At 53.4% G+C, this 54059-nt stretch carries 67 protein-coding genes, 1 tRNA gene and 1 pseudogene; 6 read left to right on the top strand and 63 right to left on the bottom strand.

Annotated elements, in window-relative coordinates:
- Positions 1-362: 362 nt before the first annotated feature.
- The 4 genes from I2G69_RS12750 to I2G69_RS12735 all read right to left on the bottom strand — a co-directional run bounded on the left by I2G69_RS12750 (position 363) and on the right by I2G69_RS12735 (position 4360).
- Positions 363-1583, bottom strand: a complete 1221-nt coding sequence (locus tag I2G69_RS12750; protein WP_191441171.1) for a DUF4097 family beta strand repeat-containing protein — start codon at positions 1581-1583, stop codon at positions 363-365.
- Positions 1580-1945, bottom strand: coding sequence for a PadR family transcriptional regulator (locus I2G69_RS12745; protein ID WP_087234885.1), 366 nt, complete (start codon positions 1943-1945; stop codon positions 1580-1582). Before I2G69_RS12745 ends, I2G69_RS12750 begins: the two co-directional genes overlap by 4 nt.
- A gap of 87 nt (positions 1946-2032) precedes the next feature.
- Positions 2033-2995, bottom strand: a complete 963-nt coding sequence (locus tag I2G69_RS12740; protein WP_195560873.1) for a glycosyltransferase family 2 protein — start codon at positions 2993-2995, stop codon at positions 2033-2035.
- Positions 2996-3100: 105 nt separating this feature from the next.
- Positions 3101-4360 carry an HlyC/CorC family transporter gene (locus tag I2G69_RS12735; RefSeq protein ID WP_191362717.1) on the bottom strand — a complete coding sequence of 420 codons (1260 nt, stop codon included), beginning with the start codon at positions 4358-4360 and terminating at the stop codon, positions 3101-3103.
- 541 nt (positions 4361-4901) lie between these two features.
- Between I2G69_RS12735 and I2G69_RS12730 the strand changes: the two genes are divergently transcribed.
- Positions 4902-4977: transfer RNA gene (locus I2G69_RS12730), tRNA-Ala, on the top strand.
- A 54-nt stretch (positions 4978-5031) separates the two neighbouring features.
- Here I2G69_RS12730 and I2G69_RS12725 read toward each other — a convergent pair.
- From I2G69_RS12725 to I2G69_RS12675, 11 genes are all read right to left on the bottom strand, one after another.
- On the bottom strand, positions 5032-6654 hold the full coding sequence (locus I2G69_RS12725; RefSeq protein ID WP_015574134.1) for a recombinase family protein: 1623 nt from the start codon (positions 6652-6654) through the stop codon (positions 5032-5034).
- Between the two features lie 72 nt (positions 6655-6726).
- On the bottom strand, positions 6727-6945 hold the full coding sequence (locus tag I2G69_RS12720; protein ID WP_015574135.1) for a hypothetical protein: 219 nt from the start codon (positions 6943-6945) through the stop codon (positions 6727-6729).
- Between the two features lie 452 nt (positions 6946-7397).
- Entirely contained in the window at positions 7398-7817 is a 420-nt protein-coding gene (locus I2G69_RS12715) for a sigma-70 family RNA polymerase sigma factor (RefSeq protein ID WP_015574136.1), read from the bottom strand.
- Positions 7818-8218: 401 nt separating this feature from the next.
- Positions 8219-8407, bottom strand: a complete 189-nt coding sequence (locus I2G69_RS12710) for a cysteine-rich KTR domain-containing protein (RefSeq protein ID WP_117508171.1) — start codon at positions 8405-8407, stop codon at positions 8219-8221.
- Between the two features lie 10 nt (positions 8408-8417).
- Positions 8418-9203: an ABC transporter permease subunit gene (locus tag I2G69_RS12705; RefSeq protein ID WP_015574138.1), complete on the bottom strand. Its 786-nt coding sequence runs from the start codon at positions 9201-9203 to the stop codon at positions 8418-8420.
- 12 nt (positions 9204-9215) lie between these two features.
- Positions 9216-10007: an ABC transporter permease subunit gene (locus I2G69_RS12700; protein ID WP_015544018.1), complete on the bottom strand. Its 792-nt coding sequence runs from the start codon at positions 10005-10007 to the stop codon at positions 9216-9218.
- Between the two features lie 9 nt (positions 10008-10016).
- Complete coding sequence (locus I2G69_RS12695) at positions 10017-10904, bottom strand: ABC transporter ATP-binding protein (protein ID WP_195560872.1); 888 nt, start codon at positions 10902-10904, stop codon at positions 10017-10019.
- Complete coding sequence (locus I2G69_RS12690) at positions 10901-11506, bottom strand: TetR/AcrR family transcriptional regulator (RefSeq protein WP_195560871.1); 606 nt, start codon at positions 11504-11506, stop codon at positions 10901-10903. The genes I2G69_RS12695 and I2G69_RS12690 overlap by 4 nt, the downstream gene beginning before the upstream one ends.
- A 243-nt stretch (positions 11507-11749) precedes the next feature.
- A complete protein-coding gene (locus tag I2G69_RS12685) occupies positions 11750-13114 on the bottom strand; it encodes a relaxase/mobilization nuclease domain-containing protein (RefSeq protein ID WP_195560878.1) in 1365 nt (454 codons plus the stop codon).
- Positions 13115-13256: 142 nt separating this feature from the next.
- Entirely contained in the window at positions 13257-13544 is a 288-nt protein-coding gene (locus tag I2G69_RS12680; RefSeq protein WP_015544968.1) for a CD1845 family protein, read from the bottom strand.
- 118 nt (positions 13545-13662) lie between these two features.
- The gene (locus tag I2G69_RS12675; RefSeq protein ID WP_015574141.1) at positions 13663-14124 is read right to left on the bottom strand and encodes an SLOG family protein; all 462 of its coding nucleotides are present in this window, start codon (positions 14122-14124) and stop codon (positions 13663-13665) included.
- 119 nt (positions 14125-14243) lie between these two features.
- Here I2G69_RS12675 and I2G69_RS12670 point away from each other — a divergent pair, with 119 nt between their 5' ends.
- Entirely contained in the window at positions 14244-14453 is a 210-nt protein-coding gene (locus I2G69_RS12670) for a helix-turn-helix domain-containing protein (RefSeq protein WP_015544970.1), read from the top strand.
- A gap of 40 nt (positions 14454-14493) precedes the next feature.
- On the opposite strand, the gene I2G69_RS12665 is transcribed toward I2G69_RS12670, so the two are convergent.
- The 26 genes from I2G69_RS12665 to I2G69_RS12540 all read right to left on the bottom strand — a co-directional run bounded on the left by I2G69_RS12665 (position 14494) and on the right by I2G69_RS12540 (position 35598).
- Positions 14494-14838, bottom strand: coding sequence for a plasmid mobilization protein (locus I2G69_RS12665; RefSeq protein WP_022131683.1), 345 nt, complete (start codon positions 14836-14838; stop codon positions 14494-14496).
- On the bottom strand, positions 14835-15014 hold the full coding sequence (locus tag I2G69_RS12660; RefSeq protein WP_015544971.1) for a DUF4316 domain-containing protein: 180 nt from the start codon (positions 15012-15014) through the stop codon (positions 14835-14837). Before I2G69_RS12660 ends, I2G69_RS12665 begins: the two co-directional genes overlap by 4 nt.
- 10 nt (positions 15015-15024) lie before the next feature.
- A complete protein-coding gene (locus I2G69_RS12655; protein WP_022131682.1) occupies positions 15025-15375 on the bottom strand; it encodes a hypothetical protein in 351 nt (116 codons plus the stop codon).
- A 133-nt stretch (positions 15376-15508) separates the two neighbouring features.
- Complete coding sequence (locus I2G69_RS12650) at positions 15509-15862, bottom strand: cysteine-rich VLP domain-containing protein (protein WP_015544972.1); 354 nt, start codon at positions 15860-15862, stop codon at positions 15509-15511.
- Complete coding sequence (locus I2G69_RS12645) at positions 15859-16596, bottom strand: DUF4366 domain-containing protein (RefSeq protein WP_015574142.1); 738 nt, start codon at positions 16594-16596, stop codon at positions 15859-15861. Before I2G69_RS12645 ends, I2G69_RS12650 begins: the two co-directional genes overlap by 4 nt.
- Complete coding sequence (locus I2G69_RS12640; RefSeq protein ID WP_015574143.1) at positions 16593-16841, bottom strand: DUF4315 family protein; 249 nt, start codon at positions 16839-16841, stop codon at positions 16593-16595. The genes I2G69_RS12645 and I2G69_RS12640 overlap by 4 nt, the downstream gene beginning before the upstream one ends.
- 12 nt (positions 16842-16853) lie before the next feature.
- Positions 16854-18518 (bottom strand): C40 family peptidase, encoded by a 1665-nt coding sequence (locus tag I2G69_RS12635; RefSeq protein WP_015574144.1) that lies wholly within the window; start codon positions 18516-18518, stop codon positions 16854-16856.
- Positions 18499-20883: a VirB4-like conjugal transfer ATPase, CD1110 family gene (locus I2G69_RS12630; protein ID WP_407937709.1), complete on the bottom strand. Its 2385-nt coding sequence runs from the start codon at positions 20881-20883 to the stop codon at positions 18499-18501. Before I2G69_RS12630 ends, I2G69_RS12635 begins: the two co-directional genes overlap by 20 nt.
- Entirely contained in the window at positions 20834-21187 is a 354-nt protein-coding gene (locus tag I2G69_RS12625) for a PrgI family protein (RefSeq protein WP_015544973.1), read from the bottom strand. The genes I2G69_RS12630 and I2G69_RS12625 overlap by 50 nt, the downstream gene beginning before the upstream one ends.
- A gap of 3 nt (positions 21188-21190) precedes the next feature.
- A complete protein-coding gene (locus I2G69_RS12620) occupies positions 21191-21739 on the bottom strand; it encodes an MT-A70 family methyltransferase (protein WP_430408022.1) in 549 nt (182 codons plus the stop codon).
- A gap of 19 nt (positions 21740-21758) precedes the next feature.
- The gene (locus tag I2G69_RS12615) at positions 21759-22484 is read right to left on the bottom strand and encodes a DNA-methyltransferase (RefSeq protein WP_076918095.1); all 726 of its coding nucleotides are present in this window, start codon (positions 22482-22484) and stop codon (positions 21759-21761) included.
- 200 nt (positions 22485-22684) lie between these two features.
- Positions 22685-23551, bottom strand: coding sequence for a VirB6/TrbL-like conjugal transfer protein, CD1112 family (locus tag I2G69_RS12610; RefSeq protein WP_015574146.1), 867 nt, complete (start codon positions 23549-23551; stop codon positions 22685-22687).
- Positions 23552-23562: 11 nt separating this feature from the next.
- A complete protein-coding gene (locus I2G69_RS12605) occupies positions 23563-23775 on the bottom strand; it encodes a Maff2 family mobile element protein (RefSeq protein WP_058722652.1) in 213 nt (70 codons plus the stop codon).
- A 202-nt stretch (positions 23776-23977) separates the two neighbouring features.
- The gene (locus I2G69_RS12600; protein ID WP_015574149.1) at positions 23978-25810 is read right to left on the bottom strand and encodes a VirD4-like conjugal transfer protein, CD1115 family; all 1833 of its coding nucleotides are present in this window, start codon (positions 25808-25810) and stop codon (positions 23978-23980) included.
- The gene (locus I2G69_RS12595; protein ID WP_181966738.1) at positions 25797-26195 is read right to left on the bottom strand and encodes a PcfB family protein; all 399 of its coding nucleotides are present in this window, start codon (positions 26193-26195) and stop codon (positions 25797-25799) included. The genes I2G69_RS12600 and I2G69_RS12595 overlap by 14 nt, the downstream gene beginning before the upstream one ends.
- Before the next feature lie 129 nt (positions 26196-26324).
- Positions 26325-27038 carry an antirestriction protein ArdA gene (locus I2G69_RS12590; protein ID WP_015574150.1) on the bottom strand — a complete coding sequence of 238 codons (714 nt, stop codon included), beginning with the start codon at positions 27036-27038 and terminating at the stop codon, positions 26325-26327.
- Between the two features lies 1 nt (position 27039).
- On the bottom strand, positions 27040-27381 hold the full coding sequence (locus tag I2G69_RS12585; protein WP_015574151.1) for a DUF7768 domain-containing protein: 342 nt from the start codon (positions 27379-27381) through the stop codon (positions 27040-27042).
- A gap of 50 nt (positions 27382-27431) precedes the next feature.
- Positions 27432-28853, bottom strand: a complete 1422-nt coding sequence (locus I2G69_RS12580) for a ParB/RepB/Spo0J family partition protein (protein WP_195560870.1) — start codon at positions 28851-28853, stop codon at positions 27432-27434.
- A 186-nt stretch (positions 28854-29039) separates the two neighbouring features.
- A complete protein-coding gene (locus tag I2G69_RS12575) occupies positions 29040-29216 on the bottom strand; it encodes a hypothetical protein (protein WP_015574152.1) in 177 nt (58 codons plus the stop codon).
- Positions 29217-29585: 369 nt separating this feature from the next.
- On the bottom strand, positions 29586-31190 hold the full coding sequence (locus tag I2G69_RS12570; RefSeq protein WP_195560869.1) for a recombinase family protein: 1605 nt from the start codon (positions 31188-31190) through the stop codon (positions 29586-29588).
- A gap of 72 nt (positions 31191-31262) precedes the next feature.
- A complete protein-coding gene (locus tag I2G69_RS12565; RefSeq protein ID WP_195560868.1) occupies positions 31263-31475 on the bottom strand; it encodes a hypothetical protein in 213 nt (70 codons plus the stop codon).
- 136 nt (positions 31476-31611) lie between these two features.
- Complete coding sequence (locus tag I2G69_RS12560) at positions 31612-31812, bottom strand: hypothetical protein (protein WP_195560867.1); 201 nt, start codon at positions 31810-31812, stop codon at positions 31612-31614.
- Positions 31813-32142: 330 nt separating this feature from the next.
- Positions 32143-32565, bottom strand: coding sequence for an RNA polymerase sigma factor (locus tag I2G69_RS12555; protein ID WP_195560866.1), 423 nt, complete (start codon positions 32563-32565; stop codon positions 32143-32145).
- Positions 32566-33001: 436 nt separating this feature from the next.
- Positions 33002-33670, bottom strand: a complete 669-nt coding sequence (locus I2G69_RS12550; RefSeq protein WP_195560865.1) for a hypothetical protein — start codon at positions 33668-33670, stop codon at positions 33002-33004.
- Between the two features lie 135 nt (positions 33671-33805).
- Positions 33806-34936, bottom strand: coding sequence for a HAMP domain-containing sensor histidine kinase (locus tag I2G69_RS12545; protein WP_195560864.1), 1131 nt, complete (start codon positions 34934-34936; stop codon positions 33806-33808).
- Positions 34933-35598 carry a response regulator transcription factor gene (locus I2G69_RS12540; protein WP_195560863.1) on the bottom strand — a complete coding sequence of 222 codons (666 nt, stop codon included), beginning with the start codon at positions 35596-35598 and terminating at the stop codon, positions 34933-34935. The genes I2G69_RS12545 and I2G69_RS12540 overlap by 4 nt, the downstream gene beginning before the upstream one ends.
- A 179-nt stretch (positions 35599-35777) precedes the next feature.
- On the opposite strand from I2G69_RS12540, the gene I2G69_RS12535 reads away from it, so the two are divergent.
- On the top strand, positions 35778-36140 hold the full coding sequence (locus I2G69_RS12535) for a helix-turn-helix domain-containing protein (RefSeq protein ID WP_442858899.1): 363 nt from the start codon (positions 35778-35780) through the stop codon (positions 36138-36140).
- Between the two features lie 186 nt (positions 36141-36326).
- On the opposite strand, the gene I2G69_RS12530 is transcribed toward I2G69_RS12535, so the two are convergent.
- From I2G69_RS12530 to I2G69_RS12515, 4 genes are all read right to left on the bottom strand, one after another.
- The gene (locus tag I2G69_RS12530; protein ID WP_195560877.1) at positions 36327-37691 is read right to left on the bottom strand and encodes a relaxase/mobilization nuclease domain-containing protein; all 1365 of its coding nucleotides are present in this window, start codon (positions 37689-37691) and stop codon (positions 36327-36329) included.
- Between the two features lie 140 nt (positions 37692-37831).
- A complete protein-coding gene (locus I2G69_RS12525) occupies positions 37832-38119 on the bottom strand; it encodes a CD1845 family protein (protein ID WP_195560861.1) in 288 nt (95 codons plus the stop codon).
- A gap of 294 nt (positions 38120-38413) precedes the next feature.
- Complete coding sequence (locus tag I2G69_RS12520; protein WP_195560860.1) at positions 38414-38935, bottom strand: helix-turn-helix domain-containing protein; 522 nt, start codon at positions 38933-38935, stop codon at positions 38414-38416.
- Between the two features lie 200 nt (positions 38936-39135).
- Positions 39136-39597 carry an SLOG family protein gene (locus I2G69_RS12515; RefSeq protein ID WP_195560859.1) on the bottom strand — a complete coding sequence of 154 codons (462 nt, stop codon included), beginning with the start codon at positions 39595-39597 and terminating at the stop codon, positions 39136-39138.
- A gap of 150 nt (positions 39598-39747) precedes the next feature.
- On the opposite strand from I2G69_RS12515, the gene I2G69_RS12510 reads away from it, so the two are divergent.
- Positions 39748-40062 carry a helix-turn-helix domain-containing protein gene (locus tag I2G69_RS12510; RefSeq protein ID WP_195560858.1) on the top strand — a complete coding sequence of 105 codons (315 nt, stop codon included), beginning with the start codon at positions 39748-39750 and terminating at the stop codon, positions 40060-40062.
- Positions 40063-40201: 139 nt separating this feature from the next.
- Here the strand turns inward: I2G69_RS12510 and I2G69_RS12505 are convergent, their stop codons facing one another.
- The 13 genes from I2G69_RS12505 to I2G69_RS12445 form a co-directional block, all read right to left on the bottom strand.
- Positions 40202-40549 carry a plasmid mobilization protein gene (locus I2G69_RS12505; RefSeq protein WP_195560857.1) on the bottom strand — a complete coding sequence of 116 codons (348 nt, stop codon included), beginning with the start codon at positions 40547-40549 and terminating at the stop codon, positions 40202-40204.
- The gene (locus I2G69_RS12500; protein ID WP_195560856.1) at positions 40546-40725 is read right to left on the bottom strand and encodes a DUF4316 domain-containing protein; all 180 of its coding nucleotides are present in this window, start codon (positions 40723-40725) and stop codon (positions 40546-40548) included. The genes I2G69_RS12505 and I2G69_RS12500 overlap by 4 nt, the downstream gene beginning before the upstream one ends.
- Before the next feature lie 8 nt (positions 40726-40733).
- Positions 40734-41510 (bottom strand): hypothetical protein, encoded by a 777-nt coding sequence (locus tag I2G69_RS12495; RefSeq protein WP_442858898.1) that lies wholly within the window; start codon positions 41508-41510, stop codon positions 40734-40736.
- Between the two features lie 134 nt (positions 41511-41644).
- Positions 41645-41998: a cysteine-rich VLP domain-containing protein gene (locus I2G69_RS12490; protein ID WP_195560855.1), complete on the bottom strand. Its 354-nt coding sequence runs from the start codon at positions 41996-41998 to the stop codon at positions 41645-41647.
- Positions 41999-42002: 4 nt separating this feature from the next.
- Positions 42003-42179, bottom strand: coding sequence for a hypothetical protein (locus I2G69_RS12485; RefSeq protein WP_195560854.1), 177 nt, complete (start codon positions 42177-42179; stop codon positions 42003-42005).
- Positions 42176-42913 carry a DUF4366 domain-containing protein gene (locus I2G69_RS12480; RefSeq protein ID WP_195560853.1) on the bottom strand — a complete coding sequence of 246 codons (738 nt, stop codon included), beginning with the start codon at positions 42911-42913 and terminating at the stop codon, positions 42176-42178. Before I2G69_RS12480 ends, I2G69_RS12485 begins: the two co-directional genes overlap by 4 nt.
- Positions 42910-43155, bottom strand: coding sequence for a DUF4315 family protein (locus tag I2G69_RS12475; RefSeq protein WP_195560852.1), 246 nt, complete (start codon positions 43153-43155; stop codon positions 42910-42912). The genes I2G69_RS12480 and I2G69_RS12475 overlap by 4 nt, the downstream gene beginning before the upstream one ends.
- Before the next feature lie 185 nt (positions 43156-43340).
- Positions 43341-44954, bottom strand: coding sequence for a C40 family peptidase (locus tag I2G69_RS12470; protein ID WP_195560851.1), 1614 nt, complete (start codon positions 44952-44954; stop codon positions 43341-43343).
- A complete protein-coding gene (locus I2G69_RS12465) occupies positions 44935-47319 on the bottom strand; it encodes a VirB4-like conjugal transfer ATPase, CD1110 family (protein WP_442858897.1) in 2385 nt (794 codons plus the stop codon). The genes I2G69_RS12470 and I2G69_RS12465 overlap by 20 nt, the downstream gene beginning before the upstream one ends.
- On the bottom strand, positions 47249-47623 hold the full coding sequence (locus I2G69_RS12460; RefSeq protein WP_195560850.1) for a PrgI family protein: 375 nt from the start codon (positions 47621-47623) through the stop codon (positions 47249-47251). Before I2G69_RS12460 ends, I2G69_RS12465 begins: the two co-directional genes overlap by 71 nt.
- 3 nt (positions 47624-47626) lie before the next feature.
- Complete coding sequence (locus tag I2G69_RS12455; protein WP_195560875.1) at positions 47627-48184, bottom strand: MT-A70 family methyltransferase; 558 nt, start codon at positions 48182-48184, stop codon at positions 47627-47629.
- A 17-nt stretch (positions 48185-48201) separates the two neighbouring features.
- Positions 48202-48987: a DNA-methyltransferase gene (locus tag I2G69_RS12450; protein WP_195560849.1), complete on the bottom strand. Its 786-nt coding sequence runs from the start codon at positions 48985-48987 to the stop codon at positions 48202-48204.
- Entirely contained in the window at positions 48977-49228 is a 252-nt protein-coding gene (locus I2G69_RS12445; RefSeq protein ID WP_195560848.1) for a hypothetical protein, read from the bottom strand. The genes I2G69_RS12450 and I2G69_RS12445 overlap by 11 nt, the downstream gene beginning before the upstream one ends.
- Before the next feature lie 365 nt (positions 49229-49593).
- On the opposite strand from I2G69_RS12445, the gene I2G69_RS14410 reads away from it, so the two are divergent.
- The gene (locus I2G69_RS14410) at positions 49594-49716 is read left to right on the top strand and encodes a hypothetical protein (RefSeq protein ID WP_279323440.1); all 123 of its coding nucleotides are present in this window, start codon (positions 49594-49596) and stop codon (positions 49714-49716) included.
- Positions 49717-49913: 197 nt separating this feature from the next.
- Here I2G69_RS14410 and I2G69_RS12440 read toward each other — a convergent pair whose 3' ends face one another.
- The 3 genes and pseudogenes from I2G69_RS12440 to I2G69_RS12430 all read right to left on the bottom strand — a co-directional run bounded on the left by I2G69_RS12440 (position 49914) and on the right by I2G69_RS12430 (position 52589).
- Positions 49914-50780 carry a VirB6/TrbL-like conjugal transfer protein, CD1112 family gene (locus I2G69_RS12440; protein ID WP_195560847.1) on the bottom strand — a complete coding sequence of 289 codons (867 nt, stop codon included), beginning with the start codon at positions 50778-50780 and terminating at the stop codon, positions 49914-49916.
- 12 nt (positions 50781-50792) lie between these two features.
- A pseudogene (locus I2G69_RS14335) lies at positions 50793-50885 on the bottom strand (Maff2 family mobile element protein); the annotation flags it as partial.
- Between the two features lie 87 nt (positions 50886-50972).
- Positions 50973-52589 (bottom strand): recombinase family protein, encoded by a 1617-nt coding sequence (locus tag I2G69_RS12430; protein WP_002596236.1) that lies wholly within the window; start codon positions 52587-52589, stop codon positions 50973-50975.
- Between the two features lie 225 nt (positions 52590-52814).
- Here I2G69_RS12430 and I2G69_RS12425 point away from each other — a divergent pair, with 225 nt between their 5' ends.
- Positions 52815-53015, top strand: coding sequence for a hypothetical protein (locus I2G69_RS12425; protein WP_002596235.1), 201 nt, complete (start codon positions 52815-52817; stop codon positions 53013-53015).
- 64 nt (positions 53016-53079) lie between these two features.
- Here I2G69_RS12425 and I2G69_RS12420 read toward each other — a convergent pair whose 3' ends face one another.
- Positions 53080-53274, bottom strand: coding sequence for a transposon-encoded TnpW family protein (locus tag I2G69_RS12420; protein ID WP_002596234.1), 195 nt, complete (start codon positions 53272-53274; stop codon positions 53080-53082).
- A 14-nt stretch (positions 53275-53288) separates the two neighbouring features.
- On the bottom strand, positions 53289-54059 hold a 771-nt coding region (locus tag I2G69_RS12415), incomplete at its 5' end, for an ATP-binding protein (RefSeq protein WP_195560846.1).

Genomic DNA, 54059 nt, shown 5'->3' with positions numbered 1-54059 from the left:
TGCCTGGCTCTCCCCGAAAGAAAAACTTGCTGCTTTCTTTGAATCTCTCGCTGTACAAGATGTTTGACAAACCTACATGCAGCATTTTTCACAAGATAGGCCCCACAAATTTTCCATCTTATCCGAATCTCTCGCTCAATGCCGCCCGCCCTTCCCAAGACTCGCCCTTTCCTCCGCTGCCCCAAAATCCCACCATACATAAAACAAGCGAGCGAAGCGCGCTTTACAGGACGGCGGATTCGCTTTGCAGGCGTAAACAGCGCCTTCTCTTACAACCGAAGCGAACAACGTCTTTACGGTAAAAAACAAACAAAGCAGAAGCCAGCATTTCTTTCCGCCAGCTTCTGCTTCGTTTGTATTCTTCATTCGTTAAAAGTGACGTGGATGCGTCCCAGATTGGTTTTCACTTGCAGCTGTTTCGTGCCGCCGGATTGCTCGGTCAAGTTGTTTTCGCCCAATTTCTGTTCTGTGACGATCCGATAATCCGCCTTTTTCCCTTGGATGCTTCCAGTGATTGCTCCAATCTGGTTTTGCAATTGAATGTCCGGGGATTCCAGAGAATCCAGGGAAATTGCCCCATTAGAGCTTTCGACCCGGATGGCCTGCGCCGCCTGAACCTGTGTCAAATGGATCGCACCGTTTCGGGTCGCAATCCCGATCTCTGGCGAGGTGCAACCGGTTAATCCGATAAAGCCGTTCGTCGCATGGAGTGCCAGCGATTGATCTGCCTGGACGTCGTGCAAAGAAATCGCTCCGTTCTTGCTTTCTACCGATAGTTTTTGAGCTGCAAACTCTTCCAAAACGATTGCGGCATTGTCTGTCACACAAGAGAAATCTGCAAGTTCCTGCAAATTTTTTGCAACGATCTTTCCGTTTCCGGTTTCCACCTTCAAACTTCCCATGTAAGCCGAAGGAATCTGCACATGAATGCGATAGCTCCCCTCTGTTTGGTCGGAACGCCGGTGGTCTTCATTTTTCAAAGTTACAGAACGGCCTTCGTTCTTGATGGAATAAAACTGTGTGTCATCGGTCTCGTAGAGGATCACCATTTCCTCCTCTTCTGAGGATTCAAAAAGAATCTGTTTGTTTTCTGCATCAACCTCCACTACATCCACTTCCTCGACGGATGTGCGGTATTCTTCCATATGCTTCTCCGTCTGGCCCTCTTCGGATGGAGGGGTGGAAGCCTTCTCCCCTTGTACAGCTCCCTCTGGAAGCTGAGAAGATGGGATAGAATCCTCCATAGGGCCGATCGGTTCGGCAACCGAAGATGTCCGGAGTTCCCGATAGGTCAAAACGCCACAGGTAACCAGGGCTCCCATTCCGACTAGGACAGCCATCGTAACGCCCAAGGCAATCCATAACGGTTTCGTGCTGGACCGCCGCTGTGGATTTTCCAACAGAATTTTCTGGGCAAGCTGGTGGACGTCTCCCAGGCTTGCCACTGCTGCTTCTTCTGAAAGCCCGTTCTCCATCCGGTCCTCTACGATTTCTCGATAAAACGCAACGGTTGTCTGGCGGTCATTCTCCGGAAGTTTCCGAAGCAGCTTGTACAGCGTTTGGAAATAGGTCTCTTTTTTCACGGGTTCTTCCCCTCCTTGTCCGTACGTTCCCCCGCAGGCAACTGGTGCTTTTCGCATCCTGCCTGTAAAATGAACGCATGAATGCGTTCCAATTCCTTCCACTCTTCGCAAAAATCAGAAAGCCGCCGTTTTCCCAAAGAGGTTATCCGGTAATATTTCCGAAGACGGCCGTTGTGTGCAACAGAGTATGTTGTCAGGTATCCGCTCGCCTCCAAACGGCGCAAGATGGGATACAACGTCGATTCCGAGATCTCCACACAGGCGGATAAATCCTTCATAATTTGGTATCCATATGAATCTTGCCACTCCACCACCGCTAGGACACATACCTCCAAAAGCCCCTTTTTCAGCTGTATGTCCATATAGATACCTCCTATTCTACTATATTATATAATACATAGTATTCTCTGTCAAGAAATGGCTGTGTAATACCAATTTACACAGCCATCTCATTTTGCCTGGTACATCCAAGGGATTAGATTCCAAACGCGGATACGCCGCTTTAGATTTTTCTCTGTACGTCTGCCTGTTTTGAGCAATGAATCGTACCCCAAAACCCGCAAAACGCCACGCACCGCGTTATATCCGCTGCCCTCCCGCAGCATGACATCCACACTGTTCATAACGGTCCGCGGAAGCAACTCCTGCGAAAACAGCGCCTGTAGTTCCGTTTCCTGCTTAAAGCTGGTTTGCAACAGCAATTCCACCCGTTGAATTGCCTCCACCGCCTGGAAAATTTCCTTGCCGACTGGCTTCTCTTTTCCACGCTTGAGTTCAAACACCGTATCCCGCTTTAAAAGTGTTGGAGATTGCACGATATTCTGCGCATTCAGGAGGCAGCGGTATAAAAACTCCTGCGCGTACCCGTACCGGCATCCCTCGGTAAAATGCAGCCCGCATTCGCGCAGGAAACTGCGTTTCAATAACACTGCCGAAAGGTCGATCTGCAAATTTCCACGGATGACTTCCTTCATGTATTGCACGCCGGACTGCTGCTGGACCGCCTTACTGAGCGAACGGCGTTCCGCTAAACGGACGTCTTCTTCACTGAAACTGCCAAATACAAAATCTGCGTCTGTGCGCTCCGCGGTTTCCAGATAGCCTTTTAAGAAGTCCATATACAACCGCCGGGCAAAAATAAAGGAAACATAGGTTCCGCTGGCTTTTTGTATTCCGGTATTGAGCGCTGCGGCAACGTCGCTGTCGCCGTTTTGGATCACAAAGCCGTGTAATTTCTCATTTTTGATGAGCTGCACACACTCCAAAGGCGTTCCATCTTCGGACCCCATATCCACCAAAATAAATTCTGCCTCGATCCCGTTTGTCTGCCTCACCACAGAACGCAAGATCCCAGAAATCTCCTGCTCTACATTCCGAACCGGCAGAATCACGGAGAGGTTGATCGCTTGCATACACTCACCCCTTATCCAAGCGAAGCCGCGCACAAGTTTATTGATAAAACTTTTATTCAGTATAGCACAAATCCCAAAAGATAAAAGCGCCAATTTTCCCAAAGATTATTCGTCCCTTGCCCCCTCTTCTGGTGAAACCATTGTCAACTGTGTTGCATGGTGAGAAGTCGCCTTCGTGACGGTAATATGCCATCCCTTAAAATCGAAAGTGTCCCCCACCGACGGGATTTTTCCGAGCAGTTCCATAGCCCATCCGCCGACGGAAGCAGACTCAAATTCATCCGAGTCTCCTAGATCAAATTCTTCAAATAGGTCATGCAGGTCCGCGCTGCAATTGATTACATAAGTATGGTCGTCGATTTGATTAAAGTAGTCGATCACCACGTCGTGTTCATCCCAAATGTCGCCCACGAGCTCCTCGATGATATCCTCCATCGTGACAAGCCCCTCTGTCCCGCCGAATTCATCGACGACGATCGCCATGTGGGATTTTGTCTTTTGCAGGGTTCGCAACAGGTCGGAAATCTTTACGGTCCGGCTGATGTAAAGGACCTTCTTCATCACCTGTTTGATATCGCTGATGCCACTTTTCTGAGCGCTGAAATAGTCCTTTTCGTGAACGATTCCTATGATGTTGTCAATGGAATCGGAATAAACGGGCAAGCGAGAGTATGTATTCTTGAGAAAAATATCCGAGATTTCCTGAAAAGGGCATTCCTCGTCGATGCCAACAATATCCACACGAGGCGTCAAAATATCGTCAGCCGTCAGGTCGTCAAATTCGATCGCTGAGCGGATCAGCTCGCCCTTTTCCTCGTCAATGCCACCTTCGCTTTGTGCTTCATCCACAATGGTTTTCAGTTCCTCCTGGGTCATTCGATTGTCCGACTTCTTCTTAAAGATCTTGTTGAGCAGCTTCTTCCACTGGGAAAAAATAAAATTAATCGGGGTCAAGATGGTAATCAAGAGTCTTAAAAATGGGGCGCTGAACCGTGCAAACGCCTCCGGATGCTCTTTGGCCAGGTTTTTGGGAGAGATTTCCCCAAAAATCAGCACGATGACCGTCATAACCGCCGTGGACACAGACACCCCGGCATCACCCAGCACATGGGTAAATACAATCGTCGCCAGAGAAGCACTGGCGATATTCACAATATTGTTCCCGATTAAGATTGTGGACAGCATTTTATCATAGTTCTCTGCGATGGAAAGTACAAGTGCGGCCCGAGAGTCGCCTGCCTCGGCCTCAGTTTTTAGACGAATTCGGTTTAACGTTGTAAAGGCTGTCTCAGAAGCAGAAAAGAACGCTGAAAACATTACACAAATAATAATCCCTACAATAATGCCAAAATCGGCACCTAGCATAATATATTACTCCTCTTTTGCAGTAAAATAGATTGACATTGATACAATTTTATCAGATTTCTACTTGATTTTCAATCCGCTAGTTTTTGCCCCTAGCCTGAAATAGCCAGAGAATCACGCCGATCTTTTATTCCATCGGATGCTCTTATGGATTTTCTTCTCATCGCGATGATTTAGCGGGACAATCGCCGGCTTCCATCCGAATGGACATTGGTTCCTATTATACAAGTGGTTTACATAGCGGAACCTTACCCCGGGCTTCCCAGCCTTTAGTTAGGCGGATCTTGTGAGTGGTTTTCTCTTTTCAGATTCATTCGGAACCATTTACTTTGCCAGAGGATGGGGCAGACTCTATTTTTACAATTTTTTTGCCAAAACCTCTTGCATTGAAAATAAAAGTGTGCTAATATAAAAAAGCTGTTTCGAGCGATTCCATTTCGAGCAAACTACGGGGCATTAGCTCAGCTGGGAGCCCGGTTGAAGCGGTAAACAACCCCCGTACAGGGAACATAAAAATTAAACATCACAATCTCTCTTATCTGGGGGTATAGCTCAGCTGGGAGAGCGCTTGAATGGCATTCAAGAGGTCAGCGGTTCGATCCCGCTTATCTCCACCATCACCAAGAGATTGTGAACGAAAACCTCACTTCTTCGGAAGTGGGGTTTTTGCTTTATGCAGCGATGGCAACGATGTCCATGCCCATGCTGAACTGCTCAAAGTCAATGTTAAAGTCGATATGCAACTTGTAGTCCCGGTAGACCTCCACCCGCTTGATAAGGCAGTTGACGATCATTTTCTTTGCCTCCATGCTGGCGGTGTCGTACATATCAGCCCAAGAGATAATGTCATCGTATTGGGCGTTCAAGTGTTCCAGCACAGCCTGTCCTTCGTCATAGGCCAGTTGCGCCGCCTCAAGCTGCTGCTGAACTTCGAGACATTTTGTCTCACAGTCAGAAATCAGAGAGCCGAGCAAGTCCTGCGAAAAAGCACTTTCGCCGCGCAGGGATTTAATGACCTCGGCCTTCAGCATATTCAGCTCGGCAGATACTTTTGTATGTTCGGCCCGGATGCTGCGGAGCAGCGCTTTCCGTTCCTCCATCTTTTCTTTGTATCGGATATTGACGATCTCACTTTTGGGGACAGCTTTCATACGCTCAAAGATCTGTCGCACCACCTTATCAATGATGCCGTCAAGGGTATGTGCCGTGTACCCGGTCTGACCGTCACATTCCGTTTGCTTGCGGGTTTTGCCGTAGCAGATATACCGTACACGCTTTACAATGCGGTTTGGATCGTCCTTGCAGGGATAAGCCTTGCCGTTTGTGGTGAGTGAGAGCCGGGAGCCACAATGACCACAAAACACATTCCCGGCCAGCAGGGACTGGCCTCGGGTGTTGAGAGGAACACGGCGCTCCTGTTCGGCAGAATTGGCACGGGAAGTGCGGATATGCTGTGCGGCCTCAAAGAGTTCCGGCGGGATAATCTGCAAGTGCAGCAGCACTTGGGATCGGCTATCGCCGCTGCGGAGTACGCCGGTATAGGTGAGGTTGCAGATGATACCCCGGATGCTGGCGTGGTGCCACATCTTACCCGACCTTGCCCGATACCCGAGCTTATTCAGATAGGTGGCGATCCGCTGGGCTCCGTAGCCCTCATGCACATACTTGTCAAAGATAATCCGCACCACAGCGGCCTCGGCCTCGTTGACAACCAGCTCATAAACCTCATGCTTTCGCTTGTTGAAGCGGCCACTTTTTACGAGATCGTAGCCGTAGGGAGCAAGCCCGCCTTTGAAACCGCCGTCCTCGACAAGCTGGCCGAGGGCGGTTTTTGTGCGGATAGAAGTCTTTTCGCTTTCACCGTCAGCTTGCCAGAAGCGGATATAGTTGGTGAGTTTGTCGGTGTGGGTATCAAAACGCTGCTCACCCTCTTGGGTACTCCATACCCGGATGCCGTTCTTGACAAACCATTCCACCACAAAGGGCGTTTCGTCAGCGATACGCCCGATGCGGTCAAACATGAACACCAGCAGAATATCGAACTTGCCCTGCTTGGCCCGTTCTTTGATGATTTGGAGTTTGTCGCGGTTTTCGGCCCGTACCTTGTGGCCGGATACGCCGTCCTCCTGTTCTTCGTGAACAATCGTCCAGCCCATCTTTTCACAGAAGCGGTGGCACTCTCTGCGCTGCATGGGGATGTCGGCTTGGCTTTTATCGTCATAGTCCACTTGCTTGTCGGTGGACACTCTATACAAACAGTCAACGCGAGTTCCGATAAGAATGTTATTTTCCATATTGATCCGTCCTTTCATTTGTCATAAGGGCAAACCAAAAGAGCGAATCAATACGCGGGAGATATGAACTTTTCAAGGTACATAGGGGCTACCCCCACTATTATTATCGCTCCGATTGGGGTGGATTGCAAGGATGTCGCCGTGGGTATGCTTGGCGGCATTGTTGGCAAAAGAGGATAGCAAAATCTGTTTCACATGGCCGAGGGCCGTTGTGTTTCTGCTATCGGCAAAGGTAGCGGATATTTGATAACCGTCAATGGCGAAAGTGGTTAATTCTCTTGTGCGCTCCATAGATGACCTCCTTCACAAATGGCGTAGAACTGATTGATCCCCGTTGTCTGTTGGGGAAACACGAAAAGGCGGCACCCGCGATTGGGTGTCGCCCTTTTGCCTTTCTCCACATTGGGACAATTTGTCTCGAAGTTAGAATAAGGAGCGCCGCGCTCATTTTCTTGGCCCGTCATAAGACAGCTATACTCGGCGCGACGCTCCTTGCTGGGGTGGTGCGGCAGCTCCGGGGGACAGGCTGCCAGCCTGTCCACTCGCGGATCGTGGCCGTGGGGTGGCAAGTCCCCACTTGCGGCGTTGGTGTGGATCGCTCGTCCTCCGTGTTGGAGAAGTCCTGGCGCACCCGCCGCCCGGCTCCTCGCACTATGCCCGGAGCCGCCGCTATTCAGTTGTGGAGAGGATCAACTCCTCTCATATACCAAGGACATTTGGAAGATGTTTTTTAACCCCCTACATCAAACATTTTGCAAATATTTTTTCATGGACTTCAAACCCTGCTGGATAGATTTATGTACGGCGGCCACGCTTACGCCATCGGCCTCGGCAACCTCAGTCATGCTCTTGCCTTCAATGATACAGGCATCAATGCGAAGCCCCTGCGTTTCGGGCAAAGTGTTCAGCGCGTTCCACAGATCGCAGAAACGCTCCATGCGCTCCAGCAGCTCCTGCGGGGTCGGCTCGGAAAGGCAGGCAGAGTATTCGATCCCATCATCACAGTCGAGGGAATACTGTGCCTTATTGCGGATTATCCGCCGCTGGTAGGCAGCCTCATACAGCTTGTCGGCCCGCAGCTCGGCGGCCACTTCATCGGAAACTTCGATATATTCATCATGGGTGTGCCAAGAGTAAAAGTCCTTCAGATTGATAGTAGTCATTATATTTTCCTCCGTTCAGATTTTTGTTGTGGGTGGACGATCTGAACGGGGGATGGCGGGGATCGGCAGCCGGGGCCGCCCCTGCCTACCTCGGGACAACTTGTCCCAAGGTGGGTATAGAAAAACGCGCTCGCATGGCGTGATGCCACACAAGCGCGTGAAATGACATTATTCTTAATGTACTGGCAAATTTCGCGTCCAATGCCGGACTTGCCCGGAGGGGGAGCTACGCTTTTTTTAGCTGGTGAAGATCATGCGTACTATGAAAAAGCAAAATGAACACGACGATCCCTCCTCGGAAACCGCCGTGTTCCTCATAAAGTCGTCGTATAACGCGGCGGCTTTAATTGACAGCCGCCGAAAACAAAAGAGCCGATAATCCGCGCCTGAGGGCTAACGGGTTATCGGCTCTGCGTCTGTGCGTCTGGCTCTGTGATAACTAAAATCTTAAATTTTTCTACGCTGATTAAAGTTTCTTGTTTGCATTTAGGACAAAACAAAGGAAAGTTTTTCAGCTCAGTATCTAACCGCAGCTTGATACGAGTTTTACTGTTACAGACAGGACATAGCAGCCACTCGAAGCTATCCATATCGTTCATTTCAAATTTCCCTGAGCGTCCAAACTTTTTGAGCTGTGATAACAGAACCAATCGCAATTATCATAGCCAATAGGAAGAACGAAAACTGTATTCCACTTATTGCCACTGTGTAAACATCGAAGAATTTTAATGGCGTTAAGCAGTACAGCATTGGAGCTTCAAGATATTCGGCGGTGATGCTGATGCCATAAAAGAGCAATAATATTCCCGCGCCTATCCGAACAGCCCCTTTATAGGTTCTCGTCAGGCTGGAGGCCAGAAGCGTGATTGCAAACAAAGTCAACCCTGTCAAAAACAGGCCCAATGTGGTGGTAAAAGCAGCGTTTCTTTGCTCTAAACCGCCTAGCGGTAAAATGGCGGTAAAATAATTACATAACCCGCTGAATACCGCAAGTGCAAGCAAATTACATACACAGGCAACTGCTTTGGCACAGACAACCTTGTTGCGACCCACTGGTTTTGTAAATAGATATTCTGCCGTTCCCTGCGCCTGTTCTTTCGCTACACACGAAACACCGAGATAGACCGCATAGCTGTTGGTTAGCATCGTGACCCAATAATACATACAGCCATACCAGCCCAAAGCAGAAGTCAGATCACCGCTCACACCAAACATAGCTTTCAGAATTTTCGGAAAATTCGATATTAGCCCTGTCAGCTCATTGAGGCTTTCCTTTAGTGACAAATACTCAAAGTAAGCGAAGCCACACAAAATCAAGACAATTCCCATCCAGATCAGCAGTAGTTTTCTTGTTAAGCGCAGCTCGTTTTTCACTAACGCCTTCATTCGTTTCCTCCTTTACACAGCCAACGCAATATCCCGCTTCAAGATTTTCCAGTATGCCAGCAGCGCAAACCCAAACAGCAGGAGCAGATACCAGAGCATATAGTCCCATGAATAAGTTCCAGCATTGTGGATTTCCGCTGGACTGAAAAAAGAAAACGGCGATAAAAAGCCGATTGCCCGGATATTGACAGTCCTCGAAAAAGAAGTGATACAATATTCCACAAACACAACCAATCCGGCTGTCAGAAGTGGGGAACGATTATTGGGGTGAAATATTCCAACCATCAGTCCCAATAGTGCAAAAAAGAGGGAGATGAGAATAAACGAACCTGCCACCAAGAAAAATTCCCCGATGGGAAATCCGAAACGGAACAGAGTCATCGTTAGAAATGAAGTCGCCAGATAAAAAATCCCTGTTACACATATTCCGGCAAGCGCACATAGCAGCTTTCCCATATAAATCTGTTTCCGTCCACAAGGCTTTGTGTATAAGTATTCAGCCGTATTTCCCGTACACTCTTCTGTATGTAACGACAGCCCCAAGTGCATCCCGAAAATCCCCCCTGCAACCATAAAAAAGCCTGTGAGGAACGAGTACATACCAAGTGGCTCCATCAATAGCTCCAGAGAAATACCAACCGTTTCAAAAAAGCCTCCCTGTGTAAATTCCACAGGCAAAGTTTCCACCGTTTCAATCATGCCATAATACACTGGCGTCATGGAGAAGATACAGACCGCAAGAGTTGCGGCCCAAATCAGAATATATTTTCGTTTTCGTTTCCATTCAAATCGAAAAATCAACATAACGACCTCCTATTCGTAGTAGTGGAGGAATACTTCTTCCAATGACGGTTCCTCAATTAAAATATCCTCCAGCTCCAGCCGATGAAGCTGGTTCATAATCATCATAACTGGTCCGCAGAACATAAAGGATACAGAAGTCTTGCTCTTGTCCCACTCTAAATTAGCCGTACCGGGAACAGAAAAGAAATCCTCTGGAATGGCGCTTTTTGCTGTCAGCGAGATTTTCTTGTATCCGTTTTCCCGCAGTTCCTTCATGGATTGAACACTGATCAGCTTCCCCTCCCGCAGAATGGCTACACGGTCACAAAGTCTTTGCACCTCACTCAAAACGTGGGAGGACAGAAAAATGGTCACACCTCGTTTGTTTTCTTCTTTCAGAATATCATAGAAAGCCTGCTGGATGAGCGGGTCAAGGCCACTGGTAGGCTCGTCCATAATCAGCAACTTCGGAGAGGGTAACAGAGCCGACACAATGCCAACTTTTTTCTTGTTCCCTAAAGACAAATCGCCAATTCGCCTGGATAAGTCTAAATTCAACCGCTCCGCTAATTCTTCCATCCGGCTGTGGGCATTCACACCATAGAGTTCTGCTGTGTAGAAAAGCATTTCTTTTACTTTCATATTGTTGTAGTAACAGTTTTCGCTGGGAAGATACCCCACATCCTTTGCGATACGGGCGGGCTCCCGACTACAATCTAACCCAAAGATAGAGGCTCCTCCGTTGGAGGGTTTCAGCAGGCCCATTAGAGTACGGATTGTGGTAGATTTTCCTGCTCCATTGGGGCCAATAAAGCCGAAAACCTCGCCTTGTTCAACAGTAAAGCTAATGTTTTCAATTCCTCGATGTTTTCCATAGCTTTTTGTAAGTTCGTTTAGGACAATTACCGGCTTGCTCATGGCAAATATTCCTCCTTGTAAAAGTTGTGTTTCAACATATCTAGGATGTTTCGAAACTCTTTCATCATGCTGTCATAATCCACTCCACTTTCCAACTGAACGGACATACCCTTTGCAAGCATCATAAGCATCTGAAACACTAATTCTGCATCCTCCGGGTGTCTGAATTTTTTATAATCCCGCTCATGCAGAACAAGCGATGCGATATATTTTTCATTTGCTTCTGAAAATATGGCACTTTTCAATTCAGGCGTTGGTTCCACTGCCACACTTGCAATAAACGACGCAATATGCGGGTGCTTTTTTAAGATTTCCACTTTCATAACGCTGGCTTCCCATACACGGTCAAAGAAATCCGTAGTTTCCTCCAATGCACTCGTGTTATAGGCTTGCTTCATTTGGGCAGCGCAGTAATCAAATAAATACTGGTAAAGTGTCTGCTTATTTCCAAAATACTGGAATATAGACGCCTTTGAGATACCTGCCGCTACCGCAATATCATTGATTGACGTTTTTTCATATCCATGTCTTGCGAAACAGGCCAGAGCCGCATTGCGTATGGTATCCTGCTTTTTGATTGATAGAGCAAGAAATTTTTCCATCGTATTACCCCTCTCTGAATAACCGTTTCGGTTATCATTGAACAGTATAGCATAAATAACCGAAACGGTCAATAGTGCTTTGCTTTATTTTTAGGGGAGCGCACAAACGGCAAGCAGGGCAAGTGTGGCCACACTTGCCATTTTTGACTGGCCGGGGGCCGTCAAAAATGCTTGTTGGGGAGCCTCCCCAAACCCGGCTCTTTGGGACAAAATGTCCCAAAGAGATTGGCTGCGTCACCGCCGCTACCGCGTCTGTTCCTTATCGTCCCGCCCATCCGTCAGTCCGAGCAGATGGTCGATGTTGGCCTTGACCGCCACGGCCTCCCGCATATCCCGCTGGGCCTGCCGGTACTCGGCATAGAGGGCCTTTTTCTTGTCCGCCAGCTCCCGCCGCTGTTTTTTCAGCGCGTCCATTTTGGGGAGCTTTTCACCGCCTAACAATTCATTCATAGCGGCCCGGGCCGCCCGGTAGGTGGCAAGCTCCGCCTCGTGCTCGGCCAGATACTTTTTTGAATACCGGGCCGCCTTGTACCCCTCGAACACAGGCCGGGACTTGGCGTACTGCACCACAGCCTCCATCAGCGCGGAGGTTTTGGCGAGGTCAGCCTCGGTCTGACGCAGTTCCCCGGCCAGCGCATGAAACCGCTGGGCCGTTCCGTCAGCTTGCGCAGCGAGCTGGTCATACTCGGTGAGCTGGTGCTCCTGCAAAAACATGAGGGCTGCTGCCATCTGTTTGAGGTTATACACCTTGGCCCACCGTTCATAGGCCGGGCCTTTGCCGGAGCGCAGACGCTCCTGTATATCCACAATGAGATTGACACGCCTGGGCGTGGGAGCCGCCGCATCGTGGATATGCGGGACGGGTCGTTTCCCGGCAATCACGGCTCGAATGTTCTCGGGATCGTAACCTTCCCCAAGGGTGGATGCCCGGAGCCGCGTTGCCCGTTCCTGTCCGGGAACAAGGAACGAGATCACACCGCCGCGCCCATGCTTGACCGCATACCCGGACTCCGCCATGAGCCGCAGAAAGTCGGCAAAATCGGCGGGGCCTTTTGCGAGAGCATCGTTGATGGCAAGGCGCAGCCTTTCTTTATAAGAGGGCTGGCGCTCGGCTCCCAGCCATGCCCCATAGTGAAGAAAGCGGCCCTTGCTATGTAGCTTGGGATTGAGGATCACGGACAGGTCATTTTCCAGACACACCCGATCCGAGAGCCGCCGCACAGCGCGGGCCGAGCCGATGAAATCCCGGAACTTCCGGGTACAATCCAGCGAAGTAGAATTGTAGTAAATATGGTTATGGATATGCTGGCGGTCTGTGTGGGTGGCAACGAAAAAGGCGTACTTGCCCTTCGTCCAGCGCATCGCCGTTTCGTAGCCGATGCGATTGGCCTCCTCCGGGGTAATCTCTCCGGGCTTGAACGCCTGCCGGATCTGATAGCACAGCACATCGGCATCCCGGCGCTGCTCCCGGCCCGTGACAGCCCGGTACTTTGCCTTGCTTAACAGGAACTCCGCATCGGCGGTCATGTGGTCGCAGGCATAGGAAGAAATCAACTCGCCACCCTGCGTCTTATCCGGGTTTTGTCCGTATTCAAACCGATCCTTCAGCGATTGCGCGATAGTTTCTCCCTTGCTGATTTTGTGCTTTTTGAGATAGGTCGTTGCCGTAGGCAGCCCTCCTTCCTGTAAGAAAAACGGCGGCTGTGTTCAGCCGCCGTCATGCTACCTTGGGACAAATTGTCCCGAAGTATCAGCCTGTGATGAAGCCCCGCAGAGCAAAGTTGAGATTGTGCAGCTTATCCACCAGCCACTCCGCGATGGCCGGGATGCCATAGGGAGAGATCAGAAACGCAAGGACAAGGAACACGATCCCGCCCAGCGTCTGGCCGCTGATGAACAGGGCCACGGCAAGCAGGGTCAGCACCACACAGGCCACAACGAAAACCGCAGTTGCCATACAGAACAGAAAAGACACCACGGCGGCCAGAACGGTGAGCACCACCACAAAGGGGGCGGCAAGGATTTTCAGAACGATCATAAGCGGCTACCTCCTGTAAAAGTTGATGGGTTTCCTCCTACCAATATTATAACTCCGCCCATATAAGCAAACAAGGATGTCGATGGCCGGGCTACTTTGGGACAAAATGTCCCAAGGATTATATCTCAATGATGCGAATTTCCTTTTCGTTTGCCTGTGCAAAACGAATGGTGTAAAAAGTGCCGCCCGTGGATCTCCCGTCATAAACGGCAATTACCCGATCCGAGGAAAGTACCATGTAGCGGTTGCGTTCATGGTAGCATTGGCGATTGGATTTTTCAGACTGAACATACACGCGATCACAACAAGCAAGCAATTCTTGAAACAAGGGAGATTTAGCATTGATACGGTTTCGATATGGGAGCGCGGCCTCCAACTGCAAACAGCTATTTTGTTTCTTTTCCGCTGCAACTATGGCGGCAAAAGTGAGATCAACACCATCGGCAAACCCGGAGATAAAACGGGTATATCCCGCTGCAATCGCAGCCAGCACTTCTTTCCGTAGTGCTTCTTCCACATACTGCTCCTTGCCGACTGGCACATCACGATGGCCTGTTACACAACAAGTTTTCTCTCCCATTATCCAAACCTCTTTTCTGAAATTGCCCCGCCTTGGTATGGGCAATATTGCCTATCACGCTTTAGGTCAATTATAGGCAATAATGTTTATATAAGCAAGCGTGAAAGGAGGTAGGCCGGATGATCTCATACGCCCCATTGTGGGAAACTATGAAGCGCAAAAATGCAACCACATACACTTTGCAGGTCAAAGGGGAGATCAGTAGCTCCACGGTGCGTAGGCTGAAAGCGAATGAATCCGTTTCTACCAACACGCTGGATGCCCTTTGCAGAATACTTGATTGTGAGCTTGACGACATAATCGCATATTTGCCCGATGAAACAGAATAATGCGGGGAGCAAGGTATAAACCTGTGCTCCCCGCGTTTTGTTATAGCTCCACCACCTCCGACAGCTTTTTAATCAGAACGGACAGCGGCCCCCACAGGTCTGCATAGTCCTTTTGCAGCGCAGCGATCTCCGAGGGGTAGATGCCGTAGGTATTGGCATGGATCGCCACTTGGTTGAGGTTGTTTGCACACCGCCGCTGCAAGGACACCAGCTCCCGCACATCCGCAAGATCAACATGGAGCACATACCCATTGAGGGCCATTTTCCGCATATATGCTCCCATATTTTGAATACCCGCCTCGGCCATGCGCTCATAGATCAGCTCCTGCTCCTCGGGCGTTACCATGACATTGAGATGGACGCAGCGACGGCGCTTTTTCGTCAACGCTCCTCGCGCTCCCTGCTGCGGCGTTTGGGCGGGATCTCCCGCACCTTATCCAGCGGCTTTTCCTCGGGCGGGAGCACCGGGGCCGGGCCGTTGTTCAGAATACCGTCGATCATATTATAGTTCTGCTCGGTGGTGAGTTCCGCGCTTTTCAGCGGGTCATACTTTTCGGGCATAGCGATCCTCCTATCTGTCGCCCCTGTCGGGGGTAGTCTTTTTCGGGGCAGCGCGGCCCCGGTCAGCCTCGGCCAGCTTTGCGGCCTCTTTCATCTGCTGGGCAATCGTGCGGGGCTTGACCTCCTGCACCTTATACATCCGCTTGTAGTCGGCGGCTCGATCCTTGAAATCCTTTTGAGCCGATGCCTCGTCTGCGTGGTAATGGCCCCAATAATAATCCCGCCGCCCGTTCTCTTCGGCAAACTGCCATGTGACAAAGGGAGCCGGGACTTTGGGGTTTCCATGCTCCGCGATGGCAAATCCCCGTTTGTTGTCAAAGAGAACGGACTCGCGGATCACATATCCGGCGTTTTTCTCCACGGTACACCTCCTTCAAAAAGTGGAAAGTATTTTGCGAAAACAGGGGTGGGGTATGAAATGATACACCCCACCCCACAAGCGGCCCCGAAAAGCCTTGATACAGGCGGTTTTTTCGGGCCTAATTTTCCACGGGTCAGCGCCTTGTTTTACGCATATAATCCCGCTTCTGTTTTCGCAGGGCAGTAGCGGAACAGGCCGCAGAGCAATACCGTGTCCGGCCATCCGGGAGGAAAGGTCGCCCACAGATCGGGCAGGGCCGCGTTTCCGGGACCGGGCCTTCGGCGGTCAGCGCCGCCTCCAGCACCGGATCATTGGGCAGAACGGCATCCCGGAAGTAGCGGCAGTAGGCTCCCGTCCAGCATTTCCCCAGCATATAACAGGGGCCGTCCAGCGGTAAGCACCCATACTCCCGATCATAGTTCGCACACAGGGAAAACACCAGCTTGCGGATCGCCCTCTTTTCCTCGCGGGTCAGTTCCCGGCTCATACCTCGTCCTCGTCCCAAGGGGGCGTATCGTCCTCGAGATCGTCAAAGGCATCCAGCTCGTCCCCGTAGTCCTCCTCAACCGCTTCTGTGGCCCGCTGCTGCTTGGGGCGGTAAACCTTGAAATACCAGCCAGCACCGCCGCCCACGGCGGCAATCGCCAAAATGAGCAGGATCGTACCCATATTGCCGTCTGTGTCCTCGGGCTGCTCCGGCTCGGGATCGTCCACAGGCTCGGTGTCCTCCACCGGCTCGGGCTCCACGCCCACGCACTCGGTCATGTTGGTGGCGCATACGGGGCAATCGGTGTTGATGGCCCCGGCCATGCACTTATCCGTACAGGCACAGGCGGGGACTTCCATCCCGGCGGCTTCCATAGCAGCCAGCAGATCGGCCTCGTCCACAATGCTGAAAAAGTATGTTTCGTACTGTTCGCCGTCCTCGTCCACGGGCTTATCGTAGTCAATGACGATATAGAATGTATTGCCGCCGCTGGTCTGGACGGTGATAAACTGCTTGTTGGTGTGCTCGTCATAGAGCAGATCGCGGGTGACAAGGTTGCCCTCGTCAGAAAAGCCTACCCCCGGCTCGGTGGTGGGGGTAGGCTCCTCCAGCCCTTCCCACTGGTCGGTAGGCTCGATGTACTCGTCACCGCCCCCGGCATGGGCCGTCACGGTAAAGCCGCACATGAACACGGCCACGCAGAGCGTCAGTAAAAGAACACGCAGCTTTTTCATTCCGCAGCCACCTCCTCGGACTTCGGGACATTTTGTCCCAAGGTTTTCCCGGCCCGGAGCTGCTGGAGCACCAGCGGCAGCTCCGCGAGAGGGATGCTCATGCCGCGCACGATGTCCACGATCTCGCTGTTTTCAGCCTCCACCTTGCGCTGTTCCAGTTCTTTCAGTTTGGTCTGCTGTTCCGCGATTTTGGCCTTGACCTTTTCGATCTCGGCTTCGATTTTCGCGCTTTTCGTAGTTGCCATAGATAACCTCCTTCACGATAACCGCCCGTAGGCGTAGAAATGAGACTGCCAGTAGCTTGTGTTGAGATTGGCATACCCGATGGGATCGCCACAATGGAGCATCCAGCCATCGCCCACATAGATACCCACATGGGAAACGCCGGGGGTATCATAAGTCCCGGTGAAGAACACCAGATCGCCGGGGCGGGGTGAGCTGGTGCGGCGGCTGATGTTATACAGCCCCTGCGCCCCCAACCGCCCAAAGTCCCAGCCGCATTGATTGTAGACATAGGACACGAAGCCGGAGCAATCAAAGGATGTGCTGGGCTTGTACCCACCCCATACATAGGGATAGCCGATATATTTCTCGGCCTCCTCCAAAATGGCGGCAAAGGTTTCGTCGGCCAAATACGCCTCCGGGATCTCATGCTCCACGGGATCGGCGGTGTACTTTGCCACATAGGGGGACGATGGAAACAGGTCTGGACGGTTGCCCAGCGCCGACATATACAGGGCGTACCGGGAGAGCTGATCCTCGCCCATAATGTAGATGGGCAGATGGGACAGGTTGAAGTTTTCCAGCGTCACGGTGCAAATGTAGTAATCGTAATAGACCCGGTATGTGTCGGTATGGGTGTTGCCCTCTTCGTCCGTCCATGTGTCCGTTTCGAGGTAGTAGCGGCGCTCCGTCACCACCGTTTCCGTCAGAATGTACTGCTTTTCAAAGAGCATTTGCAGCGTTCCCTGTACCTCGTCCACCGTCCACGCCCCTTCGTGTATGGCGCTGATAATAGACAGCAGCACATAGGGATCGTGTTCAATGTCATCCAGCTCAAAGTGGTATTCGTCATAATCGTGAGTGCTTTCGTAGCTGTCCAGATAGTCTTGCAGCTCGGCCTCCAGCCCGCAGTAGGCGGCCTCGGCCCCGCGCAGATCGGCATCCTCGGCGGCATAGGTGGACGCGCCGATGGCCCCCACCACGCCGTTGCCAATCGTCACCGCAGAGGACATACACGACTGCATGAGCACCAGCAGCAGAAAACAGGCAAGGAACAGCAACACCCCCACAGGATGCCGCTTGACAAAGGCCACGGCCCGGGCCGCCAGCTTTTCCGTTGTGACCGCCGTTTTCTCTGCGGCCTTGGCCGTCTGCTTTGCAGCCTCCCGCGCTTGCTTTGCGTATTGCCGCTTGATTTTCTGCTTTTGGATATACCGGGACACCGCGCCGCCCTTTTGCATTTCCGGGTGGGCCTCCACCGTGGCCCGGTACTGATAATCCGCCGTAGCCTTGATGTGCCTGGACTCGGCCTTTTGCACCGCTTTGGCCGGGTGCTCCCGGATTTGCTTTTTTACATACCGGGATGTGGAGCGCAGGGCGGCCTCACCGACCAGCTCGGATCGGTGGGCGCTTTCGGTGCCGACATTCTCATGCTCTACCTCATATAGCTTGCCATGCACATACCCATGAACGGTTGCACCCGCCGCCCGGCCCGCCTTTTTCACGGGGCCGGACTTTTTCGGCGGTTTCTGCTTTGCCAGCTTTTTCTTGGCCTTATCCAGTTGTTCGCCGCGCTTTTCCATACGCAGCTTGGACTCGGCGGTTTGCTCCTGCTGGCTTTTGGCTCTAAACTTGCTTTTGGGGGACTTTGGGACTTTTTGTCCCGAAGTGGCCCCGCCCTTATTCGTCCTTTCGCTCATGGGCCATATCCTCCGGGCGGGTGGTCAGCAGATTGTAAATCTCACCCTTGGGGAAACGATCCACAAACGGGATGGTCACGGAGCCGTAGAACAGCAAACCCTCGCCGGAATTGCTATGGGTGATATAGGAGAGCTGATGCTCGGAAATGCCGAGCTGCTTTGCGAGGATCGCCCGGTCACTTTGGGCCTGTGACAGCAGGATCATAAAGTCGGTGTTATCCAGAATGGCCTCGATTTCCCGGCTTGCCAGCAAGTCCTTCACATTCTGCGTCAGCGCCGAGGGGACGCAGCCCTTTTTACGGAGCATCTTCCACACGGCCACAAAGTAGCTGGCCGTCAGCGGATCGCGGAGCAGAATATGGAACTCATCAAAGTAGCACCAAGTAGCAAGGCCCTCGGCATGGTTGGTGTTGACAGCCGATGTGACAAACTCGTTTGTAATGTGCATGGCGATCTTGCGGAGGTTTTCGCCCATGCCTTTCAGAACGATGCACACCACACGGGCATCCGTCTGGACATTGGTGGGGTGGTTGAACAGGTTGAGGGAGCCTGTGCAGTAGAGCTCCAGCGCCGTTGCCACACGCCGGGCCTCCGGCTCCGGCTGTTTCAGCAGTTCCTCATACAAGTCCTGCAGCAGCGGCATATCCCCGCTACCGATCCCCAGCGCCAGCTCCCGGTAGACCAGCCGCACACAGCGGTCAATGACCGTCTTTTCGATGGGCTGCAAGCCCTCCTTGCCGCCCACGATCAACTCGCACAGGGACAACAGGAAGTCGGCCTTCATGGACAGGGGGCTGTCCTCGTCATTGGTGGATAGCTGGATGTCCATAGGATTGATATGGTTGGGGCTGTCCGGGGCGATCTCGATGACCTGTCCACCCAGCCGCCTCACCAGCGGGGCATATTCGCCCATCGGGTCTACCACCACGATCCTGTCGCTGGTGGCAAGGAACACATTGATCAACTCTCTTTTTGCCGCAAAGGACTTGCCCGATCCCGTGGAGCCGAGGTACATTCCGTTGGCCGATTTCAGCTTTTTGCGGTCAGCCATGATGACATTATGGGAAAGGGCGTTCATGCCGTAGTACAGGGCCTGTCCGTCCATACGCAGCTCACGGGTCATAAAGGGAATAAAGATCGCCGTGGAGCTGGTTGTCATACCGCGCTGGATCTCAATGCCGTTGTACCCCAGCACCAGCGAGGACAGGAAACCCTGCTCCTGCTGCCAGTCCAGTCTTTTCAGAGCGCAGTTGTATTTCTGCGCGATGCCGGACACGGTAAATACATCGTTTTCCAAACGCTGGCGGCTGGGCGCAAGGTTGATGACGGTAAAGGTCAAAAGGAACATTCGCTCGTTGCGGGATTGCAGATCGGCCAGCAGCTCTGCCGCATCCTTGGAAAAGGTAATGAGGTCGGGGGGCAAAATCTCCATATCGTACCCGGCCCGGACAGCCTTTTTCTGTTCCTCGGCCTTCATGCGTCCAATATCGGAGATTTTACCCTTGATGGTTTTAATGGCCTTGAGCTGATCCACCGTCTGAACATGGAGCGTCACCGTCAGCTCGGCATCCAGCTCCAAGATTTCAGCCAGCAGCTTATCCGACATTTCCGACGCCAAAATCTGCAAGTAGGACGCAGCTCCCCAAGACTGGCCCACCCGGAATGTACGGCTCTGCCGGAAGTCGAAGCTGTCCGGGGCAATAAAGTCTTTCGTACCCATGCCAGTTCTGGGAATATCCTTCCACGCAAATCGGAAAGGCTCCCGACTGCCGGGGTGGAGCTGCCCATGCAAGGCGGCCAGCCGATCCCGGCCATCGAGGGGCCGGGACTGTACCCCCAGCCGCTTGAAGTTGCCCATCACATCGGCCTCTACACGATCCAGACGGGGCCGGGCCTCGGCCACGCTGCCAGCGGGCAGACCAAAGGTGATGTATTTGGAGCGTTCAATGCCGTTGTTGCTTTTGGCAATCTGGCCTTTGAGCATATCCACGAACTCGCCCCGGATGCTGTTGAACGCATCCTGCTGGGCCGGGATATTCACCTTGTAACGGTGGGTAGACCGGGAACGCCGATTGACGAAAGAAAGCTGGAACGGCAAGGAACTGTCAAAGTAATTGAGGAATGAGCTCCAGCCGCCAAAGATAGCAGTCTGATCCTCGGTGGACGCAACGGCATAATTGATGTCCTCATATTCCACCGTTTTCGTGTAAAGCCCGCCGGGGAGCTGACAGATGCCGTCCGGGTGCATCGCCACATAGGGGATCGTCTGCTGGGCAGACACCACGGCCCGGCGCTTACTTGCCTTTGGCTTGCTTTTACTTTTTGTTTTCTGCAATAGGCTCCTCCTTTCCTGTGAATGACGCATAGATGTTCTGCGTCTTGTAGGGCCTCACACCGGGCCGCAGAAACCGGGTGTTGAGGATGTTTCGCAGCACCTTTTCAAAGGGCAGCCCGTCTTTTTCATACATGGCCATCATAAAGGCCGGGAGCATGATCACCAGCATGACGAACAGCGCCCCGGTGTTGCCGATGGCACCACGGGAGAGCAGATAGGCCGGGACGCCCACCGCCGCGCCGATGCCGAAACAGACAAGCTGGCGTTTGGTGAGGTTAAAGGCGATTTTCGTTTTGATTTTGGATAGGTCGTTGGGGACATTTACATAGGGCATCCGTCACACTCCTTCCTTGGGACAAATTGTCCCGAAGTCCCGGATTGTCGGCTCCACCTCGTTGCCCCATACATCCCAGCCGGGCGGGGTCTGACGGGCGAACAGCTCCACACGGGGCAGATCGCCCATGAGGGAAATAATTTTGTCCCTCGTTTCGTCCGGCTTTTTGCTATGGGCCTCGATGGGAGAAATGATAAACTGGTGGACATCGGCGGCCTGCCGTTTGGGGTGGCCCCGTGTGGCAAGCAGACAGATCTCCGCGTTGCCCCGCGTCCAGAAACCCAGCCCATAAAACCAGCTATCGGCCTTCTTGTTCTTTTTCAGCCACACAAAGGCCACGGATTTATAGTTGAAGCCCCACGCCTTAATGAGCCGCAGGGCCTCCGGGAGCTGCGGGAATGTTGCCCACATGAAAAGTGCGCTGTCCGGGGCCGCAATCTCGGCCACAGGCAGCGCACATAACTCGTCTATGCTCATGGTGGGGTAATGGTTTTCAGCCGCCCCCTGTACCTTGCTCCGCTGGTACTGCCAAGGGGGATCGGCATAGATGATGGAATATCCTCCGATATTGTCACACTCCTTTCCCGCCCCCGGCCACGGCCAGCCGCGCCTGTTCAATGCGTTCCACGGCGGGGCCGTAGAACACGGGGGCATTTTCAAAGCAGATGAAGCGGCGGCCTGTGTTCAGCGCGGCAACGGCAGTTGTGCCGGAGCCGGCGCAGATGTCAGCCACCACCTCGCCCTCGTTGGTATAGGTCTGAATGAGGTACTCGCACAGCTCCACAGGCTTTTGTGTGGGGTGGATCGTGTGCGACACCGTAGGCACAAAAAGGACGTTGCTGGGATAGCGTCGCCCATCGCTGGACTCGGTGCCGACCCGTTCAAACTTGCCATAGTTGGGACTGCTCCCGCTTCGGGCATGGGTTTTGCGGTACGGCTCCCCATAGGTGAACTGCGGATTATATACCGGGGGCTTTTGGTAGAACACCAAAATGTTCTCGGACTTTTTCAGCGGGGCGCGGTTGGCATTGAGAAAGCCTGTTCCGCGCTCTTTGTACCATATCCACTCATAGCGGAGCATGGCAAGGTTGGATGCCCCCAGCACCTTATCATAGGGGCATTGGGAAAACAGCAGCACCGCGCCGTCCGGCTTGACCGCCCAGCGCACCGCCTCCCAAAACTCGATCAGCGGCAGCGGCACATCCCAATAGTTCCGGGTCGTGCCGTATGGGGGATCGGTCAAAAGCATATCCACCGAATGACGGGGCAAGGAGCGCAAGCCCTCGATCCCGTCCATAAGGAACAGGCCGCTGGGCTCCAACACCCGGCCATCCGGGGCCTTTGGGACTCGTCGGCACAAACTCCGCTCTGCTACTTCGGGACAATTTGTCCCGAAATCCGCCCGCTCCGTTGCGCCTCCTCTCCCCACAAAGTCTGCCGACTTTGCGGGGTACCCCTTGTTTTCCAAAGTGGTTTTGTTCATGGCGTTGTCCTTTCTTAATGCGCGCCGAATATGCTCTTTGCCACCGAGCCAGTTTTGAACAGGGTGAAGCACAGCAGCACCGTATAGCCGATGCAGCTCCAGATCGCCCCGATGGGATCGCCGCTTGTGGCAATACCCTGTACCAGCACCGCATAGATGGCCACGCACACAAGGATCAGCAGACCTTGGAAACCGACAGCAAACAGGGACTTGATATAGTTCTGGCCCATACTGCCAATTTCACGGTTGGAGAGCGTAGCCACGGGTATGGGGGCCAAGCTGGTGAGCAGATATATTTCAATCATGCGCCCATAGACGATGACGAAAATAATAATGTTCAGCGCAAGCATGGTAATGTGAATGAGGAACGACTGGAGCCACAGACCCAGCAGGGGGCCGACTTCCATCGCCTCCAAGGTAGCCTCCAGATTATCCAGCATGGACGCGCTGATGTCGGTGGAGCCGCGCACCAGCCCTGCGGCGTTGGCAATCACGCTCTGGGACATATCAAATACCGCCATGACGATATTGAATGTATTGGAGAGAATGAGAATAGCCGCCGCCGTTTTGAAAATCCACTTGAAGAAAATCCAGTAGTCCAGATCGTGTAGGTTGTTCTTTTCGATAATGAGCTGGATCAGCTCATAGGTGGCAACAAAGGTTAAAATCAGACCGGCAATCGGCAGTATCACCGTTTCAGAAAGCTGCCGTATGAGGGAAAAGACCCCGGCGTTCCAAGCCGCCGGGGTCGTCCCTACTTGCACCGCAATCTCTCCGACACGGGTATTGACCGTATCAAAAAGGCCCGTGAGGTTGCCCATGATACCCTCAATCAGCAGCCCTTTTATCCAGTCTGTAAGCCAGTCGGTGAGAAATCCCATAAGCTAAACCCTTAAAACAGGGAGGACAGCAGGGGGATCAGAGTGGTGCCGAGCACGATGATGCCGCCGCCAGCCATGAGCTGCTTCATACCCTGGCTCTTCGCGCCGGGGTTATCGGAGCCGTAGCCCTCCAGCAGGTTGACAACGCCCCACACGCCAAGGCCAGCGCCGAGGGCAATAACGAGGGTCTGCAAAGTGTTGATGGCAGAAGCGAAAAACTGCATATATTACTCCTTTTCTCCGGGCTATACCCGGCCATGAAAAAAGCCGCCCCGTGTAGGGCGGCAGCGTCCGTACCTCGGGACTCGTCGGCACAAACTTCGCTTTGCTACTTTGGGACAAAATGTCCCAAACTCCGCACGCTCCGTTGCGCCTCCTCTTCCCACAAAATCGCTGATTTTGCGGGAACCCTAAAAGCCCAAGGTTTTATACAAAAGCGTCTGGATCGTCGAGGTCGTCATAGTTGAGGATGTCCTCGTCCTCTTCTGTGAGCGCCTCGGCGGGCACATCCACTTCGTACACCTCACAAGCCTCGTTGGGGCCGGGCCGCCTGCGGCGGTTTATCAGCCTGTCGAGGTTAAAGGCGTTTTTCTTGTCGGCCTCAGCCGTAAACTTGTAGTTGGGGTGTTGCTTCAGATCGTATTTGCGGGAATAGAACGGGGGCAGGCCCCGGAGCTGCAAGATGCACCGATCACCGGGCATTGTGGCAAGCTCGCTGGGGGTCATCAGCTCCCGGCCCAGCCGCTGGATGTTTTGGCTGTAACTTTCGGACTGGCCCCGTGTGCGGCCATCCGTCTGCATGGAGATCGTGGACTTGCCCAGCCAGTTTTCCGATATTTCCTTGATAGTGCTGGCCTCGCGGCCACCGAGGAATATCACGCTGTCCATGTTGCCGAGGATCGTTTCCGCATTTTTATCGTAAATGGCCTTGCATTGAGCAAGCTGCTGATAGAGCAGTACAAGGCTCACCTCGCGGGAACGAATGACGGCCACCAGCTTTTCCAGCCCCGGCACTTGGCCCGTATTGGCCGCCTCGTCCCACAGGACGCGCACATGATGGGGCAAGCGGCCCCCATGCACATTGTCGGCCCGTTCACACAGGAGATTGAACATCTGCGAAAAAGCGAGAGCGACCAAAAAATTGTAGGTGCTGTCCGTATCGCTGATGCAGAAAAATGTTGCCGTCCGTCTGTCACCCATACGGTCAAGTTCCAGTTCATCGTAGCTCATAATCTCCCGGAGCTGGGGGATGTCAAAGGGAGCCAGACGAGCACCGCAGGAAATCAAAATGCTTTTGGCCGTCTTGCCGCTGCTTAACTTGTACTTTTTGTACTGCTTCACAGCAAAGCAATCCGGCTTTCGCTTTTCCAACCCGGCAAACATATAGTCCACCGCGTTCATAAAGTCCTCGTCATCCTCCTTGACCTCCATGCCGGAGATCATGTCCACCAGCGTATTCATATTGCGATCTTCCTCCGCGCCCTCGAAAATGATATAGCCCAGCAGGGCGCAGTATAGGAGCGTTTCGGCCTTCGTCCAGAACGGATCGCCCTCTTTGCCCTCGCCCTTGGTGTTGGAAATAAGGGCATTGACGAACTTTAGGATGTCGGACTCGTTCTTGATATACGCCAGCGGGTTATAGTGCATGGACTTGGAGAAGTCGATGCTGTTGAATACCTTGATTTTGTACCCCCGCTTTTGGAGAAAGCTGCCCACTTGGGACAGGACGCCGCCCTTCGGGTCTACCACCACGAAAGAGGAATGGGCCTGTAAAAGCTGGGGCGTGAGCCAAAAGCGGGTTTTGCCCGAGCCGGACGATCCGATGACACAGGTATTGAGGTTTCGGGCGTTGGCCGGGATCTTGGGCCGGGTGTTCATGGTGAGAAACTCCGTCCCGGTCAGAATGACATTGTTTTCAAACTTGGGATCGACAAAGGGCTTGATGTCCTTTTCGTTTCCCCACCGGGCCGAGCCGTACTCCTCGTCACGCCGGAACTTCTTGGCTTTTTTACTTTTCATGTGGATGAACAGACGGAACGCCACGGCTCCCACGATACCAACCAGCCAGTCAACAGGGTTTAGCCCCGGCGCGAAATCGGCAAAGGCCGGGCCGATAGTCTGGCCGATCCCCATCACTTTTGTTAGGAAACCCGCACCAGCGGCCAGCCGATAGGCCGTACTCAATTTGAGGAACGCCCAGCCGATGAACACATACGGGATATTGGGAATGAGGAATTTTCGGAGCTTATCTGTTTTCATGCGCCGCCTCCTTCACACGCTCCCGCTGTTTGGGCTTTTCACGGGTGAGCTGATCTCCGGCCCGCTTGATCTGATCCCGGATGGGGATGCGCCTGGACTTGGACTTGTTCAGCACCTTTTTGGAATACTCCGAGAAACAGGCGGTCATGGCATCAGCCTGTCCCGCCTTGAAAAACAACAGGTATTTGTCCGGGCCTGTCTTGTAAAAGGCATAATCCACATTCCACTTCCGGGCCACCCGGTCAAAACTTTTGGTATCGCCGGACAGCTCCAGACTGTTGGTAGACACGCCATGCCGCATAAGTTGCTTGACCGTCTGTTTGCCGTGAGGGATCTGCCGGGCGCGGTGTTCTTTGGCGATTTTGCGCCCCACAGCGGCCACCACATAGGCAAGGCTCCGCGCCGTCAGCTTACTGGCCCGGACGGAAACTGCAACAGTACGCCGGGAAATATCTTCTTCTATCAGCTATGCCGCCTCCTTTCTCACCTCGGGACAAGTTGTCCCAAGGTGGGGTTATCGTTCCGTATGGCCCAGCGTGGGCCGTTTCCGTTCCCCCTCCAGCGAGGAACGGTCTATAATTTCCTTGAAAGCTGACATCTGCTCCCGGATGGACAGCTTGGGCATGGAGAAAACGCGGTGCTCGTCGGGAATGTCATCCCGGCCCGTGTAGTGCTCTATAAAGCTGCTGCGGTTGTCGGCCACATATCCACCGGGGGCATAGTGGCCGCCGTCATTGATCCGCACATCCCGCCCGTATGCCTCATAGTCGATATAATCAATGAGGTGTTCCGGGACTTCCACACCGCCGAACTCCAGCACATACATACGGCCCAGCTCCTCGTCACTACGGACACCGGAATAGAACTCAAAGCAATCCAGATTTTGCGTGAGGTTGATTAAGTCTTTTACGCTACCTGTGTATTCGCCAGCGTCTATGACCGCCTCAAACTTTTCTATATCGCTCTGATCCATTTCCGACAGCAGCGCGGCCAGATAGTTGAGCTCGTCAATGCTTTCATATTCGCCCAAGTGCTCATGCAGCCCCAGTACATCGCCGTCAAAGCTGGTTATGAAAATCTCCTCATACCGTATGCCGTCCACGCCGATGCGCTTTAAGAGGGACTGTACCTCCTCCGCCGTGGTGGGAAATTTCAGCGTTTCGCCCACAAGCTGCCCCTCGGCATATTTGCCGAGGTTGGTAATGTAGGCTTCCAGCAGGGCCGCCATATCAGCGGCGGCCCTGTCCCTTGACCGTCAAGATGCCCTCCAGCGTGGTTGCCGTGATACCCAGCCGCTGGGCAACAGCAATATCGTTCTTCATAGCCTCGGTGACGGTATGGCCGCACACCACCAGCACATGAGAGCGTTTGAGCAGATTACGGGCCATGTCGATCCCGCTTTTATGCTCCTCGGGAATGGCATCATTGAGGAACAGGGGATGGAACAGCGTGGGGCAGATGGGCGAAAAGCCCGCCTCATACACGCTGCGGCAATACTGCGCCGCCTGTTTTGCGTTTTCGGCATCGCTGCCGCACCACGCAGCGGTGATATATGCGAGGGGTCGTTTCATTGTTAAAACCTCCATTCAATGAAAAAACCTCGGGACAAATTGTCTCGAGGTTACAGGCTCTTATCCGTTTTCTTTTCGGGCTTGCCCAGCTCGGGGGGCTGCTTGGCCTTCCAGTCATCCAGCAGGGCCATGATCTGATCCTTCATCTGACGGGGGGACTTGTCCTTGCCGAAATACTTTTCCAGTTCCGCGCTATTGATAATCACCTTATCAACCTCCTTCTTTTCTTCCATCAAAATGCCGTCGATCACATCGCCGTTCAGCTTGCCCTCTTGATCCAGCTTGCGGAGCCGCTGGGCTTGGGATAGGGACGGAGAGGACTGCTGGCCGTCAATGGACACGGCGATATACTTCTGATGTTTGGGCCGGATAAAGGAAATCTCCACGGCGGGGGTAAATGCCAGCTTTTTTTCGTCCAGCATTTTCTGCAAATCCGGCACCAGCTCGGTCAAGCGGATATACCGCTGTACCTGTTTGTAGTTCATGCCGTTGCGATCACCCACGATCTGCGTGGAGCGTTTACCCGCCTCCTGTGCGTCCTCACCGGGACGAGCGCCTTGGTGCTTGATGGCCTCCACCTGCATTTTCAAAGACTGTGCCTTTTCCGTGGGCAAAATCTTTTCGCGGTGGCGCAGGTTGTCATCCGTCATAGCGAGGATGGCCTCGTCATCGGTCATGTTACGGACAATACAGGGCATATTCACAAACCCGGCCAGCTCGCTTGCCCTCTGGCGGCGGTGGCCCGCGATGATCTCATACCCGCCATCCTCGGTGGGGCGCACCAGCGCGGGCTGGTTTACACCACTTGCCCGGACGGACTCCACAAGGCCCTGCATCTCGGCATCGTCACGGACACCAAAGGGATGGTTTTTGAACGGGCGCAGCTCGGACAGATTGAGGTAGACAATTTCCTCTTTTTCTGCGCGGGTAGCGTCACGGGGCGCGGCGGGCTGCTCCGGCGCGGCAGGGGCGGGAGCCTCCTGCGGATTGGGTGCAGCATTTTCCGGGGCAGCCTTACTTTGGGACATTTTGTCTCGCGTGGGCGGCTTGGCCTTGTCGGGGGCCGCCTTGTCAGCCTTTGCCGGGCGGCCCTTGCTGGCCTTGGCCGCTGCTTTGTCCTTCGACTCCGTGGTTTTCTGCTTGGGAGCCTTTTCCTTCGGGGCCTTGTCCTTTCCGGCCTCCTCACGGGCGGCGGCGAAATCCACCACCTTGCCAGAGGGAGCAGGGGCAGGATCACTCTTGTCCGGGGTGGCAGTCTGCTTGGCCTCCTTGTCGGGCTTGAGCGGCTCGGGAGCCGCAGGGCTGGGAGCCTCCGGGACGGTGGGCTCCGCCTTTTCTGCGGGAGCTGCCTTTTCAGCCGGGGCGGGATCTGCCACAACGGGCTCGGCCTTGCCGGGAGCAGGCTGCTCCTGCGCGGGGGCCGTGTCAGTCGTTTCTGCCTCGGGGCCGATATTCTTTTTATCGTCTGCCAATGTCAAACCTCCTTTGTCTTGAAATGAAAAAAGCCAGCCCGATGGCTGGCAGCAGATAAGGGACTCCTCCTTTCAAGTTGTGGTGTATGAAAACGCCGCCCATAGTCTCACTCGGGCGGCGTAATGCTCAATATGAAATTGTTTTAGAATAAATACCTTGCTTGACAACTCGGATTTAATTTTAGATTAGATTTTTTCGCGGTGGCCTTCGTTCCACATTTTTTCATCGACATCGGCCATCATCAGCTTTAACAGGATGTCCGACATACTTTCACCGTTTTTATCATAACGGGGCTCCACGATAAAAACGCGATTGCCGATCTCATATCTTTGCGGCTCACCAGCTATATATTCTTTCTCCATACTCAACACCCCCTTTCGCTATGGAACAAGGAAATTATACCATGCGAAAAGGGAATTGCGGTATCGAGCTTGTTTTCAAATTTAGTATTGATATGCGGTCTGGCCCCAGCTATAATGAATTTCAAGAAAAACGCCGATGGTTTTGCGGCTTTTGGTGGGGTGTCCCGCGTATTGAACGCTCTATTGGCCCGATTTAGAGGGGTATGTAACCGATCTAACCGGGAGAGCGCTTGAATGGCATTCAAGAGGTCAGCGGTTCGATCCCGCTTATCTCCACCATAGGGTGCGCTGGATATTCTTAGATAACTTGTCTTGCTTCAAGGCAAGTTTTTTCTTTGCCTATTTCCTGCTGGAGATAGGCTTTTGTTTTTATGCTGCAATCGCCACGATGTCCAGCCCACCAGTAAACTGCTCAAAGTCGATATTGAAGTCAATGTGCAGTTTGTAGTCCCGGTAGACCTCGACCCGCTTGATTAAGCAGCTCACAATCATTTTTTTGGCCTCCACGCTGGCCGTGTCGTACATTTCCGCCCATGAGATTATATCGTCATATTGGGCGTTCAGCGAAGCAAGCACCGTTTTTCCCTCGTCATAGGCCGCCTGTGCCGTTTTCATGCTCTCTTGAAGCTCCCGGCATTTGGCCTCAGCCTCGGCAATCAGAGAGCTCAATAGCTCCTTGGAAAAGGTGCTTTCCCCACGGATCGTCTTGATAACCTCACCTTTCAGCGTTTCAAGGTCAGCAACGGCCTTGGCGTATTCCGCCCGGACGCTATGGAGCAAGCTTTTCCTTTCCTCCATCTTTTCCCGGTAGCGGATATTAACTATATCGCTTTTGGGGATCGCTTTCATGCGCTCAAAGATCTGGCGCACCAGCTTATCAATGATCCCGTCAAGGATATGGGCCGTGTAGCCCGTCTGTCCGTCACAGTCTGTCTGCTTGCGGGTTTTCCCGTAGCAGACATACCGCACACGCTTCACCACCCGATTGGGATCTTCCTTGCAGGGATAAGCCTTGCCATTGGTGGTGAGGGACAGCCTTGACCCACAGTGACCGCAATACACATTCCCAGCCAAAAGGGAGTTGCCCCGGGTGTTCAGCGGGATATGGCGTTCTTGTTCGGCGCTGTTGGCCCGGGAAGTACGGATATGCTGGGCCGCTTCAAACAGCTCCGGCGAAATGATTTGCAGGTGGGGCAGCTCTTGGGAGCGGCTTTCCCCACACCGCAGGACGCCCGTATAAGTGAGATTACAGACAATGCCACGGATACTGGCGTGGTGCCACATCTTACCCGTTCTTGCCCGGTAGCCCTGTTTGTTCAAGTAGGTGGCAATTCGTTGAGCGCCGAAGCCCTCATGCACATACTTGTCAAAAATGATCCGCACCACGGCGGCCTCGGTTTCGTTGACTACCAGATCGTAGAGCTCGTGCTTGCGCTTGTTGAAACGCCCGCTTTTCACAAGGTCATAGCCGTATGGAGCAAGGCCGCCTTTGAAACCGCCGCCCTCAACGAGCTGGCCCAATGCGGTTTTGGTACGGATAGAAGTCTTTTCGCTTTCACCGTCAGCCTGCCAAAAGCGGATGTAGTTGGTGAGCTTGTCCGTGTGGCTATCGAAGCGCTGCTCTCCCTCTTGGGTGCTCCATACCTCGATCCCGTTCTTTACGAACCATTCCACCACAAAGGGCGTTTCGTCAGCGATACGCCCGATGCGGTCAAACATGAACACCAGCAGAATATCAAACTTTTTCTGCTTTGCCAGTTCCTTGATGATTTGCAGCTTGTCCCGGTTTTCCGCCCTTACCTTGTGGCCGGAAACACCTTCCTCTTGTTCCTCATGGACAATCACCCAGCCCATCTTTTCGCAAAAGGCATGACAGGCTTTTCGCTGCATGGGAATGTCAGCCTGGTTCTTATCGTTATGATCCACCTGCTTGTCGGTGGAAACACGGTATAATGTGCAAACTCGATTTTTCATGGTTGACCCGTCCTTTCATATTGTCAATGGGCCAATATGAAGATACGGATCAATACGCAATCTATGTAGTTTTCAAGGTACATGGTGTCTACCACCATCCTTATTATACCTCTGCTCGGGGGGCATCACAAGGATGTCGCCGGAGCCGGACTTGGGGGAGCTGTTGGCAAACGACGCCAGCAGGATTTGTTTCAGCTGGCCGGAAATGGCCGTGTTTCGGGTTTCGGTAAAGGTGGCAGAAATCTCGTACCCGTCCACCTTTAGCGTGGTAGAGTTTCTCGGCATAGCGTTACCTCCTCAACGGAACGAAAAACAACAACCTACAAAGTTCCCCGTGTCCCGTGGGGAAACGAAAGAGGGCGGCACCTTCGTCGGTGCCGCCCTCTTGCCTTGCTCCACTTTGGGACAACTTGTCCCAAGGTCAGTAGGGGCTGTTCTCAAAGTGCTGCTGGGCCTCCTCCAGCCCACGGATGTCAAAGACCTCATAGAGCTCTGCCACCACACGCCGGATGTCCGTGGGAGAAAACCCACAGTTTTCCATAGCGTAGATGACATAGCCCCGGCAGGCATTGTTGCTCCATGGCTGGGCAAGCAGGGCCGCCAGTTCGGGATCATACTTCATGTTGGTTTCCTCCTCGATAAAAGTTTCGGGAGCGCCACGCTCATTTCCTTGGCCCGTCATAAGACAGCAATACTCAGCATGACGCTCCCGAGGGGACGGCAGCCCGGAGGGGCAAGCAGCCAGCTTGTCCGGCTGCGGATCGTGGCCGTGGGGTGGCTTGTCCCACTTGCGGCGCTGGTGTTGTTCGCTCGTTCTCCTGCCGGAGAAGTCACAGCGCACCCGCCGCCCGGCTCCCCGCTCTATGGCTCGGGGCCGCCGCTATTCAGTTGTTGATCGGATGTAACTCCTCTCATATACCAAGGACAAAAAACATCCCAATGCGGGGGCAACTTACAAAACTTTTTTCAAATATCTTTTCATGCTCTCCAAACCGAGCTTCACGGACTCCCGCACCGAGCTTTCATTGACACCTTCGGCCTCAGCCACCTCCCGATAGCTATTGCCGAGGATCACACAGGCATCCACCCGGCGGCCCTGCGTTTCGGGCAAAGAATTGAGCGCAGCACACAAATGGCAGAACAGCTCCATGCGTTCCAGCAGCTCCTGCGGGGTGGGTTCGGAAACGCAGGCGGAGTATTCGATCCCGTCCTCACAGTCGAGGGAATACTGTGCCTTGTTGCGGACGATCCGCCGCTGATAGGCGGCCTCATACAGTCTGCTTGCCCGGAGCTCGTCAGCCACTTCCTCAGAAACCTCTATGTATTCGTCGTGGGTGTACCACGGATAAAAGTCTTTCAGATTGATGGTCGTCATTTGTAATTCCTCCGTTCAGATGGTTGGGGGTGAATGGCGATCTGAACGGAGGGCGGCGGGGAGCGACACCCCGAGCCACCTTTGCCTACTTCGGGACAAGTTGTCCCAAAGTAGATAAAACAAAATGCGCCCGTGTGCCATAACGACACACAAGCGCATAAAACTACATTTTCACTGATGTACTGCCATATTTCGCATCCGCCACCGGACTGCTCCCATTGGGCGAACGGGCTTTTTTTCGCAAGTTAGGAGGAGAGAAAATTGAAAATTGCATGGCGATACCTCCGATATACCGCCATGCCGTTTGTTAATATGGCGGCAGATTTGATCTCAAATCAAACCTACCGCTGCAAAGTGTAAGCAAGATAAAGCCAATATGGAGCGTATATGAAATGGCCGGTTCTCGCTGAGAGAACCGGCCCAAGTGAGAAACTTATTATTCGACGGAACCATTGTTGAGCAAATCGTCCACTTCTTCCTGTGATATATTCCCCGATAAAACTTGCTGCTCCAAGTATTCCTGCACAGCTTTTGTAGCAGCGTCTGCGGTATCAAAATGGCCCAAATCAACTGTTGAACCGTCAGGTAAAGTAATGATTGTCGATCCGGGGGCAGACGCTGGTTCAGCGTTCCATGTTTCAGGGTCAAATGCGCCAGAAATGATACCGCCGTTGGACAATTCCATGGATTTAGTAAAGTGATACCCCTCTTTCATAAGCGCAAGCTGCTCCTGCCAGCCTTCATACAGACTATCTACATCTTCCTGTGTCCATTCGCGACACACATAGCTGCCGTTATCATCTTTGTAATAGAAGGATTTGTCCTTATTATCCGCCAGCTTTTGAATTTGGTCACGCTGTTGCTCCATCCAATCTTCAAATTCATCGATCTCCCAATACTCCAGTTGGGTATCGGATGGGCCTCCTGGCAAGCAGTTTTCATCGGCTACCACGTCTAATGTATCTTGGCTGATGTTCGTTGAAACAGGTTGGTTCTTTCCCGAATTACTCGGTATCTCTTGTGTGGAAGTGGCGTTTGCGGCACACGCGGCCAAGATCAAGCAGCTAAACAAGGCGAGTGAGATGGCTATAAACGTTTTTTTCATAATATGACCTCCATAGTGATTATTACACATACCCTACTGTGCAACGATAATCTACCATCCGTGCATGGAGCGTATATGAAACCAATATGGAGTATCTTTTTATTTCTGCATAGCAAGGGGGAAATCTCGGAATCATCAAAAAGTGATGGTAAAGCGCATTCCCAATGGTTTTTGCATGGGTTCTAATGAGTAAGTAAGTTTCAGAGAATCTAAAATGGAGGCCACTATGTATAGCCCAAGGCCGTTACCGCCATCATTCTGGTTGCGGGCATAGTCGGGGCGATAAAATGGTTCAAATATATGTTTTAGATGCTCTGCCGAGATTGGCTCACATTCATTTTCGACTATCAGCTTACGACCATCAGTGTAAACAAAAATAGAATGTCCAGGCAAAGTGTAAGCAACAGCATTGGAGAGAATATTGGAAAATGCTCTTGCAAATGTTTTTGGGGGCAAGGTAATTGTAAAGGTTTCAGGGAAATCCTCTTGAAAGGAAATTCCATTTGACTGAGCAATCAAGCGATATTGTTTACACAACTCTGATAAATAGCAGTCTACGGCTAATGCTTGTGGTTCCTCCGCTGCCGTTGTGCCAAGTTTGGATGCGTCCAATACCTCTGAAATCATTTTACTGAGTTGTTCCGTTCGTTCTTTGCACAATGGCAGATATTCTTCATAATCGCTGTATTTACCAACTTTTAAGATCATATTTTCCAACATGGCATTCAATGCTGTAACCGGAGTTTTTAACTCATGGGATGCCGAACGTAGGAAGTCGATTTTTTGCTTTTCAGCTTCACTAACCTTATCTTTTTCCTCTTGCAGATGTTCAATCGTGCTCAATAAATTTTGATATAGTTGGTTGATTTGATTGGCTAATATTCCAATCTCGTCATTGGTTGCAGTCTTGCACGCTGCTTTGCGATCCAAAACAGCCATGTGATTAGTTGCATCTAAAATACCCTTGATGGGATTTGTTATTGCTTTTGAGAAAAAGTAGGCACATAAAAGTGAAACTACAATACAAATTACTACGGTATAGGGTAATGAGCGCAATATTGTGTGGGCTATTTCTGTATTTCTCGGAATGGCGGCAGTCGTAATTGCTGATGACATCCCATCGACATAAGTTCCCTCTGATAGGACTGAATTTTCTCCCATCATCGGGGCGAGAAGATAAATCGTTCCGCTGGCAAGCATTGTTATGAGCAATAATAGCGCCAAGGTATAAATAAATATTTTGGGAAAGAGCTTTAACTTTTTCATGTTTCTACCTCAAATTTATACCCGATCCCTTTCACCGTAACAATACAATTAAGGCGAAGTTTTTTGCGTAAGTTCTTAATGTATGTATCAATGGTACGATCAATAATAGGGTAATCGTCCCCCCATAGACTATCCAGCATTTGAGATCGGGTGAGCACTAAACCTTTGTGTTCAACCAGGAGCTTTAGCAAATCAATTTCTTTTGGGGTAATGTCAATTTTCCCCTCGGGGCCTTTAGCTGTGTATCCAGAAAAATCAACTGTTACATTCCCAAAAGTCATAATATCGGGTGAAACCGTTTGCCCGCTCCGCCGTAAGAGGGCAGTAACTCGCCGCCCAAGAAGAACCATTGAAAAAGGTTTTGTAATGTAGTCATCAGCCTGTTCATCGAAACTTGTAACTTGAGTATATTCATCACCGATTGCGGTGAGCATGAGGATTGGCACAGAGCTTTTTTGTCTAATCGTATGCAACACAGCAAGTCCCGTCTTTTTAGGGAGCATAATATCCAGAATAAGCAGATCGATTTTACTGCGCTCAAAAAGTTGTAATGCTTCATCACCGTCATAGGCCGAGAGTATTCGGTGCCCAAACGATTTTAGATATTCAGAAACCGCATCATTTGTTTGTCTATCATCTTCCACAATCATTATTGTTGCCATGAAAACACCTCCTTGTGCAGTCTACTCCTGACTTGTGGAGTGTATATGAAATTACGCAAATATTATATCTCCGTTATCTGCGTCAATCAATGTTGTGTGGCGAAACAAAATACTACTACATATAAAATTTCATTTCGTTCTCATGTCAAAACCCGAAATGTAGAATAATATAGGGTGATATGAGAATGTACCAATACGACAAACACCTTGATTTCCACGCTCTGGGCCGTGAGATCAAGCGCAAGCGGGAGGAAAAAGGCTGGACGCAGGAATACCTTGCCCAGCTTGTGAACCGTACCCCACGCTCCATCATGTATATCGAGAACCGGGGACAATACCCCAGCTTTGATACTTTCTATCAGCTTGTCACCCTGCTGGAGATTTCCGTGGATCAATTCTTTTTCCCGGACAAGCTCAACGGAGAGAGCACCTGCCGGAAACAGATAGATGTCATGCTCAACACAATGGACGAAAAAGAGCTAACCGTAATGAAATACACCGCAGAGGGACTACAAAAGGCCCGGGAAACGGAGGATGCGTAAGAGAAACACGCACCTCCGTTTTTTGCCCTGTTTTGGGGCAGCGCACTAACGGCAAGCAGGGCAAGTGTGGCCACACTTGCTATTTTTGCGGCCCGAGAGGGCCGCAAAAACGCTTGTTGGGGAGCCTCCCCAAACCCGGCACTTCGGGACAAAATGTCCCAAAGTAAATTGTCTGCGTCACCGTCGCTACCGCTCCTGTTCCTTATTCTTGCGTCCGTCCGTCACGCCCAGCAGATAGTCAATATTGGTCTTGACCGCCACGGCCTGCCGCATTTCCTGTTGGGCGGCCCGGTACTTGGCGTACAGGGCCTTTTTCTCCGCCGCCAGCTTGCGGCGCTTTTCTTTTAATTGCGCCATCTTGGGCAGTTTGGCCCCGTCCAGCAGATCGTTCAAAGCGGCCTTGGCTGCCCGGTAGTCCGCCAGCTCCGCCTCGTGCTGGGCCAGAAATCTCTTGCTATACTTGGCCGCCTTGTACTCGTCAAATACGGGCCGGGTCTTGGCGTATTGCACCACGGCCCCCATGAGCTCGGAAGTATAGGCAAGGTCAGCCTCGGTCTGTCGGAGCTGCTCCGTCAACGCATGGAAACGGGCTGACGCAGCCTCGGCCTCGGTGGTGAGCTGGCCGTATTCGCTGATCTGATGCTCCTGCATGAATTGCAGCGCAGCGGCCATCTGTTTGAGGTTATACACCTTGGCCCACCGCTCATAGGCCGGGCCTTTCCCGGAGCGGAGCCGCTCCTGTATATCCACGATCAGATCGACACGCCTGGGCGCAGCGGGGGCCGGAGCGTCCAACTTCGGCAAGGGGCGCTTGCCCGCAATTACATCCCGGATGTCCCCGGGATCAAAGCCTTCCCCGAGGGTAGATGAGCGGAGCCGGGTGGCCCGCTGCTGCCCCGGCACAAGGAACGAGATCGCACCGCCACGCCCCCGCTTGACTGCATAGCCGGACTCCTCCATGAGCCGAAGAAAGGTATCAAAGCTGTCCGGGCTTTTGGCAAGGACAGCACAGATGGCCGCCCGCAGCCGTTCCTTGTAGGAGGGCTGGCGCTCCGTCCCGAGCCACGCTCCGTAATGGAGAAAACGGCCCTTGCTATGGAGCTTGGGGTTGGTGATCACGGACAGGTCATTTTCCAGACACACCCGGTCAGAGAGCCGCCGCACCGCCCGGGCCGAGCCGATAAAATCCCGGAACTTGTGGGAGCAATCCAGCGAAGTGGAGTTATAGTAGATGTGGTTATGAATGTGCTGGCGGTCTGTGTGGGTGGCGACGAAAAAGGCATACTTGCCCTTTGTCCAGCGCATCGCCGTTTCGTAGCCCACCCGGTTTGCCTCCTCCGGGGTGATCTCGCCCGGCTTGAATGACTGGCGGATCTGATAGCACAGTACATCGGCATCCCGCCGCTGTTCCCGGCCCGTGGCGGCCTTGTACTTGGCCTTGGAGAGCAGGAACTCCGCATCGGCGGTCATGTAGTCGCACTCGTAGGAGGAAATCAATTCGCCGCCCTGCGTCTTGTCCGGGTTTTGCCCATAGTCAAACCGCTCTTTCAAGGATTGGGCAACGGTTTCACCCTTGCTGATCTTGTGCTTTTTGAAATAGGTTGTGGCCGTAGGCAGCCCTCCTTTCGATACGACAAACGGCGGCTGTTGCCAGCCGCCGCTCAAACTTTGGGACAAGTTGTCCCGAAGTATCAGCCTGTGATGAAATCCTGCAAGGAGTATTTCAGCGAGTAGAGCCTGTCCATAAGCCAGTCAGCGATGGCCGGGATGCCAAAGGGCGAAACGAGAAACGCCAGTACAAGGAACACCACGCCGCCCAGCGTCTGGCCGCCGATGAACAGGACAAGGGCCAGCAGGGTCAGTACTACGCAGCCTATATGACACAGGGCCGAAGCCACGCAATAGAGAAACGACACGATGGCAACGAGCAGGGTCAGCGCCACCACAAAGGGGGCGGCAAGGATTTTGAGAACGATCATATCAGCTACCTCCTGTAAAATCTGCTTGGTTTGTCCTCCTATGATAATTATAACTCCGTAAAAATAGGGGCACAAGGATGTCGAGCTGATATGACTTTGGGACAAAATGTCCAGAAGTTTATTGTTATCGGTCAATTCCTTACGGGATTTCTCCCTCGGTTTCGTCATGGGGGCTCCTTTCTGCTCATGGGCAAAAGAAAAGAGCTGCCATTTTCTATGCAAAAATAGCGTTCCTCTCCAAAAAGGCTATTAAACTTTTTGTGGTTGTGTGTCTGGCTCGGTAATAACTGTGTATTATTTTTTGCTTTTGAACTTGATATATGTTCCTATTCCAAAGAGTGCAATACCCAGAATAATAAGGGCAATAGAAACAGTAAAGAAGTCCATAGCACCATAGCCTTTGAGCAAGCCAATAATCCCTACCGTTCCATTTAATGTAACATCATTTAGTGTAGCCAGCGTCATTAGAACAACAGAGAAAAATACGCCTATCAGCGAGATGAATACGCCCATCATCATTATTCCAGACATTTTAGCACCCCCTCGTTGAGAATTTTCTAAAAGGCTATTTATTATTTGAAATTGTATTGCTTGATTAACGGCGTTTGTATTTTCCAACGGGACTTTGCTTCCAAGTAAAGTTTCCACAGACACTTCTAAAACTTGCGATAATTTTATAAGCATATCTCCATCTGGAATTGATAGTCCCTTTTCCCATTTCGAGATAGTCTGGCGCACAACATTTAATTTCTCTGCGAGAGCCTCTTGGGAAAGCCCCTTTTCTTTTCGTGCTTTTTTCAAATTATCTCCAAACATATAGTTCAGCTCCTCTCTAAGTTATTTTTATTATACTCAAAATATCCCGCAGCCACAAGCAACCAAAAGCAACGCAAATTAACATTTGGTTCCGTATGCACTATTGGTCATGCTTAAAAAACAGGTCTATAATTTTTTCATCGTCTATTCGACAACCAGCTTTGAAGCGTGCAAAACTTTAGGACAAAATGTCCCGAAGTTTATACCCGTATCATCCGGACTTCCTTCCCCAGCGTATGAGCATAGCGCATGGTGAAAAGCGTCCCGCCACGATCTCGCCCATCATAAACAGCGATCACCCGCTGGGACTCCCCAGCCATATAACGGTTTCGCTGCATGAAGCATGAGTGCTCATATTCCTTGCATACGATCTTGACCCCGTTGCAGGCCCGCAGCAGCTCATGGAATTGTTGATTTTTCGTTTTTATGCGGCCCGCATAGGGAATAGCTGCCTCCAAAAACAGCTCGGGATGGTGTTCCATTTCCTCGGCTACAATGGCCGCAAACATGAGGTCAGTTCCCTCTGCAAAGCCAGAAATAAAACGGGTATATCCATCCTCAATCGCCGCCCGCACTTCCCGCCGGAGCTCTTGCTCTACATAGGCAATTCGTTCAGCCGGAATATCCCGATGCCCCGTAACGCAGCAAGTCTTTTTGTCCATTATAGTCCTCTCCTTTTCGCAATATTTGAGCCTGTGTATATTCAAAAGATAAAGGATTTAATATCGTATGTCAGGGAATACACAGGACAGAATATCGTATTTAAGAGGGGTGTACGATATAGAATAATGCGAGAAGGGAGGGTTGTTCCCGTGTACGAGGAATTTACTCAAAACCGTATCGCACAGTTGCGGATGCAAAAGAATGTTTCGGCCCGTGATATGTCGCTGTCGCTGGGCCAGAACAACAGCTATGTCAATCAGATCGAGAACAAGAAAGCCCTGCCATCTTTGCAAGGTCTGTTCTATATCTGCGAATACTTTGGTATTACACCGCAGCAGTTTTTTGATGATGGCAACGCCTATCCTGCCCAGATTGCCGATCTGGTAGAGGATATGAAGAAGCTGGATGCTGCTTCATTGGAGCATTTAGCAGCGATTGTAAAAGAAATGGTAGGCAACAAATAACCTCATGTGCGATGCAAGAGAACAGGGACAAGACAGAGATCAGCGGATCTTCGCCTTGTCCCTATTCTTTTGGTTACTTCGGGACAATTTGTCCCAAAGAAAAAAGCCGGGGAGCAGCACAAGGCCACTCCCCGACAGGTCAGAGCTCCACCACCGCCGACAGCTTTTTCAGCAGATCGGACAGCGGCCCCCAAAGGTCAGCGTAGTCCCGTTGCAGGGTCTTGATCTCGTCGGGGTAAATGCCGCCGTAGGTGTTCACATGGATCGCCACTTGGTTGAGGTTGTTGGCGCACCGCCGCTGGAGGGACACCAGCTCCCGGATGTCCGAGAGGTCAACATGGAGCACATAGCCATTCAAGGCCATTTTCCGTATATAGGCCCCCATGTTGGAAATGCCCGCCTCGGCCATGCGTTCCCCGATCAGCGCCTGCTCCTCCGGCGTCACCATGACATGAAGATGGACACAGCGGCGGCGTTTCTTTGTCACCGCTCCTCACGCTCCCGGCTCCTGTGCTTGTTGGGCGGCTCCTTCACCTTGTCCAGCTCCTTTTCCGGGGGCTGGGGCGGCAGGGCCGGAGCGTTGTTCAGCAGGCCGTCGATCATGTTGTAATTCTGCTCGGTGGACAGCTCCACGGTTTTCAGCGGGTTATCCTGTTTGTGCATAGTACCTCCTATCTCTCGTCACGGTGGGGAGCGGACTTCTTGGGGACGGTCTGGCCCCGGTGCTCCTCAGCCTGTTTTTGGGCGGTTTTCATCTGCTGGGCAATCGGCTGTTTGCCCTCCTTGTGGGCCTTGGCCGCTACTTGGCGCTCCACCCCATGAGCACGGGCGGCAAGCTGCTCCGGGGTGACATACTCTTTCGCCACATAGCTGCCGAAGTCGGGGTAAAACCATGTCAGCCGCCTTTGCTCCGGGACATGGTGGGCATCCTCCCATTTGCCCACCACCTGAGCTTGGGCGTCCATCTGCCGCCGGATGTCCAGATTTTCACGGGCGGGCCGCAGCTCATAGTCCCGCATTTCCCGATCCGTCAAGGGTTGGGCATAAGTGATCGCCCCCCACGCCTGGAACGCCTCGCCCGGCACCTGCTGGCGGGTAAAGTAAACATCCATGTGGATCGGGCGGTTGAAGTAACTCTTGGGGTAGGTGCCGATGTCGATAGGCCGCTGGGTGGAGTAGTATTTGTAGGTTTCCTTGTCCGGGGCCTGCTCCACTTCCTGCACATAATAGCGCCGCTGATAGTCCTCGGCCCGGTTATGCAGGTCACGCTCGGCCATATCCGGCTCGTTGTGGTAGTGGCCCCAAAAGTAGTCCCGGTGTCCGTCCTGCTCGTTGAATTGCCATGTCACATAGGGGTTTGGGGCCTTTGGGTTTTCCCCCAGCACAAAGCCGCATTTGTTGTCAAACAGGATGGTGCGGCGGATCACATAATCCGCATTGATCTCCACGGGCATCCTCCTTTCCGAAATGTTAGCACTATTTCCGCAAAACCGGGGCGGACGGGAAAAGGTATTGCCCCCTCCCGAACCGCCCCCGAAAAGCCTTGTGACAAGCGGGTTTTCCGGGGCCAAATGCTAACGCATCATCCCCGGTATTTCCGCATATAGCCCCGCTGCTTTTTGAGCCTTGCAGCCTTGGCGCAGCCGGGGGAGCAATACCGTGTTCGGCCATCGGGGAGAAAAGCCCTGCCGCATATCGGGCAGGGCCGTGTTTCCGGAGCGGGGCCTTCCGCAGCAAGGGATGCCTCCAGCACGGGATCATTGGGCAGCACCGCCTCCCGGAAGTAGCGGCACAGCGCCCCCGTCCAGCACTTTTCCAGCATATAGCAGGGGCAGTCCAGCGGAAGGCAGCCCATATCCCGGTCATAGTTGGCGCACAGCCTTGTCACCAGCTTGCGGATAGCCGTCTTTTCCTCACGGGTCAGCTCTCGGGCCACCGCTTCACCTCCCGCCGCCAGTGCCTTTCAGCAGCTCCCGGTAGCAGGCCACGCACCCGATCCCCCGCCAGTAGGGGCAGCCGTGGCAGCGGGAGCCCTCCGGGGCCTTGACAGGCTCGGGCCGCTCATACCGGGGAACCTGCTGCATCATCGTTTCATAGGGACTGTTGGTGAATTTCATTTGTCGCCCTCCGTTTCGTCCTCGTCCTCCTCGTCCCACGGCGGGGTATCGTCGTAGGTTTCCAGTTCGTCCTCGTAGTCCTCCTCAGTTTCAGCGTCCCGCTGCTGCTTGGGACGGTAGACCTTGAAATACCACCCGGCTCCGCCGCCCACCAGCGCCACCGCCAGAATGAGCAGGATCGTCCCGGTGTTTCCACCCGCCTGTTCGGGCTCCGGCTCGGGGGTAGGCTCCGGCTCCTCCACGGGTTCGGGCTCGGGTTCCACCCCCACGCACTCGGTCATATTAGTGGAGCAGACCGGGCAATCCATATTGATTGCCCCCGCCACGCACTTTTCCACACAGGTACACTCGGGCAGTTCCGTCCCGGACGCCTCCAGAGCGGCCAGCAGATCGGCCTCGTCCACCACGCTGAAAAAGTAGGTTTCATATTGTTCAGCGTCCTCGTCGGTGGGCTTGTCGTAGTCAATGACGATGTAAAAGGTGCTGCCGCCGCTGGTCTGGACGGTGATAAACTGCTTGTTGGTGTGCTCGTCGTAGAGCAGATCCCGGGTCACAAGGCTACCCTCCTCGGTGAAGCCCTCTCCCGGCTCAATGGTGGGCTCGGGGGTGGCGGTTTCCTCCGCAGGGTCAAGGCCCTCCCATTCGGGGCCGCCCCCGGCGTAGGCCGTAACGGAGAAGCCACACAGGAACACGGCAACGCACAGCGTTACCATCAAAACACGCAGTTTTTTCATTCAGACACCTCCTCGGACTTCGGGACATTTTGTCCCAAGGTGGCCCCGGCCCGGATCTGCTGGAGCACCACGGGCAGTTCGGCAAGTGGGATGCTCATACCCCGCACGATGTCCACGATCTCGCTGTTTTCCGCCTCCACCTTTTTCTGTTCCAGCTCCTTCAGCCGGGTCTGCTGTTCGGTGATTTTGGCCTTGACCTTTTCAATCTCGGCCTCGATCTTTGCGCTTTTGGAAATTGCCATGAAAGCCTCCTTTACGGTAATGTTTTTGTCAACCGCTATGCGGTTGACCGATGCGGCAACGCCGCATCATTTCATCGGGAATGAAATCAAAACATTGCCACAATGTATGCCCGCATGGGGTCTCCCCCATGCGGCGGCGTGTCCTGGACACGCCATGCCAAAGCATTTGCTTTGGCATACAGACATTACGTTAAACGCCCGTAGGCGTAGAAATGAGATTGCCAATAGCTGCTGTTGAGGTTGGCGTAACTGATGGGATCTCCGCAATGGAGCATCCAGCCATCCCCCACATACAGCCCACAATGGCTTACCCCCGGCGTATCGTAGGTGCCAACAAAAAACACCAGATCGCCCGGCTGGGGTGAGCTGGTGGGGGTACAGTAGTTGTATAGGCCCTGGGCCCCCAGCCGCCCCACATCCCAGCCGCATTGATTGAGCACCCATGAGAGGTAGCCGGAGCAGTCAAAGGAAGTGGACGGGCTGGAGCCGCCCCAGACATACGGATAGCCGATGTACTTCTCCGCCTCGGTGAGCAGGGCGGAAAAGGTTTCGTCCGTCAGATATTCCTCGGGGACTTCATGCTCCACGGGATCGCCCGTGTACTTGCCCACATAGTCGGAGCCGGGGAACAGATCGGGACGGTTGCCCAGCGTCGCCATGTAGAGGGCATACCGGGAGAGCTGTTCCTCGCCCATGATGTAGACAGGCAGGTGGGAAAGGTTTTCGCTTTCCAGCGTGACATAGCAGATATACCATGTGTAGGGATCGCCCTCTGCGTCATACCGGGTTTCCGTTACCACCGTTTCCGTGAGCGTGTACTGGCGGCCAAAGAGCATTTGCAGGGTGTCCTGCACCTCGGCCAGCGTCCATTCTCCCTCGTGCCATGCGCTGATGATGGACAGCAGCACATAGGGATCATGTTCTATTTCATCGAGGTCGAAATGGTATTCGTCGTAGCTGTGGGTGCTGGTGTAGGTGTCCAGATAGTTTTGCAGATCGGCCTCCATGCCGGAATAGGCAGCCTCGGCCCCCAGCAGGTCAGCGTCCTCGGCGGGATAGGTGGATGCCCCCACAGCCCCTGCCGTACCGTTGCCCAGCGTCGCCAGCGAGGACATACAGGACTGCATCATCACCAGCAGCAGGAACACCGCTACAAACAGCAGCGCCCCCACGGGATGCCGCTTGACGAAGCCCACGGCCCGGGCCGCCAGCTTTTCTGTGGTGACTGCCGTTTTTTCAGCGGTCTTGGCTCCTTGTTTTGCGGCCTCCCGTGCTTGCTTGGCATATTGCCGCTTGATTTTCTGCTTTTGGATCAGCCGGGACAGGGCGTTGCCCCGCATTTCCGGGTGCTCCTGGGCGGCCATGCGGTAGTGATAGTCCAACCTGGCCTTGATGTGCCTGGACTCGGCCTTGCGGACAGCCTTGGCCGGGTGCTCCCGGATTTTCTTTTGCACAAACCGCTTGCCGTGGCGCAGGGCGGACTCGCCCACCAGCTCGGAGCGGTGAGCGCCCTCGGTGCCCACATTTTCCTGCTCCACCTCAAACAGCTTGCCATGCACATACCCGTGAACGCCGCCGCCCACCGTCCCGGCCACCCGGCGAACCGGGCCGGGCGGCTTGGGCGGCTTCTGTTTCGCCAGCTTCTCCTTGGCCTTCTCCAGCTTTTCACCCCGCTTTTCCATGCGGAGCTTGCTGGCGGCGGTCTGCTCCTGCTGGCTCTTGTGCCGAAACTTGGACTTGGGGGACTTCGGGACATTTTGTCCCGAAGTGGCCCCGGCCTTATTCGTCTTTTCGTTCATGGGCCATATCCTCCGGACGGGTGGTCAGCAGGTTATAAATCTCTCCCTTGGGGAACCGATCCACAAACGGGATGGTCACATTTCCATAGAACAGCAGCCCCTCGCCGGAATTGGAGTGAGTAATGTAGGACAGCTGATGCTCGGAAATGCCCAGCTGCTTGGCGAGGATCGCCCGGTCACTTTGGGCCTGGGACAACAGGATCAGAAAATCCGTGTTGTCCAGAATGTTGGAGATGGCCGGGCTTGCCAGCAGGTCTTTCACATTTTGGGTGAGGGCGCTGGGAACGCAGCCCTTTTTACGGAGCATCTTCCAAACAGCTACAAAGTAGCTGGCGGTGAGCTCGTCCCGCAGCAGGATATGGAACTCATCAAAGTAGCACCATGTAGCGATCCCGGCCTTGTGGTTGGCGTTCACCGCCGCCGTAACAAACTCGTTAGTGGTGTGCATGGCGATCTTGCGGAGATTTTCGCCCAGCCCTTTGAGGACGATGCACACCACCCGGGAATTGAGATTGACATTGGTGGGGTGGTTGAACAGGTTGAGGGAGCCGGTGCAGTAGAGCTCCAGCGCCGTTGCCACACGGCGGGCCTCCGGCTCCGGCTGCTTCAAAAGCTCCTCGTACAAATCCTGCAACAGCGGCGTTTTGGCCGTTTCCAGACCCAGCGCCATTTCCCGGTACACCAGCCGCACACAGCGGTCAATCACGGTTTTCTCAATGGGCTGCAAGCCCTCCCGTCCGCCCACGATCAGCTCGCACAGGGACAACAAAAAATCCGCCTTCATGGAAAGTGGACTTTCATCGTCGTTAGCGTTCATCTGCAAATCCATAGGCGAAATGTGGTGGGGGCTGTCCGGGGCAATCTCAATGACCTGCCCGCCCAGCCGCTGCACCAGCGGGGCGTATTCGCCCATCGGATCTACCACGATGATCCGGTCATTGGTAGCAAGGAACACATTGATCAGCTCCCGCTTGGCGGCAAAGCTCTTGCCGGAGCCCGTGGAGCCGAGGTACATCCCGTTGGCTGATTTCAGCTTTTTGCGGTCAGCCATGATAACATTGTGGGAAAGGGCGTTCATGCCGTAGTAGAGCGCCTGACCGCCCATGCGGAGCTCCCGGGTCATAAAGGGAATGAAGATAGCCGTGGAGCTGGTGGTCATGCCCCGCTGGATCTCGATACCGTTGTACCCCAGCACCAGCGAGGACACGAAGCCCTGCTCCTGCTGCCAGTCCAGCCGATTCAAGGCGCAGTTGTATTTCTGTGCGATGCCGCCCACGGTGAACACATCATTTTCCAGCCGCTGCCGGGTGGGTGCGATGTTCACCACGGTAAAGGTCAGCAGGAACATTCGCTCGTTGCGGGATTGGAGATCGGCCAGCAGCTCGGCGGCGTCCTTGGAAAAGGTAATGAGATCGGGGGGCAAAATCTCCATATCGTACCCGGCCCGCACCGCCTTTTTCTGTTCCTCGGCCTTCATGCGGCCAATGTCGGAGATTTTTCCCTTGATGGTCTTGATGGCTTTGAGCTGATCCACCGTCTGAATATGGAGCGTGACGGTGAGCTCGGCGTCCAGCTCCAAGATTTCCGCCAGCAACTTGTCCGAGAGCTCCGACGCCAAAATCTGCAAGTAGGACGCAGCGCCCCACGACTGGCCCACCCGGAAAGTCCGGGATTGCCGGAAGTCGAAGCTGTCCGGGGCGATATAGTCCTTTGTCCCCATGCCGTGCTGGGGAATGTCCTTCCATGAAAAGCGGAACGGCTCCCGGCTCCCCGGGTGCATCTGGCCGTGGAGCACCGCCAGACGGTCACGGCCATCCAAGGGCTGGGACTGCACCCCCAGCCGTTTGAGGTTGCCCATGACATCCGCCTCCACACGGCCCAGACGGGGCCGGGCCTCGGCCACGCTGCCAGCGGGCAGCCCAAAGGTGATGTACTTGGTGCGCTCAATGCCGTTGTTGCTCTTGGCGATCTGGCCTTTGAGCATCTCCACATATTCATGCCGGATGCTGTTGAACTCGTCCTCCTGTTCCGGGATGTTCACCTTGTAGCGGTTGGCGCTGCGGGAACGGCGGTTGACAAAGGAGAGCTGAAAGGGCAAGGAACTGTCGAAGTAGTTGAGAAACGAGCTCCACCCACCGAAGATGGCGGTCTGATCCTCGGTGGACGCCACGGCGTAGTTGATGTCCTCATATTCCACGGTTTTGGTGTAGAGCCCGCCGGGGAGCTGACAGATCCCGTCCGGGTGCATCGCCACATAGGGGATGGTCTGCTGGGCGGAAACCACCGCTCGGCGCTCATTTCTTTTTGCGTTTGGCTTCTTTTTGGCTGCGTTCAATAGACTCCTCCTTTCCCGTGAATGGAGCATAGATATTTTGCGTCCGATAGGGCCGGATGCCGGGACGCAGGAACTTGGTGTTGATCATGTTCCGCAGCACCTTTTCAAAGGGCAGCCCGTCCTTTTCGTACATCGCCATGAGAAAGGCCGGGAGCATGATCCCCAGCATGACGAACAGCGCCCCGGTGTTGCCGATGGCCCCACGGGTCAGCAGATAGGTGGGAATCCCGATGGCCGCCCCGATCCCGAAGCAGATCAGCTGCCGCTTGGTGAGGTTAAAGGCAATCTTGGTTTTGATTTTGGACAGGTCATTGGGGACATTCACATAGGGCATAGGTCAGCCTCCTTTCTTGCTCACCTTGGGACAATTTGTCCCGAAGTCCCGGAGCGTGGACTGTACCTCGTTGCCCCACACATCCCAGCCGGGCGGGGTCTGCCGGGCGAACAGCTCCACACGGGGCAGCTCGCCCATGAGGGCCACAATCTTGTCCCGGGCCTCGTCCGGCTTTTTGCTGTGGGCCTCGATGGGCGAAATGATAAACTGGTGGATGTTGGCCGCCTGCCGCTTGGGGTGGCCCCGTGTCGCCAGCAGGCACACCTCCGCATTGGCCCGTGTCCAGAAGCCCAGTCCATAAAACCAGCTATCCGCCTTGCGGTTTTTCTTGAGCCAGACGAAAGCCACGCTTTTGTAGGTGAAGCCCCATTCCCGGATCAGCCGCAGGGCCTCCGGGAGCTGGGGAAAGGTGGCCCACAGGAATAGTGCGCTGTCCGGGGCCGCAAGATCGGCCACAGGCAGCGCACAAAGCTCGTCAATTCTCATGGTGGGGTAATGATGCTCCGCCGCCCCCTGCAAGCCCTTTTGGGAGTAGCGCCACGGGGGATCGGCGTAGATGATGGAATATGCTCCGATAATTACACTCCTTTCCCGCCACGCTCCACGGCCAGCCGTGCCTGCTCAATGCGCTGGACGGCGGGGCCGTAGATGGCCGGGGCGTTTTCAAAACAGATGAAGCGGCGGCCCGTATTGAGGGCCGCCACCGCCGTTGTGCCGGAGCCAGCGCAAATATCCGCTACCACCGCTCCTTCGTCGGTGTAGGTCTTTATGAAGTATTCGCACAGCTCCACAGGCTTTTGTGTCGGGTGGATGCCGCCCATCACCGTAGGGACAAACAGCACATTTCCCGGATAGCGCCGCCCATCGCTGGACTTCGTACCAACACGCTCAAATGCTCCATAGTTAGTGCTGGAGCCGCTGCGGGAATATACCCGGTGATATGGCTCCCCATAGGTGAATTGCGGATGATAGACCGGGGACTTCTGGTAGAACACCAGAATGTTCTCTGACTTTTTCAACGGAGCTCGGTTGGCGTTGAGAAAACCCGTCCCCCGTTCCTTGTACCATACCCACTCATAGCGGAGCATGGACAGGTTGGACGCCCCCAGCACCTTGTCATAGGGGCATTGGGCGAAGAACAGCACCGCCCCGTTGGGCTTGACCGCCCATTTCACCGCCTCCCACAGCTCGGGGAGCGGCAGCGGCACATCCCAGTAATTCCGGGTGGTGCCGTAGGGCGGATCGGTGAGCAGCATATCAACCGAGTGCTGGGGCAGGGACAGCAGCCCCTTGATCCCGTCCATGAGGTACAGGCCCTCCGCCATGTTTGGGACATTTTGTCCCAAAGTCCGGTTATCGGTCATGCCTGGACTCCTTCGCCGCTACCTTGGCGGGGCGGGCGGCGTTGTCCCGGGCGGCCTGTGTGCGGCCCTCGGCCAGCCGCTGGGCAATCGACCTTGCGTCGCTCTCGCCGCCCAGCAGCTCCCGCTTTTGCAGCACCTCCTCCGTTTCCGCCATGAAGCGGTACACATCCGCCTCGGAAAATTCCTCCGGGGCTTTTCCATTCCACAGGGCCGTTCCGTCCGGCCCGTATCTTCTTGGCATACAACACCCCTTTCTTAATGAGCACTAAAGATGCTCCGGGCAATCGTCCCTGTTTTGAACAGGCAAAAGCACAGCAGCACCGTGTACCCCACGCTGCTCCAAATGGCTCCGATGGGATCGCCACCCGTGCTCTGGCTGTGCCGGTACTACTTGTATCTGCGGATAGTTAAATAGTTGTGCCGCTTCCATTGGTATTCCTGTCCGGCGCGTTCCGGCGGTTCTCCCTGCGAAAATCGGCTTGAGTCGCCCGATCTATCATTCTTGGGTGTAGTACATGGTCGATACCTCTCTTTCTCTGGTTGATTTGTTCATAGTTTTCCAGTATAATAAGAGCAAAAAATCGGAAGTTATGGAGGTACTCGCTCATGAAATGGTATAATGACATGACTGAACAAGAAAAACAAAGTTTTCAAAAGGTAATTGTTGTATGTGCAGTAGGTGCGATTTTGATTCTCATTGTTCCTATGGTTTTTCATGCTATTTTCTAAATAAGAGATAACTTCCGATTTATCAAACAGTATAAAGGACGGGTAACTTGCCCGTCCTTTTCTTTATCGCTCCTATTCGTGCTGCTTGGTATGGGTCTGTGTCTGTTCCAGCTGGTCGGCGTGGGTGCCGTTCAGTTTGGCATATTTTACATCCCGCTGTGTTGAGGTCAGCATATCACTCGTTCCATCCTGCTTTCTTAATGAGCACTAAAGATGCTCCGGGCAATCGTCCCCGTTTTGAACAAACAGAAGCACAAAAGCACCGTGTACCCCACACAGCCCCAAATGGCCCCGATGGGGTCGCCGCCCGTGGCGATCCCTTGAATGAGCACCGCATAGATGGCGACGCACACAAGGATCAGCATCCCTTGGAATCCCACGGCAAACAGGGACTTCAAATAATTTTGCCCCATGCTGCCCAGCTCCCGGTTGGAGAGGGTCGCCACGGGCAGCGGGGCCAGACTTGTGAGCAGGTAAATCTCAATCATGCGCCCGTAGACGATGACGAAAATCACGATGTTCAGCGCCCACATGGTTACATGAATGAGGAACGATTGGAGCCACAGCCCCAACAGAGCGCCAAGGCTCATGGTTTCCAGACTTGCCTCCAGCGTATCGATCATGGAGGAAGAAATGTCCGTTGAGCCCTGCACAATCCCGGCTGCGCTGGCAATCACGCTTTGGGACACATCAAACACCGCCATGACGATATTGAATGTGTTGGACAGAATGAGGATGGCCGCAGCCGTTTTGAAAATCCACTTGAAGAAAATCCAATAGTCCAGATCGTGCAGGTTGTTTTTTTCGATGATGAGCTGGATCAGCTCATAGGTGGCAACAAAGGTCAAGACCAGACCGGCAATCGGCAGTATCACCGTTTCAGAAAGCTGCCGTATGAGGGAAAAGACCCCGGCGTTCCACGCCGCCGGGGTCGTCCCCACTTGCACCGCAATCTCTCCGACACGGGTATTGACCGTATCAAAAAGCCCCGTGAGGTTGCCTATGATCCCCTCAATCAGAAGCCCTTTTAACCAGTCTGTCAGCCAGTCGGTGAGAAATCCCATAAGCTATCGCCCTTAAAACAGGCCAGACAGCAGGGGGATCAGGGTGGTGCCCAGCACGATGATGCCGCCACCCGCCATGAGCTGCTTCATGCCCTGGCTCTTTGCTTATGTGTGATAAAGAAGCAATAGAAGTGCAAAAAATTTTGCCGTTCCTATCCGACACTTGGCCATTGTGTCGGATAGGTCGGGCGGTTATTCGGGCAAGTCAATCTTGCCGACAAAGCTGTAATAAATCTCAATGTCCTGCCTGCGGGTGCCGTTCTCATCATAGCTGCACTCATGCACCACAATTTTCTCGATCATTTCCCGCAAGAGAGTGGGGGTCAGTTCTTCAAAGGCAAGGTGCTTGCGGACAATGCCCATAAATTTCTCGGCGTTGACGGTAGCTGCCTGTGACTTGTCCAGTTCGGCTTGCAGGGCGGCGGCTCTCTTTTTCAGCTCCGCTTGCTCGGCTTCGTAGTCAGCCGACAGTTCCATGAAACGCTCATCGCTGATTTTGCCGTTTACATTGTCCTCATACAGCCGCTTGATAATGCGGCTGATTTCAGAAATGCGTTCCTGCGCCTGTTCAAGCTGCTTGATGGCTGCGGCGGTCTTTCGCTTGCCGCCGATCTCGTTCTGCTGGACAAGTAGTTTCACAAACCGGCTCTCATGCTTGGCTGCGTATTCGGTCACTTGCCGGAGATTTGCCAGGACACCAGCGGTCAACAGATCGGTGCGGATAAAGTGCGCCGTACAGTTGCGGGTGCGCTTCTTGTAGCTGCCGCAGATGTAGCAGTCCTGTTTGCGGTCTTTGTTCTGATACCGCTGCTGATACAGCACATGGCCGCAGTCGGCGCAGAACAAAATCCCGGAGAACAGCCCCACTTCATCGTAGCGGTTCGGGCGTTTGCGCTGTTTGCGTAACTCCTGCACCCGTTCCCATGTTTCCTTGTCGATGATCGGCTCATGGTGGTTCTCGAAAATGGCCTGCTTCTCGACGGGGTTCTCTATGCTGTGCTTGACCTTATAAGAAGGCTTTTCCGTTTTGAAGTTCACCAGACATCCGGTGTACTCTCGGTTTTCGAGGATATGAACGACGGTGTTGGTCGCCCATTTGCACTCATAGCCTGGGTGATAACGGCGGGTGCTGCCTGTCCGCTGATATTCCAGCGTCCCCGGCGTGGGGATTTGCTGCTCCGTCAGCATACGGGCAATCTTGGTCGGGCCGTTCCCGGCAAGGCAAAGCTGGTAAATCTGCTGCACCACCGGGGCGGCTTCCTCGTCTATAATAAAATTCTCGTCCTCGTCCATCACATAGCCGTAAACCGGCTTGCTGGTAACAGGCTTGCCGCTCATGCCTTTTGACTTTTTCACTGCCTTGATTTTCTTGCTCGTATCTCTCACCAGCCATTCATTGAACAGATTTCGCAGCGGGGTAAAATCGTTGTCCATGCCCTCGCTGGCACTGTCCACATTATCGTTGACAGCGATAAAACGCACACCCTTTTGAGGGAACAGCATTTCCGTGTAAAACCCTACCTGCAAGTAGTTTCGCCCTAACCGGCTCATGTCCTTGACGATGACCGTACCCACTTTCCCGGCTTCAATGTCCGCAAGCATGGCTTGAAATCCGGGCCGCTGGAAGTTCGCGCCGGAAAAACCGTCGTCGGTGTACCAGCGCAGATTGGTAAAGCCGTTCTGTTTTGCGTAGGTTTCGAGTATCCTTTTTTGGTTCGATATGGAATTACTCTCGCCTTGCAATTCATCCTCGTGGGACAATCTCGGATAAAGGGCGGTAATGAGGTTTTGGGTGGCTTGTCTTAACATAAAATCCTCCGTTTCCGACAGCCAGCCCCACTATTCCGTGGTTTCATTGTACCACGGAACGGCGGGGGCTGTACAGCGGCAAAAGCGTTAAATTTGCTTCTTTACAGCTTTTCAATTTTCCGATTTTTATGGTATGGGTTGTCGTCCCATATTTGCAGTAGAAAAGTTCATAACTCCGTGGTATACTCTGATTTAACAAAAAAATCAGAAGTTAAAGGAGAAAACATGAAGTATACAATAGATGAATTAACCGCGGCCAAAAGGCAAATTGATTCAACTCTGCACAAGCTAAGAGAAACAGTAAAAACATTTGAATCAAAGGATAATTCCGAGCGTTATAAATCACAAATCACATTGGCAAAGAGAAGAATAAAAGCCTTTGAAATTGCAAATTATTTTATAGAGAATGAGATTAAGAATTGCTAAAGCACTTCCGATTTTCGTTCCAGCGGTCATGCTCCCTGGCATGGCCGCTTTTCCATGCCCCGGTTCACGCCGGATAAGTCGGCTCCTGTGTAGCAGCGGCTTCCGCTTCCAGTACCCGCGCCATTTTGTCGGCGGCTGTGGTTGTGGTGTCTTTCTTGAAATAGCCGGACACGACAAGGACGGAATTGCCCATGCGGATTTCCGTCACACAGTCAGGGCGGCGGGTGGTGCGGGTGTCGTGCTGCTTGTTATCTGCCATAGGCAATACTCCTTTCAGTCGGTAATCAGTTTCTTCATGCTCTCCATTTTCCGCTTGGCGGTTTCCTGCCGGAAGTTGTCGCCGGTAAAGCGTACCGGGACGCACATGGAAAGCAGGCGGTCATAAATCCGGGAATGGGCGGTGTCCTCCGGGTTGTGCAGGTCGTCCAGCGTAAGGTTGGTCGTGACGATCAGCGGCTTGCCGCTGCGGTAACGGCTGTCAATCACATTGAACACCTGTTCCAGCCCGTATTCCGTCCCGCGTTCCATGCCGAAGTCGTCAAGGATCAGCAGCGGATAACGACAAAGGCGGGAAATGTACTCGTTGCGCCCCTCAAAGCTGGCGGCAAGGTCATTGAGGATAAGAGCAAAGTTCGTCATGCGGACGGGGATTTCTTTCTCCATGAGGGCGTTTGCGATACAGCCTGCAAGGTAGCTTTTGCCGGTGCCTACGCCGCCCCAGAACAGGCAGCCGATATTGTCTGTCCGCATATCTTCCCAATGCTCCACATACCGGCGGGCAAGCCCGGTCTGCGGGTTCCTGCCGTTGTCGTTCTCGAAAGTCCAGTCCCGCATGGTGGGGTCGGTAAAGCCCCGGCGTTTCAGTTCTTCCACGGTGTCAAGGTGTCTGCGCCGCTTTTCGGCGGCTTCCCGTTCCTCGCGGGCGGTTCTCTGGCAGTCGCACTCTGCCGGGTGGCGGTCGCGCCCGAAGATAGCGGCCTTATCCGGCGCAAAATAGGCTTCTTTCGGCTTGCGGCACTTGCCGCAGTACAGTAAACCGTCCTC

It is taken from the genome of Anaeromassilibacillus sp. D41t1_190614_C2 (assembly GCF_015558525.1).
Taxonomy (GTDB): Bacteria; Bacillota; Clostridia; order Oscillospirales; family Acutalibacteraceae; genus Anaeromassilibacillus; species Anaeromassilibacillus stercoravium.
This window is presented reverse-complemented; position numbering and strand designations above follow the sequence as displayed.

Coding starts and splice junctions, on each gene's coding strand:
- I2G69_RS12745 (WP_087234885.1), bottom strand. CDS start 1,945: ATGGACATACAGCTGAAAAAGGGGCTTTTGGAGGTATGTGTCCTAGCG.
- I2G69_RS12740 (WP_195560873.1), bottom strand. CDS start 2,995: ATGCAAGCGATCAACCTCTCCGTGATTCTGCCGGTTCGGAATGTAGAG.
- I2G69_RS12735 (WP_191362717.1), bottom strand. CDS start 4,360: ATGCTAGGTGCCGATTTTGGCATTATTGTAGGGATTATTATTTGTGTA.
- I2G69_RS12725 (WP_015574134.1), bottom strand. CDS start 6,654: ATGGAAAATAACATTCTTATCGGAACTCGCGTTGACTGTTTGTATAGA.
- I2G69_RS12720 (WP_015574135.1), bottom strand. CDS start 6,945: ATGGAGCGCACAAGAGAATTAACCACTTTCGCCATTGACGGTTATCAA.
- I2G69_RS12715 (WP_015574136.1), bottom strand. CDS start 7,817: ATGACTACTATCAATCTGAAGGACTTTTACTCTTGGCACACCCATGAT.
- I2G69_RS12710 (WP_117508171.1), bottom strand. CDS start 8,407: ATGGATAGCTTCGAGTGGCTGCTATGTCCTGTCTGTAACAGTAAAACT.
- I2G69_RS12705 (WP_015574138.1), bottom strand. CDS start 9,203: ATGAAGGCGTTAGTGAAAAACGAGCTGCGCTTAACAAGAAAACTACTG.
- I2G69_RS12700 (WP_015544018.1), bottom strand. CDS start 10,007: ATGTTGATTTTTCGATTTGAATGGAAACGAAAACGAAAATATATTCTG.
- I2G69_RS12695 (WP_195560872.1), bottom strand. CDS start 10,904: ATGAGCAAGCCGGTAATTGTCCTAAACGAACTTACAAAAAGCTATGGA.
- I2G69_RS12690 (WP_195560871.1), bottom strand. CDS start 11,506: ATGGAAAAATTTCTTGCTCTATCAATCAAAAAGCAGGATACCATACGC.
- I2G69_RS12680 (WP_015544968.1), bottom strand. CDS start 13,544: ATGATCGTTCTGAAAATCCTTGCCGCCCCCTTTGTGGTGGTGCTCACC.
- I2G69_RS12675 (WP_015574141.1), bottom strand. CDS start 14,124: ATGGGAGAGAAAACTTGTTGTGTAACAGGCCATCGTGATGTGCCAGTC.
- I2G69_RS12670 (WP_015544970.1), top strand. CDS start 14,244: ATGATCTCATACGCCCCATTGTGGGAAACTATGAAGCGCAAAAATGCA.
- I2G69_RS12660 (WP_015544971.1), bottom strand. CDS start 15,014: ATGCCCGAAAAGTATGACCCGCTGAAAAGCGCGGAACTCACCACCGAG.
- I2G69_RS12650 (WP_015544972.1), bottom strand. CDS start 15,862: ATGAGCCGGGAACTGACCCGCGAGGAAAAGAGGGCGATCCGCAAGCTG.
- I2G69_RS12645 (WP_015574142.1), bottom strand. CDS start 16,596: ATGAAAAAGCTGCGTGTTCTTTTACTGACGCTCTGCGTGGCCGTGTTC.
- I2G69_RS12640 (WP_015574143.1), bottom strand. CDS start 16,841: ATGGCAACTACGAAAAGCGCGAAAATCGAAGCCGAGATCGAAAAGGTC.
- I2G69_RS12635 (WP_015574144.1), bottom strand. CDS start 18,518: ATGAGCGAAAGGACGAATAAGGGCGGGGCCACTTCGGGACAAAAAGTC.
- I2G69_RS12630 (WP_407937709.1), bottom strand. CDS start 20,883: ATGCGTCATTCACAGGAAAGGAGGAGCCTATTGCAGAAAACAAAAAGT.
- I2G69_RS12625 (WP_015544973.1), bottom strand. CDS start 21,187: ATGCCCTATGTAAATGTCCCCAACGACCTATCCAAAATCAAAACGAAA.
- I2G69_RS12615 (WP_076918095.1), bottom strand. CDS start 22,484: ATGGACGGGATCGAGGGCTTGCGCTCCTTGCCCCGTCATTCGGTGGAT.
- I2G69_RS12610 (WP_015574146.1), bottom strand. CDS start 23,551: ATGGGATTTCTCACCGACTGGCTTACAGACTGGATAAAAGGGCTGCTG.
- I2G69_RS12605 (WP_058722652.1), bottom strand. CDS start 23,775: ATGCAGTTTTTCGCTTCTGCCATCAACACTTTGCAGACCCTCGTTATT.
- I2G69_RS12600 (WP_015574149.1), bottom strand. CDS start 25,810: ATGAAAACAGATAAGCTCCGAAAATTCCTCATTCCCAATATCCCGTAT.
- I2G69_RS12590 (WP_015574150.1), bottom strand. CDS start 27,038: ATGGCGGCCCTGCTGGAAGCCTACATTACCAACCTCGGCAAATATGCC.
- I2G69_RS12585 (WP_015574151.1), bottom strand. CDS start 27,381: ATGAAACGACCCCTCGCATATATCACCGCTGCGTGGTGCGGCAGCGAT.
- I2G69_RS12575 (WP_015574152.1), bottom strand. CDS start 29,216: ATGGAGAAAGAATATATAGCTGGTGAGCCGCAAAGATATGAGATCGGC.
- I2G69_RS12570 (WP_195560869.1), bottom strand. CDS start 31,190: ATGAAAAATCGAGTTTGCACATTATACCGTGTTTCCACCGACAAGCAG.
- I2G69_RS12565 (WP_195560868.1), bottom strand. CDS start 31,475: ATGCCGAGAAACTCTACCACGCTAAAGGTGGACGGGTACGAGATTTCT.
- I2G69_RS12560 (WP_195560867.1), bottom strand. CDS start 31,812: ATGAAGTATGATCCCGAACTGGCGGCCCTGCTTGCCCAGCCATGGAGC.
- I2G69_RS12555 (WP_195560866.1), bottom strand. CDS start 32,565: ATGACGACCATCAATCTGAAAGACTTTTATCCGTGGTACACCCACGAC.
- I2G69_RS12550 (WP_195560865.1), bottom strand. CDS start 33,670: ATGAAAAAAACGTTTATAGCCATCTCACTCGCCTTGTTTAGCTGCTTG.
- I2G69_RS12545 (WP_195560864.1), bottom strand. CDS start 34,936: ATGAAAAAGTTAAAGCTCTTTCCCAAAATATTTATTTATACCTTGGCG.
- I2G69_RS12540 (WP_195560863.1), bottom strand. CDS start 35,598: ATGGCAACAATAATGATTGTGGAAGATGATAGACAAACAAATGATGCG.
- I2G69_RS12535 (WP_442858899.1), top strand. CDS start 35,778: ATGAGAATGTACCAATACGACAAACACCTTGATTTCCACGCTCTGGGC.
- I2G69_RS12525 (WP_195560861.1), bottom strand. CDS start 38,119: ATGATCGTTCTCAAAATCCTTGCCGCCCCCTTTGTGGTGGCGCTGACC.
- I2G69_RS12520 (WP_195560860.1), bottom strand. CDS start 38,935: ATGTTTGGAGATAATTTGAAAAAAGCACGAAAAGAAAAGGGGCTTTCC.
- I2G69_RS12515 (WP_195560859.1), bottom strand. CDS start 39,597: ATGGACAAAAAGACTTGCTGCGTTACGGGGCATCGGGATATTCCGGCT.
- I2G69_RS12500 (WP_195560856.1), bottom strand. CDS start 40,725: ATGCACAAACAGGATAACCCGCTGAAAACCGTGGAGCTGTCCACCGAG.
- I2G69_RS12485 (WP_195560854.1), bottom strand. CDS start 42,179: ATGAAATTCACCAACAGTCCCTATGAAACGATGATGCAGCAGGTTCCC.
- I2G69_RS12480 (WP_195560853.1), bottom strand. CDS start 42,913: ATGAAAAAACTGCGTGTTTTGATGGTAACGCTGTGCGTTGCCGTGTTC.
- I2G69_RS12475 (WP_195560852.1), bottom strand. CDS start 43,155: ATGGCAATTTCCAAAAGCGCAAAGATCGAGGCCGAGATTGAAAAGGTC.
- I2G69_RS12470 (WP_195560851.1), bottom strand. CDS start 44,954: ATGAACGAAAAGACGAATAAGGCCGGGGCCACTTCGGGACAAAATGTC.
- I2G69_RS12465 (WP_442858897.1), bottom strand. CDS start 47,319: ATGCTCCATTCACGGGAAAGGAGGAGTCTATTGAACGCAGCCAAAAAG.
- I2G69_RS12460 (WP_195560850.1), bottom strand. CDS start 47,623: ATGCCCTATGTGAATGTCCCCAATGACCTGTCCAAAATCAAAACCAAG.
- I2G69_RS12450 (WP_195560849.1), bottom strand. CDS start 48,987: ATGACCGATAACCGGACTTTGGGACAAAATGTCCCAAACATGGCGGAG.
- I2G69_RS12445 (WP_195560848.1), bottom strand. CDS start 49,228: ATGCCAAGAAGATACGGGCCGGACGGAACGGCCCTGTGGAATGGAAAA.
- I2G69_RS14410 (WP_279323440.1), top strand. CDS start 49,594: ATGAAATGGTATAATGACATGACTGAACAAGAAAAACAAAGTTTTCAA.
- I2G69_RS12440 (WP_195560847.1), bottom strand. CDS start 50,780: ATGGGATTTCTCACCGACTGGCTGACAGACTGGTTAAAAGGGCTTCTG.
- I2G69_RS12430 (WP_002596236.1), bottom strand. CDS start 52,589: ATGTTAAGACAAGCCACCCAAAACCTCATTACCGCCCTTTATCCGAGA.
- I2G69_RS12425 (WP_002596235.1), top strand. CDS start 52,815: ATGAAGTATACAATAGATGAATTAACCGCGGCCAAAAGGCAAATTGAT.
- I2G69_RS12420 (WP_002596234.1), bottom strand. CDS start 53,274: ATGGCAGATAACAAGCAGCACGACACCCGCACCACCCGCCGCCCTGAC.